Below are 57,671 nucleotides of genomic sequence, written 5' to 3'. Positions count from 1 at the left end.
TGTTGGCCACGTCACCCGTCACCGCAATGCTGGTCTGGCTGCCGTTGCCGGCCGACTGGATGTTGCCGCTGTTGCTCAGCCAGCCATTCGATTGCAGCACCAGGTTGCCGGCCGTGGCCGCCATCACGCCCGCGTTACGCACGCCCAGGCCCGCTTCCGTGCCGATCAGGGTGATTTTTCCCGCATACATGCCGCCCAGTTGCGCCACGTCCAGCGCATACGCCGGGGCCGGCCCCACGCCAGCAGTCCCGCCCGCCACGCCATGCGCCGCATCGATCTGGTTGCTACCCGTCACCACTTTCAATTCCTGCGCCCAGATGCCGCCGTTGATCTGCGCGGCGCGCGCCAGGATGGCCGTGTAGTCGCTCAGCGACGTGTCCAGGCCCCGCCCGTTGATGCTGACCACCCCGCGCTGCACCATATAGCCGTCCAGGTTGCCGCCATTGAGGATCGGCGTGCCCGTCGTCAACACCACCCGGCTGGCGTTAATAAAACCGCCGCCGTCGACGGCCACGCCGGCCGGGTTGGCGATGACGACCTCGGCCCGTTGGCCCGCCACCTCGACATAGCCGCGCAGCTGGCTCGGGTTGGCAGAATTGACTTCGTTGAGGATCACGCGCGCGCTGCCGCCCGCCAGCCACGGATTGCCTTGTACCCAGCCGCCCGTCTGCGTCTGCACGTTGCCGCGGCTGTTGTTAAGGATGGCGCCATTGGCCGTCACGTCGAACTGGCTGTAGGTATTGCGCGATACGCCGGCCGCGCTCGGCGTCTGGATATTCACCTGCGTCACGCCATTGGCGCTTTGCACCACGGTCGGACGCTGGCGGCCCGGCGCGTTCGGATCGGCCACGATCTGCCCCATGGCCGGACCGGACACAAAAGCCACCATGCCCAGCGCGCCAAATATGGCCAAGGCCAGCGGCCGCAATCTGCCATTGAGCCCACCGCCATCGCCCTCAAATACGCCGCTGTCCAGGCCGCCTTCCCCTTTGGCTGCCTTGCCTTGCGAGGAAGCGTTTTCAGCGACGACCATCAGCTGGCCACGGCGTTTATTGAAGATGATGCGGTACAGGTTCTTGTTCATGAAATGTCCTAATGACAATCAATTAATGCAATAGAGGGAGAAGAGAACGGCTGGCGGATGGCGGCGTCTCACATCGTTAATTTTTAATAGCTGGCGTTCAGGCTGAAGCCGGCCGTATGGCTGGCCGTACGGAACAGCTCAGGTTTGCGCACGGGCCAGCCGACAAAGGCGTCGTACTGCACGCCCAGCCACTGGCCGCGCAAGCCCACAAAAGCGCCCGTCAGGCGGCGCGCGATCAGCCATTCGGCGGACGGTCCCGATACTTCGCCGTGGTCCAGGCCCGCATACGCTTCCTGGCCGCTGCTGCCCAGCGGCACGCCGAGCTCGTTGCGCAGCAGCCAACCCCGTTCGGCCGAGAGGCTGCTTTCGCCGTCATAGCCGCGCACCGTGTAGCGCCCGCCGATGGCGAAGCGATCCTGCGGCACCAGCGGCGTGCGGTTGTGCTGCATGCGCCAGCTGCCCGCGTAGCGCAGCGGCTGGCCAGCCAGCTTGAACGGCGCCGACAGGGCCGCGTCGGCCAGGATGAGCTTGAACCGCGACGTGCCCTCGCCAAACGCTTCCTCGGGCGCGGCCATCGCGTGCATCGCGCCCGTGCCGCGCCGGTATTGCAGGTTCAGGTCCAGGGTGGCCTGCCCCAGGAATTCGCGGTGGCCAAGGCCCAGTTCCCAGCCGGCCATGCGGCGGCGCTGCACTTCCACTTCCGTGTCGTCGATGAAGTTTTGCGCGGCGCGCTGCCAGCCGCGCAGGGACAGCGTCGTCTTGCGCGACGCGTCGCGGTACACCAGACGCGACAACTTGACTTCGCGATTCTGGCTGGCGCCGCTGTAGTTGTAATCCTGGCTGATGCCGGCCACGGACTGGTGGTAGCGGCTGTCGCTGGCCGTGAAGGACAGCAGCCAGTAGGCGTAGGGAATCGAATAGTGGGCCACCATGCCGCCTGTGCCGCGCGGACCATTGCGGTTGCCGTCGACGTTCTGGTTCAGGCTCAGGTAAAACAGATCGTTCAGGGTCAGCCAGTGGTCATACGACAGGGTCACGCTGCCCTGCAGCTTGCCCGTCGAGCGCGAACCGCCGTCGTCGAGGCCCAGCGCCAGGCGAAACGGCAAACCCTGCTTCCACTGGATCTGCAGGTCGCTCTCGCCCGGCTTCGCATTGCCGCCTTCGGCCGGCATGATCTGGATATCGGCTTCGGCCGTCGGCACGCGCTTGAAGTTTTCCAGCGCCTGCTCCGTATCGCGCACATTGAGCAAGTCGCCGGGTCGCGCCGGCACGGCATTCCACCAGGTGGCGCGGGGGTTGGTGCCGGGCGCAAAGCCGATCTGGCGGATACGGCCCGGTATCAAGGTCAAGGTTAAGGTGCCCTTGCTTAAATCCTGCGGCTCGGCCAGCACGCGCGTGGTGACGTAGCCGCGCGCGATGATGGCGTTCTGCATGCGCCCCATCAGTACATTGATGGCCTGCGTGCCCAGGCAGCGGCCCAGCGGCGAGTCCGACGCCCCCAGGTCGTCGTGCCCGGCGGCGACCAGCGCCCACTGGAACTGGGCGGCGTCCTCGCCCCGCAATTGCAGATGATCGATGGTAAAGCACGGCGATTCGCCTGTGGGCAGGCGGTTCGCGGCTGCGGCCGCGGGGGCCTCGAGCAGGCGCACGTCGGGCGTGCGCTCCTGCTGCTGGCGCAGGAGGCGCTCGCGTTCTTGCTGGCGGATCAATTCTTGGCTGGCATCGTCGCGCTGGCTGCTGCCAGGCGGGGTGGGAAGGGGCGGCGCGATTTCGGGACGGGTCTGCGCGGACACGGCGGCACACAAGGTGCCGCTGAACAAAAATACACCGCACCATGGCGTCAAGCGCAGGTGCATATGTTGCCTTAAGTAATTATTTACGTAAGGAAATTATAAATTAATTATTTCCATAGGGCAACTTTATTTATTTCTTGAGAACTTTACTTGTTTGGTAACTGTCTTTCAACTATCCAATTACCACCAGTAAAGCCCTGCGCGGCCTGGCGGCGGCAGAGCAGGCAATGGCGTCCGGCATCGATGCATAAAAAAAGCCCTGTAAAAACAGGGCTTTGGCTTACTCACTTATTCGGAAATGCAAAGTTTCCTTATGGGAACTCACTCCCACTCGATTGTCAATGAGGTGCCTAAACGTTTGATTTTTAGGTGCTTTCTAAACTATTCAGTTAGCGATGCCCTCATAATGACCCTCACCGGATCTATCTATCGTTGCCGGTTGGTCGCGGACGGGACGGAAGAGGCAACCTCGCTCGCACCTGACGCCATATCCGGCCAGGCGATAAAGCCTGCGTTTCGGCACATCAGGAATCACAGCCTTCCGATGCATTTAAGGATACGCCAATCCCTAGCGCCACGCCTTCACCTTGTCATTAGCGCAATGTCAGGCCCGCTACAGCGAAAAGGACGAGGCGATGGCATGCGCTTATCTATCAACCGCTTTTACTATGTACCATATCGCCGACGCTTTTCACGTTTCGAGCAGGACAGTCAGTCAAGCCGTATCGGAATTTAATAAAGCGCAACTTGCCGCAGATAGAGACGGCCAAGGTTGAGATCGTGTACGAATGGCAGACCTGGCTCCGCCCCCCTCAAAGGTTGGGATCGTGTACGAATGACGGACCTGACCCCGCTCCTTTACATGCCCAGCTTGGTCGCACGTCTCCAAAATCCCATTCTTTGCCGTTTTGCCGAACGTTTGTCTGCAACGGGCATGGCGAAAAAAGCCCTGATTGGCGCAATTATGCACAAATTAGCACATCGGATCTATGGCGTGATCCACACTGACAGGCCCTTTGATGCGCATTACTGGGCAAAAGGACTTGCCATTCAAGACGGTATCTGACCTAGGCCCTGGGTAAACTTGGCCAAGGCTGAGGTCGAGCACGAATAGCGGACCTGAGCCAGTCCCCGGCTACCCAGATATGCTATTGATTAAAAGGACGCATATTTTTTTGGAAAATATCCCAGTCCCCATATCTAAACATATGTATCGCCTTTTCCGATTCATCATCGTCATGAAAACCTGATATTGCGACACCTACCTTCAAAGATAATACAAACCCGAGAACCTCAATCAAATTTTTATCATGTAAAGCAAGCCACTGCAAAAAACGATCATCCCAAAAAACTATATCTCCATTAATCATTCCTTCGCAAAAAGGAAGCAAAGTAATTTCCCGGAGACCACCTGATATCGCGTCAAATCTTAAAATAAAATCAGAAAAATGAAGCTCCCTTTCTGATTCTCGGTTCGTGTTTCGACTAACAGGCTCTCCAAAAACAGCAATTGCATCGACTTCACTGCTCCCAAAAATTAACCCATTAACGTCTTTATAAGAGTTTATCTTAATCATTTTCCAGTCCTCGGATTTACAGGGAGCTGACCACTCGATCGAGCATAGTCCAGCATTTCCTTTATTGCTTCATTATACTTTTTAACATCACCTGATCGCTCTGCCGCTGCCCGTCGAACATCAAGCACCTCTCGCGCCATCGCATCACGATACCGGCCTTGACTGATCAATTCAGCTGTTTCGGCCCTATAAATTGCACCTGCTCTACCATTTTGACCGTTACTCGACGTTCCGGCATGGTCGTTTGGATCCATCTTAATTGCCGGTCCGTCATATGGCCCGACCACTTTCTACGGCCTATACCATGTTCCACACTGCCGCCGCTTTTCACGTATCGAGCAAAACAGTTAGTCGAGCTGTCTCGGTATTTACTAAAGAACAACTTGCCGCAGGTCGAGACGGCCAAGGCTGAGATCGTGTACAAATGCCGGACATGACCCCGCCCCAATATTGATTTTGTCTACACCCTCTAAGTAACCGCTCCATCCGCTTTTCCTTCAATGTCCCGCAACTTATAAATTTCGTCATAAGGCAGCGAATGAAATTCAATGATTGATGGCTCTTCCCCTGCAACCTTCAAGACATCTGCAAGCCGCGCAAACGATTCGCGAGGGCCATAAAGATCAATATCTGATACCGGCACCTCACGATTGACTAACTGACCGCTGAACAATTGCTGAGCAGATCGTAGTTCCAATTCTAGCCAACAATCCTTAATTTTCGCAAAAAGATCAGTTACATCACCTCGGATTGATTCCAAGTCGATGCTAATTCTCCCCCAGTCAGGATTGCCAATTATACGATCGGTTCCAGAGTCGTCTTCTGAAAAAATTCCGCCACAATTTCCACATATATTTTCACCCTGCGGGATTGTTGCCCCGCACATCTCGCAATGCCTCATTCTGGCCCCATATGGTAAGTTCGCATGTTTTTATAAATAGTACGCAGGTAATCATAGGTCTTAGTTCCGCCCCAGATCTGAGGGTCGTAGAAATATGCCCTCCCATCTGGCAAGACTTGCGGATGGGGTCAGGTCCGGTATTCAGACACGGCCTCAGCCATGCCATTGTCCAAACCTTTGCGCAATCTCGGTGCCAATGCGTACGGATCAGATAACGTCTACCGCATGACCCGCCCCCTACGCCTTGAATTTCCCGGCGCCCTCTACCACGTTACTTCGCGCGGCGACCGGCGTGGCACCATTTACCGGGACGATACCGATCGCCTTGTCTGGCAAGAGGTACTAGCCCTGGTCTGTGAGCGGTACCATTTTGTCGTGCACAGTTTCTGCCAGATGAGCAATCATTATCATCTGCTCGTTGAAACGGTGGAGGCGAATCTGTCGCAGGGCATGCGCCAGTTGAATGGCGTGTATACCCAGCATTTCAATCGGCGCCACAAGCTTGTCGGGCACGTATTGCAAGGCCGCTACAAAGCCATCTTGATGCAGCAAGAAAATTATCTGTTGGAGTTGGCCCGCTACATCGTCTTGAACCCAGTCCGGGCGCACATGGTGGGATCACCCGACGACCGGTACTGGAGCAGCCATCACTACGTTTTGTACGAAGCAGCGTCTCCATGCTGGTTGTCGCGTGACTGGCTCTTGAGCCAGTTTGGCGCAACGCGCGACGAGGCGGCCGCCAACTATTCTCGGTTTGTCGCGGCCAGAATGGACGAAACAAGTCCGCTCGCCCACACTTGCCACCAGATGCTACTGGGTAATGAAACCTTCGTGTCGGCACATCAGCAATCGCAGCGTTCCGATGCATTCAAAGATACACCAAGACAGCAGCGCCGCGCTGTCGCTAGCGCAATATCAGGCCAACTACAACGACAGAGACGAGGCGATGGCACGCGCTTATCTGTCAACCGCTTTTACCATGTCCCACATCGCCTCCGCTTTTCACGTGTCAAGCAGGACGGTCAGTCGGGCCGTATCGGCATTTATTAAAGCGCAACTTGCTGCAGATCGAGACGGCCAAGGTTGAACACGCTTACGATTGGCGGACCGGCCCCCGGCTCCAAAGGACTTGTCACTCCCGACGGTTTCGGGTCTCGGCTCCTTGACATCTAGTTAATTATCATTTCGCAATCTGGCATGCAACAGAGTAAATCTGCATGCCCATTGCACCCTCCTTGCAATACAGAAATTAGGTGCCAATGCAACAGTACTTCCAGCACAAAAATTACATCTATTTTGTGCAATATAAATAATGTAAATTTTAATTTTAACAATTATTTAGAATTTATGCCCGTGTGGTAGAAATTGGCTATCTAAGTGAAAGTCACGATGCAGAAATATAACATTGATAACTGTGAGTATTGGTGATAATTTGTCATCGCAGTATGGACTTTCCGAAACATTCATCGTCTTTCAGGGAGATCAACATGAAACTAAGGTCACTTATCGCAGCGGCGGTACTGAGTGCTGCTTCCATCGGTAGCGCCAGCGCCACCGCCTATACTGTCAACCTCACCAACACCTCGGGCAACCTGTGGACCAGCGGTTTCAACGCTGTCCCCAGCCCGCTCGGCGACTTCACGGATACCTTCACGTTCACCCCCACTGCGACCTTTGGCTCGACCGCGCAGGCCTTCCTTGCCAACCTGTCCGTCACGGGCTCGGACAGCTCCTCCATCCAGTTCACCAGCGCAAACCTGAACGGCATAGGACTGACAGGCTTTGGCGGCCCCACAGTCTTTGGCTATGCGCAAGGTGAGGTCTTGGCGCCAACAAGCATTCTGTTCAATGGCCCGCTGGTCCTGACCGTGATGGGCAACACCAAGGGCGGCAGCTATGGCGGCACATTCAACTTGAATCTGGCTCCCGTACCAGAACCGGCAACCTATGGCATGCTGCTGGCTGGCTTAGGAATACTAGGCTTCCTGGCACGGCGCCGGACGCAATCTTGAGTGCACCACCCAAAAGACGCCTCGGCGTCTTTTTTGTTAGCAACGAACAAATCCATTGCCAGATCGCAGGATTCACTTTCAGTACCAATACCGACTTTGCTTCTGACCTTGAAACAGCCCGGCCGGCTCTGTTGAGCTATTCCAACGGCAAGTAATATTCATTCCTTGCGGCCCGCCGCCTAAGCCTTACCGTTGGTTACCAGCTAACCCTCTCCCATAGGTGTGAGTTTGCCGACATTCACCCACACGATGTGAGCGTTGAGCCGTTCCATGCGCGGCGCGGGATGACGAGGCTGGGTGTGCCACGCAAACTTCACTTTGTGCAGTACCTGTTGGCCGATCACCTCCATGATAACCAAGCAGCAAGAGTACTTGACAGTATCTCGATGGGACTGCATGCGCTACTCGACGACCACGCCGGGCTTTCGCATCACAACCGCCATTTCCACGATAGCAACAAAATAAAATTACTGTATGCAAACACAGCACGGCCATTCGCGCTGAATACACGACGTCGGAATTGGTAACTAAAAGAGTACTCCCCTGCGGCATCAAATCTTCAGTCGCTGGCTGAAAATCACCAATCCTGCGAAGAATAACGATTAACGGTACGAATGAGAATTAATCACCTCAAAATGTCACAGTCCGCCAGCATTGTAAGAGTTTGTTTTTACAAAAAATTGCTTTCTGAACTGCGAAACAATTACCATGAATACATCTTACGTTGCCACAGGGCATGAAAAGGAAAAGGATGATAGGCAGCATCGATCACTTCATTTATTTTCCGACTCACATAGCTACAGAAAAGACTTCATATATGCGACTCAATCTTCCCGTCAGCAGTACCGAGATCACACTGAGCGATAGCGAAACCATCGTCTCGACCACCGACTTGCAAGGCAATATCACGTATGCGAATCCGTATTTCATCGCCGTCAGCGGCTACAGCGCGGAAGAATTGATCGGCGCACCGCAAAACATCCTGCGTCACCCGGACATGCCGGTGGAAGCGTTCGCCGATTTCTGGGCCACCATCCGCTCGGGACGTTCGTGGAGCGGCATGGTGAAAAACCGCTGCAAGAGCGGCGACTACTACTGGGTGCTGGCGAACGTGACGCCGGTGGTGGAAGACGGCGTGGCCGTCGGCTACATGTCCGTGCGCACCAAGCCCACGCGCCAGCAGGTGGCGCAGGCGTCGGCCCTGTACGCGCGCATCAAGGCGGGGCAGGCCGACGGCATCGCCCTGAGCCAGGGCGCCGCCGTGCGTACGGGCTGGCTGGCGCGGCTGCTCAGCGTGCGCGACATGGCCATCGGTCGGCGCATCGCCTGGAACCTGGGCGCGCTGGTCGCGCTCGTGCTGCTGCAGCTGGCCTGGGATGCCGGCCTGCTGCCGGCAGCGGCCCACGGCTGGCTGACGGGCCTGTCCGTGGCGACCCTGTGCCTGACCCTGTATTTTTGGCATGCCTTGCACAAGGTCGTGCTGCAGCCGCTGCAGCGGGCGCGCCAGGCGTGCGACGTGATGGCGGGCGGCGACCTGACGGGCGAGCTTGACACGTCGCGGCGCGACGAGATGGGGCAGCTGCTGCGCTCCTTGCGCCAATTGCGCGTGAATCTGCACTCCATCGTCGGCGACGTGCGCGGCAACTTCCTGCGCATCAGCATGGCCAGCCAGGAAATCGCCGCCGGCAATATGGATTTGTCCGGCCGCACGGAAGCGCAGGCCTCGGCCCTGCAGCAGACGGCGTCGAGCATGGAGCAGCTGGCGGCCACGGTGCAGCAAAATAGCGGCAATGCCATGCAGGCCAGCGAGATGGTGGGCAAGGTACAAGGTCTGGCCGGGAGCAGCGGCGAGATCGTCGGGCAGGTGGTGGCCATGATGGGGGAAATTAGCGATTCATCGAGGAAGATCGGCGACATTACGGGCATTATCGAGGGCATCGCCTTCCAGACGAATATTCTGGCCTTGAACGCGGCCGTGGAAGCGGCGCGCGCCGGCGACCAGGGCCGCGGCTTTGCCGTCGTGGCAGGCGAAGTGCGCAGCCTGGCCCACCGCAGCGCGGCGGCGGCCACGGAAATCAAGCAGCTGATCACGGCCTCGCTGGAACAGGTGAAAGCGGGCGCGCTGCTGGCGCAGCAGGCGGGCGCCAGCAGCGCCGACATGCTGGGCGCGGTGCAGGGCGTGCACGGCATCATGGAAGAGATCGCCTCGGCCTCGCGCGAGCAAAGCCATGGCATAGGCCAGGTCAACATGGCCGTCACACAGATGGATGAAGTGACGCAGCAGAACGCGGCATTGGTGGAAGAGTCGGCGGCCGCTTCCGCCTCGCTGCAAGACCAGGCCTTGCAGCTGGAGCAGGCCATGGCTTTATTCAAATTGGGCAGTGCCGTTCGTTAGCACTGTCAACCAACTCCAGGACTTCAACCGATTGCAGTATCCCGATGCCAAGAAAATGACGCCAATACTGGGGGCGGCCGAGAACGAAGCACCACGAGTCGCGTGGATACGACACGAGTCAAATTTCCAGGCAACGGCATTGTCGTACGTGGCAATAGACACACCGAAGAACGTGAGCTAGATACCACGCGAGCGGGTCACTGCCAGCGGGTGCTCGGTTGCGGAGATCGCCGCCATCGGTTCCCAAAGCGTGGTGGCAGCCCTATCGCTACCGAGAATGAAAACGCTCTGCCATAGCGAAGATCCCCATGCCTGTGACCATGGCGACGAAGAAAATGAGCGGCTTGATCCCCCCTACTGCCAGCGTCGCCAGTACCGGACCGGGGCAATACCCAGCCAGTCCCCAGCCGACACCAAATGCCAGGCCACCAAAGACCAGTCGCCGATCAATCTGTACCGAGGTCGGCAAGCGCATCGCGTCGCCCAGCAGGCTACGTTCCCTACGCGATGCAAAACGGAATGCCACGATGCCAACGAGTATCGCACCGCACATGACAAGCCCCAGCGACGGGTTCCAACGCCCCGCGACGTCGAGGAAAGCAAGCACTTCCGATGGATCAGTCATTCCCGATATGATCAGTCCAATGCCAAAGACCAGACCCACAAGCCCTGCCAGTATGTTTTTCATGCGGAGTGCCTTAAGCGACGAGGTGGCGGACGACAAAAACAGTGGCGAAGCCGGCAATCATGAAGGCGGCAGTCGCCACCAGCGAGCGTGGCGACATGCGCGACAAACCGCATACACCATGTCCGCTGGTGCAGCCTGAACCATAGCGAGTACATGGCCCTAACGTATTAAATCCACTTAGCATGATGTTGATCAAGGTTGACCGATGCAACATGGCTACATCCAAGGTAAGGTAAAACGCATGGTGCGCGCCCGCTTGCCCACATCAGCCGCCAGGCACCGCCATCCTCATGCTGCCGGCCGATCCTGGCAAAAAAAGCTGCGGAACCCTGCCATGCTGTTGAAGCGGCAGGATGCACGGACTGAGCCACATCCGGATTCACCTGGTCGCCTGGGCGCCATCACGCCCCGCAACGTGCCAGCCATACCTGAAGGAGCATGCCATGAAGCCCGAGACCAGCCTGCTGACCAACGATCCGCAGCTGCACAATCTGCCACTCGACAGCGGCCATACCGCATTGACGCCAATGAGCCAGTCGCTGCTCCAGGTGCTTGAACTACGGCGCAGCGAGCGTATTTTCTCGTCGCGCGCCGTGCCGATGACGATGCTGGCGCACCTGCTTTGGGCGGCGTGTGGCGTGAACCGCCAGGAGACAGGACAACGCACGGCGCCGTCGGCGAAGAACTGGCAGGAGATCGATATCTACGTGGCCCAGCAAGATGGGCTGTTTCTGTTCGAACCCGCTGCCGGCGCACTGCGCCAGCTGGAGCAACGTGATGTCCGTGCTGCCACCGGCTGGCAAGACTTCGTTGCCAGCGCTCCGGTCAACCTGATCTACGTTGCCGATCTTGCCAAAATGGATCAGGCACAGCGCTGGGAGCAAAAATTCTTTGCCGCGCTCGATACAGGCTACATCAGCCAGAATGTCTACCTGTTCTGCGCCGCCCAAGGCTTGGCGACAGTCGCGCGCGCCTGGGTAGACCGGCCGGCGCTGGCGCAGACGCTGGGACTGAGGGACACCCAGCGCATCATATTGGCCCAGACGGTGGGCTTTCCCGGACGCGCGACGCACGCGGCACCGCCGCAGGATGGGCGCGCAGATGGCGCGGCTAGCTGACGCGGTACCACTGCACCCGCACAACACCCCATGTCGCCAGCGCCTGGCCGTTAAAGGAAAACCATGAAAAGCTGCCTGATCGTCTACTATTCGCGCACCGGCGTCACTGACCGGGCAGCCCATGCACTTGCTGCGGAATGCGGCGCGGATCTCGAATCGCTGCAACCGCTACGGCCCTACCGCAACGCAGGCGGCTTTCTGCGCGCCGCATGGGAGGCCGAGTGCCACCTTCCGGCACGGATCGCTGCCGTACAACGGCGTCCGTCTGATTATCCATTCATCGTGCTGGGAACGCCGGTCTGGGCAGGCCACATGAGCGCCCCCATGCGCACCTATATCATGCAGCAGCGGCAGCACTTCCATCGGGTGAGCCTGTTCTGCACCATGGGTGGACGGGGTGGCGACAAGGCACTCGACGAAATGGCAGCCCTCTGCCACAAGGCCCCCATGGCCCGGCTATGCCTGAGCGAACAAGAGGTAAGAACGGGCCGTCATGTCGAACGGCTGCAGGCACTGGTAAGGGAATTGGGACTGCAAGACACGGCACTGCCCGCCTTCGACCTTGGCTTGTCTCCCGCCTAAGTGGAGCCTCAGAATCCGATGGTTCTGCAGATTGATTCCCAGGCATGTTTATCTCACGTGGCCGGCAAGCGCCAGATGAACGCGTGGCGATGCATCCCGCGTCCATGCGCTCGCCTTGGTATTAGCACGGCCAGGTCAACGGCACATGCGCTGCCGCGTTAATGTACGGGCAAGCCAACCCGTACACACCGGAGACTCTCAATGAAAATTTTTTTAGCAACGCTCGCCATGAGCGCCGCCCTCGCATCGCAGGCGATTGCACAGACCCCGACGACAGCACCTTCGGCCGCACCTAAACCGCCGGCAGCAGCGATGGGGAATCCGGCCACAGCCGATGCTGCGGCTATGGCCAAGTGCAAGGATGGGTCCGCACCGATCGGCCAATCCACACATGGTTGTCGGGGACACGGCGGCATGATGAGCAATGCAGCATCTGCCAAATCGGCGGCTGGAACGGCACCCGTGGCGGGCGCCGCCAGCAAGGCGACGCCCGCGCAGATGGCTCCGGGCGGCGGCGCCGGCAAGGTTTGGGTGAACACCTCGAGCAAGGTCTATCATTGCGAAGGTGACAAGTACTATGGCAAGACAAAAAAAGGGGAATACATGGATGAAGCCGATGCCAAGACGAAAGGCTTCCATGCAGAACATGGAAAGGCGTGCGGAAAATAACCCTGAGTAACGATTCACACGGACCGGATGATTGCAGGTCAGCGCATTGCTTGCCGATATACCCGTCCGGCCGTCCCTGGCGGGCATTTTTTTGCGCCTGCTGCCGTAGCTATTGGATAGATTTCCTATTGATAATTTTACATATCATGAGGGCGCGCAACGGCACGCCACCACGCCGCATCAGGAACAAAAGTGAAAATAGTATTGCTTGCGGCACTGGCAGTGTCCCTCACCCTTCCAGCCTTCGCGGGCGGCGGCCAGTCGGGCGGCCCTGCCAGCCCGTCGAACCACGCCGCGAAGGCCGCCACCGGCACCGGAGCAAAAACCGCCCACGAGCATATAGGCAGCTATACAAAAATGGATGGCACCCTTGTCAAGGAGCATGATCGCTCGAGCAAGGATGGCACAAAGTAGTCGCAATCAGCACAGCTCTGCGTGTCCGCCCCGCCGGCGTCTTCAGTTCTCCGAAGGTGGCGATGCGGCGTGGCACCGCGCACAGCCCATCCGCGCGAGATCGGCCGCGCTGGCGGCCGACGAGAATCGGCTGCGATTGCTGCCAGGATCGGATAGGAAATGGCGAGTCTTGGAATGCGTCTCTACTATTTAGGAACTGTAAAATGCAGTTACCAGTTACAAGAAACAGGCTGTCATTGGGTTTTACAGCCTGAAGACTGTATTGGTAACATTCCAGCAATCATTGCCGAGCATGGGCAAGCAGCAAGCGGGTCAGGTGGCGCGGTGGAATTTCAGCCAGAATGCTTCGCGGCAGCTACTATCAAAGCGCCGGACGGCTGGCAGCACCTCGATGGGCACCTGCCCGTTCGACGGTACCTCGTAGGTGATCCAGCACTCTGAGCAGGCCGCCTGCGATGGAAAGCTGTCCTCCTCGGACGTGCGACGCACCACCACGCCATTGCTGAAGTAATAGGTCGCCACCTCCTGCCGTACCTCGAAACCGTCTTCCTGCCAGGAGGTTTGCGCGATGTCGCGCCGCTCGATCACGGCCTGGCTGGGCAGGTTGAAAATGGCACCGATGTAGGTCAACAAGTCATTCATGGTCACATGGAAAATCGTTGGACCGCTCCTTCCGTGCATAGCATGCTGGCGACAGCGGCAGGAACGCGCAGGAATTGGCAGTGTAGCAGCAGCCGTGACGCGCACGCCACCCGCCGTCTTCCTGCCACCTCCGCAGTGCTGGTACCGCCAGCAGAGGCCCCTCGCTATCGGGACGTCAAATCGCCACTGCGTTCAGCTATCGTGCCAGCGAATCCTCGGACATGCCAGCAAAGACGGGCTTGGCTGTTTCATTAGCGATGGCCAAAGCTGAGATCGTGTACGAATGCCAGACTTGCCCCCGCGCCCATGGATCGAGACGGCAAAGGTTGAGACCGTATATGAAAGGCGGATCTGACCCCGCCCCGCTGCTGGCCAAGAGCACGAATGCGCGGGAAACCTTGGGCCGCCTGGCCAGCTTGGGGCAGACGGCCTGAGTACGGCGGCTTGAGGTGCCCCGGTGTTGCGGTACCCAGGATCAGTAACAATTTCACGGACGGAATGAGGCTTCGCCATTTCGACGAAACCTCACCATGTCGATGAAATGTCACCTATCGATTATCGCAACGAACCTTCTTTAAATAAATCCCCCTCATAACCCAGATCCATAGAGAATTTACCGGCATCAACATTTACCGTAAATTCACAACGTGTCCATGCAGGCTGATTATTACTGACCATGAATTGCTGATGTTCACCAACCAAATCAAGAAGTTTCTGAGTCTCCAAATCACTGATGGAGAAATTGCTTTCGGCGACTCCGTTATTTGAATAAAACTCAAATCGACCAACATCACCTTCAGGAGAAAGGACTGCAATCATCAAAATTATTTTTGCATCTTCCGGAGCGATATTATACAAATATTTTCCGACCTCATTAGATATTTCAATATCTTTCATCTTTCGATTCAACTTTCTATCTTTAAGTGAGATACCCGACCTCTCTGATCGGTCGTTATTACCTACTCCGGAGGCTGAATAGTCGCCGTTATCACAACATCAAATACGAATTCCATCAAGGGTTTGGTGAGTCTCGATCCACGCTTTTACCCACAACGGCTGGCGCCCGCGACCACTCCATTTTTGATCGTGATTGTCAGGGTTGCGATACAGAGCAGCCACAACCTTTTTCTCTCCCTTCGCTGCATTTTTTGGTGCGCCAGCGATCAACTGTGTCAGCGGCACGCCGACCCGCTGTGCAATTGCGAGCATTTCCGCACGGGCTTTTTCCAGCTCGTCTTTTTGTCGAGCCTTGATTTCTTGAATCGCTTGCGCTTCGAGCTTTTTTAACTCAGGCAACGATAATGATGAGATATCCATACGAACTCCTTGAAAGTAGTAAAAATTTGGGATGACGCCTTGATGTAACTTGAGCACGCAGGCCAAGTCAACGCCATTCTAAGACAATTCATACATGCTTTTGCAGTCTTCTTTCTCCTTGTACCATCGAAACATCTTGTTTAAAGGGGCCATTTCGACTGGAGCCATGCAACTGGCGGGGCAACAATAATGCGAATCACCGTTGCCACGCAGGCCGAAACATGGAACCGCGTTCCCCGTCTTTCGCATCGACCTGGCTTCTGGCCATGCTTCAGGGACAGACCTATGATGAGATCGCAGCGCGGTTTCGTGTAACCAAGTCGACTGTGTCCAAATCCGTCACGGATTTGGCGCGGGATCTGCAGACAGTCGTTGGTGTGGTCGGCCTCGATGAGGACTGTGCTCCCACTGCCCATGTCATCCGCGCGCATGGAAAAGACTACCTGGAGGCACTGGAACACTTCGTGCCGCTGGCGAAACAGGCCGCCACAACCTCACCGCCGATCATTACCCAGGCACACGTTGACCAGCTGGTGCTGCACACGGCACGGCATAGCCGCTGCAAACAGCGCGATATCGCCCTTCTCCTCATGCTTATCCATACCGGCGCACGTCCGAATGAGATCGCCAAATTGGCCGTTGCCGATTACATCGATGCGGCGGGCCAGCACCGCTCTCCGCCATGGCTGCCAGCCGGTGCCGCATCGAATGGCATAGCACGCCCGCTTCTGCTGCGCGACGCAACAGTTCTGTACTGGCTCGACGCCTATTTGGCGTGGCGTCTGGCTGCTCGATACGGTGTCAGCGATCAAAGCACATATCGGGGACTCCAGGGCGAAAGTAGCCTGTTTCTCAGCCGAACCGGTGCGTCGTTTAGTTCGTCATCAACGAAAGCTACCGCTGAAAAGGGCTTGCACGATGTCCTGCAGCGCATCTTCCGCTATGCCAATCTGCCTGGCCTGGGTGTGCAGTGTGCGCGCCGCTCCGTCGCGCATCGCCTGCACGCCGATGGCTGCACACACGAGGAGATCGCGTTTTATCTTGGGACACGCACCGGTGCCGTGCGACGCTTGCTGGCGACAGGTCCCCGCAAGCCTCCACGTCCAGGCGCCTTCCGCGCCTGAATTCGATCCATCCTGCCATCCCTTCACTACCTACGTTCGCTCGCCCCGTAGAAGAGCGTCTGGGCAAGGATTACGGGGTTGACTCGCTACCGGCCAATGAGAGGATGGTTCATCGCTTATTTTTATGTAAAGGAGACCATCATGGATAAGGAAATCGTCAATCGCTCGCTTGCGCAAGGCGCTCCGCCGACGGTCCTTGGCGAACGGCCGGCCCGCATTCCCACGGGCGGCACGATTCGGGCCGGCATCAAAGTGCTGACCAAGGCGGCCGCGAGCAATCCGCAAGCGAAGGCGATCTACGAGCAAGGGCTGGCCTCAAACTGTTCGTTTGAAGAGATCGGACAAAAGATTGCCGAGGCATTCCCGGACATCAAGACACCGCTGGTACCCAAAAATGTGGCCTGGTTCACCGTACGTCCGAATGACTTTCCCAATCCGGCCCTGGCAGCGCAGATTCTGGCAGCGTTTGGCGAAGATCGCGGCGACGGCGTCATCCGGCTGTATCGTTTTCCGGTTATTTTCCCGGCCGACACCTGGCAATTGGTCATGCCACATGAACTGGCCGCCTGGGCACGCAATGACAAGCGCTACTGGAGCGAATATGCGTCAGATGGCCATACGCGCTACTGCAAAATGTATGCACCCGTCCGTTTTGATGAGCGCAGCCAACGCGTGGTGCGCACCTTCGGCGGGCGACCAGTGCAACTACGCCCAGAAAACAATGGCGTCTGCGATCCAGAAAATTGCCCGGAATTTCAGAACCGGCAATGCAACCTGACTGGTAAATTCATTTTCTATATTCCCGGCATTGCCTCGATCGATGCTTTCGTCCTGCACACCAACAGTTTTTATGCCATGAGCCGCGCCATCGAGCGCTTTGAAACCATCTCCTTCATGCGCGGCGGCCGCCTGGCCGGTTTCCTCGATCAGCACCGCACACCCTTCTATTTCAGTAAAAAGCTGCGCGATGTCTCGCATATCGATCCAAAAACCGGGCAATCCGTGCGCAGCGCACACTGGATCATCGAGCTGGAAGCACCAATCGATGTCTCTTCCCTCCTGATCCAGCATGACGATGAAAGCGCTCTGCACCTGGCTGATCAGGCCGCCCATATCCTGCAGGGCCAAAACGAACAACAAGACGCGGCCTTAGCGTGTAGCGGTCCCGATGATGGATATGTCGTAACGCCGGAACAGCCCGCGGAGACCGGAGCATCTATACAGGAGCAGCCGACCCCTGAATCCATGCAGTCTGCGTTACCTGCGCAGGATGCCCCATCTACCGAAGATGAAGCGATCAGCACCCTGTTTGATCTGGCCGCGGCCTATGGCGTAGACCGGGATCGGTTTGGCCTCTTCGCTGACCGCCAATGGGGATCCGGCTGGCGGCGCAATGTCAATGGCCGCCAACGCGTGCTGGCGGAACTGGAACGCTATCAGAATGATCCTGAAGGCTTCTGCGACAAGGTCAACGCCCGCCTGCGCGCGTCAGACACGCCGTCATCCCGGCAGCGCGCTCCAACAGCGCCAGCCAAGGGAGAATAGGCATGCGCATCGCTCATTTTTCCGATTTGCACTATGCCATATCGACCTTGCCCGAGGTCGATACGTGCTTCACCTATGCCGTGGACCAGGCGATCGCAAGACAGGCAGAGGTCGCCATCATTACCGGCGATACCACCGATCATGCCCTGGATGCCCATTCGCCGGCGTTGATGGCGCTCGCGCGCCAGATCCGGCGCCTTGCCGATCATTGCCCGGTGCTGATGCTGCAAGGGACGTTTTCACACGAACCTCCCGGTACGCTGGATCTGTTTTCCCTGCTAGGGGGCCGTTATCCCATACACGTGGCCAACCGCCTGCAGCAGGTCACTCTCAACAGCCGGCGTGAATGGACGGCTTCCACACACTCGCGCTTCGATGCCAATGACTGGTGCGACACGGACTGCGCCCTCCTCTGCTCCTGCGTTCCGACCATGAACAAGGCGAATTTGGCCGCCAGTGTCGGTGCGGAACAAGCCGGACAGGCCATGGGACACTATCTGGCTGACCTTCTGTCCGGCTACGCGCCGGGCAATCTACTGGCGCGCCAGCGGGGCATACCCACGATCGCGCTCTCCCACGGTACCGTGATCGGCTGCATGACAGAACATGGGGTGCCGATGGCGGGAATGGACCATGAATTTACAGCTGGCGCGCTGTTTCAGGCACAGGCCAATGCGTTCATGCTGGGGCATATTCACCTGCATCAGGCGTGGGACCACAACGGACAGGTGATCGCCTACCCCGGCTCCATTGGACGCTTGCATTACGGCGAACAAGGCAATAAGGGTTTCCTGATGTGGGAAGTCACCGCGGACAGCGCTAGCTGCGAACTCGTCGCAACGCCGGCTCGCCGCACACTGGAGCTGGCGTTTGCCGGGCCACCGGAAATGGATGCACTGCACCAATACGTCGCTAGCCACCCTATCGAAGGCGCCTGGGTGCGTATCCGCTGGCAGTGCTTTGAAGAGGAACGTGCCACCATCGACCGCGAAGCGATCACGGCACTGTTTCGTGGCGCGGCAGGCATCAAGCTCGAAGGCCGCGTGCTCCCGATCACCCGTGCCAGAGCGGAGGGAATAGCACGCTGCCATCAACTTGAAGAGCAAGTGCATGCGTGGGCACAGCAGGTCGATACGCCAGCAGCTCCCCTATTGGCGTGCCTGGCCCAGCTAGCTATCCACTCACCCACCGACATTGCGATGGCTGCGCTGTCAAGAGAGGCAGTTGCAGGCGACGTTTGCACAAGCCGAGGCAACGCTGCGCGAAACGGGTCTGTGGAGCCTTGAGGCGCGCGTGCGACGCTTCATACTAAAGACCGGAAGACACTTTGACCAGGAGAGATCATCATGCGCCCCCTTTCCCTCACCTTGACGGGCTTCATCGGCATTCGCGACGGGATGAACAGAGAAACATTGACGCTCGATTTCGAGCACCTCACGGCCGGCGCCCAGCTAGTGGCCATCGTCGGCCCGAACGGACGAGGAAAAACCACTGTATTAGACAATATGACGCCCTATGCGACGATGCCATCCAAAGCAGGTGCTGACGGCCTTGGCAGCTTTTCCTACTATGACGAGGTGTATTTGCCGGTCAACCGCAAGGAACTGCTGTGGGAAATGGGCGGGCAGAGATACCGTACACAGATCATCATTCGGCTCAACGGCAAACGCAGGAGCGAGGCCTACCTGCATCAGTTCCGCGCTGGCGCATGGCAGCCCGCACAACTGCCGGACGGAACCGTGTCGGACGGTCGGATGGAATCCTACCAACGCTGCATCGAGGATATCGTCGGACCAGCCGCCACTTTCTTTACTACGGCGTTTTCGGCACAGAACAGGCGCCAACTGGCCCACTACAGAAACGCAGAAATCAAAGTACTATTGAGTGACCTGCTTGGACTGGAGCGCGTGCGTACCAAGGGTCTACAGGCTGCGGAGACGGCGAAACTGCTTCGCTGCGGGCTTTCCGGATTGCAGCAGGAGCGGCGCCTACTACAACAACAGATCAACGACAATCTCGAGGTATCACAGCAATTGAGCGTGCCTGACGACGTGCTTGACACCCTACAACGCCGTAGGAAGGCAGCATTGGCAGAGCTGGATGAAGCCAAAAACTTCCTGGCAACACTCAAGACGGAACAAGCCGTCGCTGCGACCTACGTGAACCAGCGCCAGCAGCTTAATCAAACACTTCAGTATCTGAGCGATCGCGTGCTGACAGCCAATCAGCAGATGGACGAGCGCGAACACGTCCTCATCACGGCACGCCAGTCCATGACCCAGCAAAACTTGCAACGGCGGCAAACCCATGCACAGGAGCATCAGGCGGCAACACGCAGGCATGCGAAGCTGCTGTTGCTCATATCCGATCACCGACGGGTGACCCGCGCCGTTCAACGGCTGCCGATCCTGGCCCGCCTCGTAGAATACCGTAGCAATCAGGCTGCAACCTGCCGCCAATCCCATAATCAGTATATGCAGGTAACATCACAGCGTGCGCTGGCCCTGCAAAGGATCGATGGGATCAACAGAGAAATCGGTGAGACGGTGTCTCAAACCCGCGCACTTCACCAGCGCCTCTCGCTCACCTCACTCGTTCCATGCGCGGGAACCGCGCTACAGGGACAATGCCAGCTCCTCGAACACGCCCGCGCAGCACGCCCCATCATTCCGCAGCACGAACAATCGCTGCGCCGCCTGGAACACGCCCAGCGCCATCAAACCGAGGTGCTGTCGCAGCTGGACGCGCAAATCGCAGCAATGCCGGACACAGCAGAGCGATTGGCACGAGCACTACGCCGCCTGGATCGTACTCGGGAGCGACGCTCAGCCAATCAGCAAGTCGCTGGGCGCGCCAGCGAGATCGAGCAGGCACGAGACAGTATCGACGATGTGATCCGCCGGATTCACCTGCTCGCGCAGGCCGTCGACCATGATACGGACACCGAAAAACAGGAAAAAGCACGCGTCGACAAGGAACTAGCAGCCATTGCAGGTGAGCGCGCTCAGATCGCGCGGGGTATTCGCATAGAACGTGAGCGTATTGAACAGCAACTCTCCGCGCTGCCTTTGCCGTTCGATCCGATTCGACTCGCGCAGACCGATCAGGAAATCGTTCACTGCACGGGCAGGCTGGCAGAGTGCGAAACACAACTGCACGAAGCGATCGGGCGCCAGCACCGCCTGACTGAGATTCAACGCCAGTTACTGGCTCACCGGCAAACGCTGGCATTGCTGGATGCCCGCATCGCTCATATTGAAGAACAAACTGCGACCTGGTCTTTGTTCGCCACATGCCTGGGCAATGACGGTGTGATCGCATTGGCCATTGACGACGCGGGCCCCGCCCTGTCGATGCTCACCAACGATTTATTGATGGCGTGCTATGGGCCACGCTTTACGGTATCCATTCACACGCTGCTGGAGTCGGGCAAAGGGCAATCCAGGGAAGGATTTGACGTCATCGTTCACGACGCCAACACCGGCTTCGCCAAGAGCGCTTCCAAGATGAGTGGAGGCGAACGCGTGTGGATCAACGAATGCCTCACGCGCGCCATGGCCTTGTATCTGGCCGAGTCTAACTGCCGGCGCAGCGAAACGCTCTTCTCGGACGAAGCAGATGGCGCCTTCGATGCCGAACATAAACGCATGTTCCTTGCGATGAAGCGCCAGGTCATGCAACTGGGTGGCTATCAACAAGAGTTTTTTATTTCACATACGCCGGAATTGTGTAATTTAGCTGATACCGTTCTCAACCTCGCCGAAAGCGCATGAATCCGTCAAAGTCAATGAGGGCTTTCAAAAGCATATGTAAGGTGTATGCAAGTAATTCTGGTGCGAGGATGTCCGCGAAATTACCAAGGCAATACTCGATGTCCCCAGTCAATGAGTCGCCCGCACTTTGCAAGCAATTCGACAACACAGCCTAGAAGACGACCTCGCAGCATATTGAACTCGGGTTGGCCAGCGTCCAACCAAGCTGCCAACTTGCCCCAACTATCCCCTATGGCCACAATGAGCAATAAAGCCATCGTGCACAGCAACACATTTAGTGCAGGACCAACACATGGACGCCCGGGGCGTACTTTACCTTTGACAAGCAACGTACATCGCCGGGCATAGATGGAATACCTTTACAAGGTCTGATTACGTCACGTTATACAACGATAGTTTTTGCCTTTGCGAACCGAAGCTGGGATCGGCCATAGCGGCTTGAACTGCGTTCAACGACAACCCAGTCAGACTGCCATGCTTTCCGTACTCATAGGCAATATCACCGCCAATAGCCTCATTATCACTTCCGCCAAGATGAAATTGCAACAGTGACGAGGATAACGCCCATCTTGACAAGGATGGATTTTCAGCCCTGGCGGCGTCAAACGCTGCCGTAAGAGCACTGAAGTCGAACTGTGCGATCCTTGTAGTGGGCAACGCACTTTGTGGAGCCACACCTGAAAACCAGCGTTGCTCTGCCGTTCCTTGTGGAAGAATCGAAGCAATATATTCATAAATATGGCTGTAATTTCCATTTATCGGGCCGTTATTGCGCAGACGCCTGATTTCAGAAATTTGAGAAGCGGTAAATAAATACATAATTATCCTCAGAATTATTTAATTAAAGAATTTGAAAAATCTTCCACTTCTCGATGTAAACTCTTCCAATCCGGCAGCATGTCTACATTGAATTTGTAAACAATCGAAATTTTCTGGTTCAGCCGGAAATTCACCCAGCAATATCCCACCACACTTTTTGTAATTGAGTTATCTTCACATCCGATATAAAAATAATCATGGTTTATTTTAATTTCAAATGGCCGCATTGGAATATAATAATGATACCGAACCCCTCCTGCAATATCTTTTGGAACATACTCAACCAATCCAATTTCTCGCAGGTAAATTGACTTTTCTGAATTTTTTATTATCTCTTTTATTCTCTCATCATCCGAAAGATTGTTCTTTGAAAGTGCCGCCGAATACCGAACCATCACATTGCGGAAGAATGGATTGACTGAATTGTTTAAGGCGACAATTTTTTTTACATCTCGATCGAAACTCAAATAGACTTCCGCAGAATAGGTTGATATTTTCGAATTTTCCAATTTCAAGTCTTTTTTTTCAACATTCAATGAGACATTAGGCGGGAAACGTAAAATTGGACGATTATCATTTCGCCCATTAATTATAGTTACTTCATTAACAACCGCATCATCAATGACAACTCTTCGGCGTTGATGAATATCCTTGGCTTCTCCTTCCATAGAGGCTTCCCTAGAAGAAAGTGAAACGGCAATACCAAATGCCACAATCAAAAATAAAATATACTTAATCATTTCCAAATCCTGTTGCCTCATATAACATGAGAAGATGATGCAACGACATCATTTTTATCGATGCCGATCAATTGACGATAGCCCGCAGTGCCCCTTTTCGTTGGATAGTCGCGCCGTACCGTAAGAACCCCAGCACGCCGGATCTTCTCGAATCGACTTGGCTCACGCAATACAGCAACCACCTTCCTGGCTAAAGCTGATGCGTCGAAAAAATCTGTCAGCAAACCGTTCTCGCCATTTCGTACGACATCTCGCACCGGCGCCGTATCGGAAGCAATGAGCAGACAACCGCAGGCCATGGCTTCAAGCATGGACCACGACAGCACGAAGGGGTAAGTGAGGTAGACATGCACAGCAGATACCTGCAGCAGGCTACGATATGCTGGATAGGGGATCCGGCCTAGAAAATGGACCCGACCAACGTCGAACGTCACTTCGAGAAGCATTTTTTCGCGCCAATTAGGGACATCTTTTGGCTTGCTGCCGTAACTAACATCGTCACCACCGACAATGACGATGTGGCAGTCGGGCCTCTGTCGCAAAATATCTGGTACTGCACGCATAAAAGTATGAAAACCACGATACGGCTCCAGGTTGCGCGCCACATAAGTCAGCACCTCATCACCTGGCTGAAGTATCTTGCCATTTGGTAAAACAAAATTTGCGGATGGATCTGGCTGCAGATAATCAGTGTCAACACCTTCGTGTAACAATACGATTTTTTCCTGATATGGCAATGGATGCAGACTCTTTTGCCACGGCGTTGGGGCCACCGCGACATCACAATTTTCAAGGTTCAATAGCATGAGCGCGTTCTTGGAACGAATCCGTGCAATGTCATCTAGGCTGGCTGGGAATTCCGGGTCGAAGCCCGCATCGGCCCCAGCAGCATGATAGTAATATTCACTGAAGTGAATAAGCCTCGCTTGGGGAAAGACATCCTCAACAAACAGCGTTTCTCCCCAACCAGGATGAGCCACGATCACATCGGGGCTAAACCCTTTGTTTTTTAATGCCAATAGCAGGCGCAAGACAGCCTGGCCGTGCAGGATACCGGCCTCAAACGGTTTGACGTAATGGTGAGTTCCAGGCGCCGGCCTACGATGCAATTTATAGGTATACGTTCGTACGCCCGACATACCCGGGCATCCTTGCTTTCCAACGGCCAGCACCTGGCAATCAGGGTCCCGCGCTAAGTCCAGTACCAAATTGCGGAATTGCCCAGGAAAATTTTGATGAATAACTAGCACCTTCCATGATGGTTTCCCCGCGGATGCTGGAATCGGCATAGATATCGCCGAGTCACTATTCCTGTCGATCAATCGATTCATCGTTCACGCCCCGCTTCAGAAAGTGCCTTTTGAACCGGAGAGAGGAGATACTCCAGTACACTACGCCGACCTTGGTTGACTTCCGCCACAATCTGCATGCCCGGCGCAATATGCAGTAGACGCCCCTGCGGATCACGTAAGCTTTGCTGATCCAACCGGATGCGGGCTTTATACGTCGAAACATTGGCCGGCAAGGTCGAATCATCTCCCCTGCCGCCATTGGCATCGGTCGCGTTCAACATATTGCTGCGGGCCGTCTCTGTGGCGTCAGCGCTGACATGAATCACCTGACCAGTCAACATCCCATATTTCTGAAATGGATACGCTGCCAGCTTGACTTGTGCGCGCTGACCAATCTGGACGAAGCCTGCATCCTCATTTTTTATGTTCACGTCAGCAAACAGTTGCTCGCCATGGGGTACCAAGGTGAGTACCACCGTCCCAGGTTGAACCACTGCGCCAACGGTCGTGGTGGCCAAATCTTTGATGACGCCGTCCTGCGGAGCACGTAATTCTGTCAGTCCTTCTTTGTATCGCGCCTTGTCCAAGTTGGGCTGCAGCTGCACAATACGCGCCCGGATTTCGGCCAGCTCTCGCTCTAACTCGCTCTTATAGGCGCTCCGTAGCTGCCCGATCTTTCGCTGCTGGGCCTGTGCAGATGCGCTCAATGATGAAACAGTAGCGCGTTGCGCCTCGAGATCCTTGAATTTTTCTGTCGCCTCGCGCTGCTTTTCGGCACTCAGCATGGCCGGCATATACCCAGCTTTTGCCAGTCCCGCATAATTTTCCGCCACGTTTATATAATTGGGCAGGGTTTGTTCGAGTTTGCTGAGTACTGCCATCGCACTACGCTCCTCGTGCTCGACCTTTTCCAGTAAGGATTTCTCCTGCGCTAGGCTGTCGATAAAACTGCCACGATGCGCCAAATACTGCCGCTCAACTTGCGCATATTGCGCCGGGTCGTCACCAACTGCCAGCCCCATCGGTCGGTCACTCAATTCCGCCTCAATCCGGCGTACCTGGAGTGTCTGCACCGCTAGGTCGGTATGGAAACCGCTGGTATCAGCGCGAGCTATTGTAGTGTCAAGTCGGGCCAGTACCTGTCCGGCCTTCACCTGCTCTCCTTCGGCCACCAACAAAGATTTGACCACCCCAGCCTCAGCGGGCTGGACAATCTTTACCAGTGTTTGCGGTACCAATTTACCTTCGGCTCCGGCAATGATGTCGAGCTGGCCAAACGCCGCCCAGACTATAAGTACCAGTACCAACACCGCCACGACCCATAGGACAATTCGACTAGTGTGAGACGGCGCTTCGGCCTGTATTAATTGCAACGGGTCGTGCCAACGACTTGGCGGGCGGAGGGCGACTACTTTTGCGCTCTGCGCCCCCCCCACATCAGGGGGATCAACGATTTGAACTTGCGGATTCATGATGGGAGGTTTCCTGAAACGATGGCATTGTTCTGATGCGCAGTGCGCCCAGCGGTAGGACTTGGTGCTAGTCCAACCGGATGTGCACCATCAGGGCTCAGGCGGAAAACGGCATCAACCTGCAGTCCTTTAGGTAAGCCATGCGTAATAAAGAGCATAGTGACCTTGCCACGCAAAGAATTAATCGTTTTGGCAAACTGTTCAGCAGTTGCTGCGTCCAGCGCGCTGGTCGCCTCGTCGAATACGAGAATACTGGGACGCTTGAGCAAAGCGCGGGCAATCGCGATGCGTTGTTTCTGCCCACCAGACAAGCCGGCACCACGTTCACCGATTTCGGTCTGGTAGCCCTGCGGCAACACCTCGATTGCAGTATGGATTTCGGCCATTCGACATGCCGCCACAATTTGCTCAAAGCTGGCGTTCGGGCTTGCCATCTGCAAATTGTCATAAATGGTGCCAGAAAATAGGATGGTTTCTTGCGGCACCACACCGAAATGGCCTCGCAACTCATTCGCTGACAAATAACGAATATCAATACCATCAATCAAAATGCGTCCGGCGCTGGGCTGGTAAAAGCCCTGCAGTAGCTTTGCCAGCGTGCTCTTGCCACAGCCTGACGGCCCCATAATGCCGATGGTCTGGCCGCGTGTAATTGTGAGCGACAAGTTTTGATATACCAGTGGCAAATGCTCCGCATATTTGAAAGCGATGGCATCGATAGTAATTTCGCCTTTGCGTTGACTGTCACGCGATGGCGTCACCGAATATGGTTCAATCGGGGCGTTCATCAAATCGCCCAAGCGCGCAATTGACAGGCGGGCCTGCTGAAATTGCTGCCAAAGACCAACTAGGCGCAGCATCGGCTGCGACAGGCGTCCTGAAAACATCTGAAAAGCAACCAGCATACCAATGGTGAATTCATTGCTATGCATTACAGTGTATGCACCGATTGCCAGGATCAATAGGCTCATCATTTGTTCGAGCAAATTGGCGATCGTGTTATAGGTGTTCGCCAATTGTTTAGTACTGAAGCTCGCCGCCAAATAACTAGCCAACTATTCACTGTAGCGACTGTTCAGTTGTGGTTCCAGTTGCAACGATTTGACTGTTTCCAAACCAACCACGTATTCAGTTAAAAATGCCTGATTACGTGCACCAAGCTGAAATTGTTGCTGCAGGCGAGTTTGAAACAGTGGCGCGACGACCGCGCTCAACGTGACGATCACGCTAAGTATCACCAACACGATCAACGTCAGTTTGACACTGTAGTAAAACATGACTGCAACGAAAATCAACAAGAACGGGAAATCCAGTATCAAAGTGACTGCGGCGCTCGAAATGAATTCGCGCACAGTTTCCACGCCATGTAGGCGTGCAGCGATGACACCTGTGGGTCGATGCTGGAAATACATAGGGGGCAGCTTGAACAGCCGCTCAAATACCGAAGAGCCGAGCACAGCATCAACCCGATTGCCTGTGTGTAGCACCAAGTACTGACGCAGCCAAGACAATACTGCTGAAAATAGCATGAACACCGCCATACCAATAGCGATGACGATGAGTGTACTTTCGGTGCGATGGACCACCACTTTATCGATGATCGCTTGGGTGAACAGTGGAGTAGCTAGTGCGATTAACTGTATCACTAGCGACGCAAGCAGGATTTCCTGCCAGAGTTTCTTATACTTCAATAACTCAGGCACGAACCAACTGAAACCGAACGTGCGAGCGCTTCTGCTTTCTCTCTCATGGTCGGAATCATCTGCTGACGTGGGGCTTGGCCGGATGCGTACACATGTTCCAGTGTATAGCTGTCGGAATTCCTCTAGTCCGATAGTGCGCGGTGTGGTATCGCCTGGTTCAATCAATAGTACGTTGCTAGCGTCGGCCTGCAGCAATACGGCTACTATCAAATCCTCAGTATCAGTACTTTCCAGCCAAGCTATTAATGGAAATGACTCCTTTTGAAGCTTTTCCAGTTTAATTCGACGTAAGGTCGTATCAAATTCGAACCGTGCGCAGATTTGAAGAAAAGCGCCAATATTGTATGGAGGCGTACATTGCTGTTGGACCAATTCCAACGAGAATGGCTTCCGATGCATTACACATACTGTTTGTAACGCCCAAAAGAATGATTTTTTCGCTACTGTTTTATTTTCCATGAAGTCTGGTTGTCAGAGCGATGAGGCAAAAATTAGAATGCAAAACGCTCCGGTCAAGACTTCCCAACGAAGCAAGGCATCTACTACTATAAATTGACAGTTCAACATTGCTACTGTGCAATGTAATCTGCGTATTATGACGATAGTGTCGATGCCAAATAGTCACCAATTGTCACCAATATTGCATTTTAAAAATATATTTACACGCGACGATAGTAGAAATAATGACAACACCCGCAGCCAGCTAAAGGCCCGACCTTCTTCCTTTGATATCATTTCTAAGCCACGCTACGGATTGCTTCTATGGGCAGGTCCCAAAAAAACACGATCACCACAATTGGACGTTGGATGTTCCCTAGGGCCTCCTGCACCACTTCTGCTTTTGTCTTTGTCAAGACCACTTTAGGTAAAAACTTCCTCAACTCACCCAGTGCGTCAGGGGTGTCTTTTGATCTGTGTCCATGGCATTTCCAGCAATTTTGCCGATGTCCTCCGTGATGGGTTCTGCGAAGACTCATACCATTTGTTCGACCAAGTCTCATTCAGGCTAGGCCATGCTTGGTAATTGCTACGCCCACAATTTGGAGCTCTGAAATGCATGAAAAAAAGCGCCTCTTGAAAGAGGCGCTTACGGCTTTCGAACAACATTTATGCTTTCCGTACACTTGACGCCACAAGTAGGACCGTCCTACTTTGCCGCTCACTCACGATCCATTGACGTCGACCATCTCGCCAGCAAGCCCCGTCAGCCGTTTGAGCGCAGGCACAACGCCATCCACCGTGGGCACGACATAAGCGCATTTCTGCTGCACTCCTGGCAATCTGGTGTCCCTCCAGCCACGCCTGTTGCAATGACTCGTTGAACAGGAAAGTCATCGGCATTACTTCACGTCCCGCGAAGTAATCTTCGTAACCCAAGTGCAGTGCGGCCTGAAATGCTTCCAGGTACACCAACTCATCACTGTCCGGACGCCATCTCTCGGACGCCTCCATGTATTGCAGGACGACAGCAAGACCATGAACCTCATTCGCATCGTCCATCATCGCCTCCTTGAGGTTCTACCGCTTCGGCAGGATCCTGCTGACGCTTCCTTTGCAGCTCCCGCAACTGCTCCACACTGTCGCTGATCGCTGCCTGCGCAAAACCCATCAGCCAGGCGTCCCGCAAGCCGACCTCCTGGTTAAACAAGCGCGGCACCTGCTCATTGCCCCGCTTGTAGTCGTCATATCCCATCTCCTCGGCGCGATACAACATCACGCTCATCAAGTCGTGTCGCCGCCGTTCGTCGTAACGGATGTCAAGCGCACGGCGGTACTCGTGATAAATCAAACCAATGGTTATGTTGATGACTTCGTTCATGACAATACTCCTCAGTGCAAATGCCCAATCTCACCGCCAGTGGAACCTCCATGTACATAGCAAAGATCCTTTGCTGAACACAGATGCCCTGTCGTCAGGTCGCAAAAGCAGATGCACGTCCTGTTTGTTCGAATAAACTGCGTGCCGTCCCGGGTCACAACGCGCGTACCGGGAGGCAGCGCCTCTAACTGCTCAATGAGCGGATCGACTTGACCAGCTGCGCTGGCGCAGGGTGTCCCACTCCTCTTCCAAGGTGAAAATTGATGTTTCATGATGACCTCCATGCTTGAGGGGATTGAAACGCCCTGGGCAATCGATGCCGGCACATGGCACGAGCCTGGACGAGGCCAGCCTTGCACATGCTGGCAACTTGAAATCTGCTCGATGGATGACTATCCTGAGCAACACATATACGGAAAACGATCTGTGCTGGATGACGGATCTGATGAAGGCTGCAATCGGAGAAAATATGTTGCAACTTGGCGTACATATCCGCCTGACGTCGAGAGACGTCGAGCGTCTGCGCTACATCACCGGCTTCGAACCTGTCGGTATCAGAAGGCTCGCCGATCTCGACGCCTACGTCGAGCAATGCAAACAGCATTTACAGGGACGGGCTGACGAGACGCGGCTACTGCATAAGCTTATCGACGAGACAGTGGCATCGTGCCGCATGTCGGCCTGCTCAATACTTCACCGATAGCTGGCTTGCTGGGAATCCGCCCAGGCATCAGGCGGCTCCCAGAGCTCACATCATCAGCAACAACACTTATCCTTGAAGGGCGACCTCATCGCCGCCCTTCCAAATGCGATCGTGAATTAACGCTCCCTTCCCCCAGCGCGCTTTGCCGAACGTTGAGATGCGCCGATATTGGCCTGTTGCCCAGCGTCAGCCGCTGCGTTGTCACGCAAGGGGTGAGCAATTTCTGACGGAGATACCCCCTGGCCCGAATCCACCGGATTGGCATCCCCAGTGGTCAACCTGCGTAGCTGAGCGCCAGCCTTTTCCTCGCGTTCCGGCAGACAGGCCAGGAAGATCGTTCCTGTCGACCTGCACAGCCTTGTAGCAAAGCCAAGAGGAGCACCGATCGCCATATGCATGACCCAACGGATCCCGGCTCCCATCTTTCTAAGGCGCACCTGACGCGCTTTTTCCCTTCGCAGTACATGTCTGCAGCGCAGATACAGGCCACTATGCTGTAATCGCAATTCACTGCTCTTTTCCAGATGCGCCACCAACTCCGCGGCAATCATCGGATCCGCCGCGCACCGATAAAGGCTCGCCCAAACCCGTTCCTCTTCAACCTCGACCAAGGAGCGCCGCCGCTTTCCGGTCCTCATCTCTCCATCGTTTTGCATGATGTCCTCCACGAAAAACAAAAGGGAACGCCGGCATCCCGTCGGATGCTGGTGCTCCCTCATCACCCCACGCCTCGCTCCTTCAACAAGCAAGCGAAACAATCTATTTAGCGCTCCCCCTCATCTGGCAACGAATAACCGCATGCGGGGCAATCAATGCTCCAGTGCTGATTGATCGTGCCAGACCCGGCGCTTTCCCAGCTGTGATACCTGGCACGTTCATGGGAACATGCCGGGCACTCCGCCTCAAAGTGCTCATCGTCGAGATCCATCCCACCTGGTTCGACGCCCCTTCCAAATACCCTGGTTCCCATGTTGGTCTCCTCAGCAAGCGCCTTGTCTGGAATGTGAACCACTCCGGGCAAAGCGCCGCATCAGCTGGGTTCGCCGCAGCCAGAGCTCCGTCGCGAGATGAACAACACAGGTAAACAACGATCCTATGCCTGACCTCAGGTACGGGAACCCACTGCCAGGATGACACTGATATGGCATCTGCACGCGTGCCGAAGCGTGCGATATCCGAGGGTCGCCTGAGCTTGACCGGAGCAGTGCACACGCGACATGCACCTCCCCGCTCACCTCACGTAACCCGGTGCCGCCGAGCAAAACGCAAAGCGGGTATGGCTGATCCTGTAGAAATTGTCGTTGGGACATGATTGCTCTCCGAAAAAAGAAGGCACCATGGCCCCGCACGGGGACCGCGATGCCCCGCACACGAGAAGATATGCCTGGCTATCGTTAAAAACCGATAGGCAAGCGAAAGAAGGCCCACCATTCCTAAGAACAGGGGCCTAACCTGAGAAGTATCCAGTGAACTGTACTTCCTTGACGCAAACGATCCTCTGCTTGCGCAAATCAGCCTGGCAAGTGACCAGGCAAAGATCGGTTGCCGAAGCAACGTGTCGAAATCCTACTCGACGACTGAATGACGGGTGACGACCGCAACGCTCACCACGTGAGTGGCAAGATCCTGCCAGGAATCCGCGATGGATGGGGCAGGAGCAATGTGAGAGCGATTCTCACAGAAAGCATTCCCATTTTGTACAAAACAGGGAAATCTTCAAGCAAGCGGAAGGGACAAGTTCACCGAATTCCAGCTGTCTAGTACACACCTACTCAGTTATTAGTTAAAGCAAGTGAAGCGGGCCTGGCACTAAAGCGGCGTTGTTGATTGGCGCGCCAGTCGGGGTCAATGCTGGCGACCAGTTGGTCCACATCGCTAATCAGGTCTGGTTGTGGACAATCCAAAAAATTGGCCGCGATGTTTGCACTATCAGCCAAACCATACCCGTATTTTTGCACGAGCAATGCTGCCAGTTCGGCAGTCTCGGCGCCTCGAGCCACATCATTTTTTCGTCCTTCAACATAGCTATACAGTTTTTCACGAATACATTGAAGGAAATCATCTAAATTAAACATAACATTTCTCCTATCGTTAAATATTAAGAATCCTATGCATTAGACAACATGGAAAGTGAAAGTTTTAGTGGATTGCACAGCCTAACTCAAGCGAATTCAATGAGATTGCGGATAGGTATCATCATATGTTCTTCCAAGTAATCTGAAGCGTTCACGCACCAATTGATTGAAACAGCACATAAATTCTCCGCCATCGTCACAAGTCGCAATCACATGCTTTTCCAGGCGTCCGGGCCGCGAAACGCGCCGCGTGTCAGCAATCACGCACGATGTGTGACTGAAATTGCATATAACAAACGGCCGCCCCTCGACCGGTGCCTCATAAAAGGCTTGCGCCGCGAGACGAGCATCAGCAACCTCAATACCCTTGCTCCCGCTTTTCTCGATCACCGTGTAGGTGGATCCGGCCGTCCGGCATGCTCGTAACAACTGGCGGCTCTCCGCATTCAGTTCCATGCCACCTCCCCCGCGCGCCTCCCCAATACCAGTTGCACGAGACTCGCGCCGCTGACCAGCACCACGTTGCTTCTGGCCAGATGAGGATACACGGCAGCACCGCTGCGCCCGGTATGCAGAAATAGTCCGGCCCCAACCCCATGATGGCAAATGGCCTCGCCAAAGGCCGCCACGTGTTGATGATTCACATGGCCGCCATAGCGCTTCGACTGCACCGCATACCAGCCATGCCCAGGCAACCACACCTTACCGTCAATCCCGCCATCCCCGGAATACCTCTGGTTGCGCAGGATAAATAGCCCGGCGTCTTCCAGGGCCGAGAGCACCACTTCTTCGAACACCAGCGGATCCACACTGCGCAAATAAGCCAGGCACCGTGCTGCGTATCCCTCCCCCGTGAACTGCCGCACCGCCCGCAGCACCGCGCGCGATTGACTAATACGCCGGCGATGGTCTGGCAGCCGGCGCATGCGCATCGCATTGAACAACTGCGACGCACATCGAAACAGCATGCCACTCACACCGTGTGAACGGGCCAGAACGGCTTCATAGCGCTCGCGCGGCGCACGGGAGCCGCCAGGTTTTCCATCCTCGATTCGCTCTTCTCTACCATCACCGGCCACGGTGCGCTTGACCCACCGCGCACGCGGATTCCCTGACGACCAACGCTGCCAATGTCCCCGTTTCATGATGCCGCTCCCATAAAATCCACTTCCTCACTACGCCGGCCCACCGGCGATCCCAGATACGCGTTGCTGATCTGCTTCCGACAATGCCCCAGCTGTTCGGCCACCTGCCGATAAGCGTCCGCCATGACCTCACGATCGATGAACAGCTCGCCACCCCGCACAGGCGGCTGCACCTGCGTGATATCAAAGTACAGATCACCGGCAAACTGGTGCCGCAAGCCATGCGGCGTAACGCCCAGGTCATTCTTGGTCAGCCCCACTGAACGCACCACATTCGAAAACAGGTCCAGCGACTGTTTCAAGGACAGTCCAGGATGGCCGATATGCCCCCAGTCCTGCCGAGCGAGACAGCGTGCGCGCGCCAGCGCTTGCCTCTGCTGGGCTGTGCGCACCGCGGCATAGCGCAGCCGGCCGCCCTTCGTCCCGCGCTTGATGCGCAAAAAACTAATATAGTGATCGGATCGAGGATGCTGGGCCGGCAAGGCATACGCCGGTACTTCGGCTGCGCGCGGGCAAAACATCACGGCTTCCTTGCGGCGCAGGCCAAAAGCGATCATCATCGCCAGCTGCCCTCCCACGTGGCTGTCCACCGCATCGACGGCGGCAATGACCTCATCGACGGCAAGACCATGGCTCTCCCACCCCTTGTCGATCAGCGCCCTATAGGAGCGGCGTACCAGCGCCGGATCGCTCACATAGCTCTCGGCACTGCGCACCAGACCCGGCTTGCCGATCCAGCTGGCGAAGACCCGGATAAAGCTCATTTGCTGCTGAATGTAGGCCGCGCTGCAGGGATACGCCCGGCGCGGTATGCTCATCGGCATGTCGAGCAACACATCGGCCGGTAACGGCTGCGCCGTCCAGTACGCCATCAACGCGCGCACGTGCCGTTCCGCCAGGTTCTCCGGTATGGGTTTAAACCCCAATGTGCGCAGCAAAGCGAAAATGCGGTACAAACCCTGGCTGCGCGCCTGTCTGGTGCTATGCGAAATCCCCTTCCCTGCGCTGGCATGCTTTTCATTAAACGCGTCCAGCACCGCATCGAGCTGCCCCCTCCATTGTGTGTTGTGGGTCATGACTTCTCCCTCCCGAAACTCAGGATTGTCGATTTGGCATGCTGCACTGTCTGGCGCGCATGCCCCCGGTGTGGCCTTCAACTGGCATCGGCGCCCGGCCTGCTGCGCCAACGAGGGAGATGTACTCTAGACGTTCCAACGCGCTGTCCCTATCTCAGCGTCGATGGCGGATTTTCTGTTTGCCCGAAGGCGCGGTGTCTTAAAAATGCTCATGCGAATAACCAGCGAATTTCTCCTTCTGTGTTAGTCCCCGCGTCTTGCGCGAGCAGTGCGGCGCTTGCGCCACAAAGACATTTAGGTGCCCCGGCCACTCTCAATTGAACCAGGACCTTGCCCCTCTTCCCTCACGGTCATCCCATCAGCCCTACCACCAGGCCGCTTCGTGATTGCGCACTAACCAGGTTGATCGAAGCTTCTCCGGCAACGTCACAACAAGGCACCGCGATAGGCTCTTCGTACAGCAGGAAGATTGAATAGGTGATAAATCACTCTCCTGCGGTTCGCGGCCGCAGGCGATACATCGACACTACCAGGATCGTAAATTAGCGACGGAGCGCCGCAAGGCCCTCTCCGATTTGACAAGCGTCTCTTGACGAGAAATCACGCGCGAGCATTTACCCCCGGCAGGGGCAGCCCGACCTACTTCTTCACTCACATACCACTCAACTCGACCGCAGGGCGCGGCCGATCAACTTCGCTTCGATAGACAGGTAACGACTGCAACGGCATACCACGCTTGCCAGCGCCACATTCGGAACGCGATGCTCCTGGAAGTGGGTCCAGACAGTCGTCACAGAATATGATCAGTTTTTTCGAATGTCAAGCCGATTTTCGGCGCTGAAAAATTGTGATTGAGGTCGAATTTATTTGGTAAGTGCCTCTGGCGAGGATTTCTCCCTATGAAGAACGCCGCGTCGCCATTCCTCTGATTGTAAATGGTATTGAACATCGGAACGGACTGAACCAGGTGCACAGTTGAACAACCAACGTACGTCTGCGGTGCGGCACGATTCCAGCGCAGATGCGATGCGCTCTCACGCCAGCATATGCCAATATAGCTGCGCCGCAGCGCGACTCCAGTCGCTCCCCAGCGCGTATGAATTCGCACTCACGACAAATTCTGCAAAAAGAGCCGGGCATTTCCCATGGAGTACGTACCACCCCGCTATTACTGTTGATCGCTTGCAGCAAACAGGAGGACGAAGTGGAACCCATCGTGCGGGCCGTGGACGTTGGCCGGGGAAACACCAAATTCATTGCAGCGGTCAGCGCTGGCGACGTGCGCTGCGCGATGTTCCCGTCACAGGCTCACCCATGTGAAACGGCCTATGAGCAAGAAACCTGGGGCACTAAACGCCGTACCATCTGCGTCCCGGTTGACGATTTGAACTACGAGGTCGGGCCAGACGCGCATCTGGCTTCCGATATCTTCAATGCCAATGTGCTGCAGCACGACAGCTACAGTACAACGCCCGAATATCTGGCTTTGCTACTGGGTGCACTGCATTACATGCGTCTTGACCGGATCGATCTCCTGGTACTTGGCCTACCCGTGGCCACGTATAAGCTCAAGAGGCAGGTGGCGGCGCTGGAACGCCGCGTGACCGGTGAACACGTCCTGGCCGAAGGCAAAAAGATCACGGTTGCGCGCGTCAAGGCAATTGCACAGCCGTCCGGGGCCTTGATGTATTGCGGACTGACCCATGGACGCCTTGCCCAGATGCGCAAGGAGAGAAATCTGATCATCGATCCGGGGCGGCGGACGTTTGACTGGCTGGTGACGCAAGGCATGCAACAAATTGACAAGCGCAGCCATTCGGTACCGCGCGGCATGTTTGACGTGCTCCACTCGATCACCGAAGGCATCAGCCGAACCACAGGCTCTCACTACCGGGAATATGACGCGATCGATGTGGCGCTGCGAACAGGAAAAAAGCCGGTCATCTTTCAAAAAGAATACGACATTGCCCAGCACCTGCCGCTCGCGCAGAAGATCCCGGAGCAGGCTGTCGCCGAGATGCTGCACTACGTGGGCGACGCTGCCGACATCAACAATATTATTCTGGTTGGCGGTGGCGCCTTCTTCTATCGCAAAGCACTGAAAACCGCCTTCCCGCATCACGAGCTGCAGGAACTCAAGGATCCGATCTTTGCCAACGTCAAGGGTTTTCAGTTTGCCGGCACGGAGCTGGCCAAGCAGGCCGACGCGTCATCGGCTCGGACAGGTGGCACGGCGCCGCTAAACATGGAGACTTAAACGATGGATACGCCTGGCACGATACGTTTGAGTGTAGAGCTGGAACGCGCGGACAACCCGCCCCTGTATGACGATCTCATCAAGTTTCCGAAGGGGCCGCGCCGCGTGAACCGTCTGCGCACCCTGGCCTATGCCGGACTGGTGATACAGCAATGCGGACAAACCACGTCGACCTCGGAGGCGCTGCGGCTCGGCAAGCCTATGACTGAACCGAACACGCCAAGTCAGGATACCGTCGTCGCCCTGGCATCGATGGAGCTTTTTGGCCCATCAAGAAGCGAATAGGAGTGGAAATGAAAAACGAAGAGCTACCTCGACTCAGTGCTAGCCAACTGGCTGAAATGGGATACTGCGAACGCAAGATCGTCCTGGCCGACAGATTTGGCCCGCGCTGCTCGTCCGAGCGCGAGCAGGCACGAGCCTATGGAGAGCTTCAACACGCGAAGTTCTTCATCGCAACGTTGAATTTGGACGCCGCTTCACTAACGCTCCCAAGCCTGCCGGAACGGGCGTTCATCAGGCCCAAGCAATTGGCTACACGCACTACCAGACTCCACAGGCGGCTGTACCAAATCATGCCGGCATGGCTATCGGCCGCGCGCAAGATGCGCTTTCACATGGGGAGATCCGTTCGGACGGTGTTTTTGCGTCTACGCGAACAACTGTGCTGGCCGCGACATCGGCAAGAGCAAAAGAAGCACCAGCCGCGCCTTCGCCTTGTCGCACGCACTCACGAAAAAAAATGAGCACTTCCACAGTTCTATCGACCCTCTTGCATGTGGGTTGGGTGCTTCTGTTGCTCTGTATTGTACGTGGAGTGAGACGGCATGCGAGGTGTCGAACGCGCCCCAGGTGGCTCCCGGACGAATTGCGTTACGCCAGCCTGGCTTACGCCGAGCAAACTTTCTCACTCGATCACCCCATCAAACTCATCGCGCGTGTTGATCGGGTCTATCGCCACAAAGGAAGACTCACGTTGATGGAGTACAAAATCCGTCGTGTTGAGCGCGTGTTCATGTCGGACGTGATCGAACTCTCTGTCCAAAAGATGATTCTGGAATTGGTAAGCGGAGCCAAGGTGAATAATTATGGCTTTGTCGTTGTTCAGCACCCTGAGATACCTGAGCGTAGAGCCATGAAGGTTTTCTTACTCAACCACAAACAAATTACCGCGCTTTATCACCGCAGAATGGCTTTATTGAATCAAACGATTTCAGCCGACCACGCGGAATCATCATCACAGTGTCGCCGATGTGAATTCATGAGAGAGTGCAAAACGTATCCTGAAAGTACGCCGTAAACCATATGGTGCTCAACGAGTGGCCTCTGTGAGTATCTAATCCAGTTGACACGCGCATCTGTATTTGCACTTTGGGTGAATCGCCACGAGTCTGCTAAACACCCGCGAGCCGTTCAAAATGCCTTCAATCAAACTCTACTGGCGAAAGCCTGTTATTAAATCGGTGACGGCGTTTCGGATTGTAGAACATCTCGATGTAGTCGAGGATATCCTGCCTGGCGTCATTCCTGGTTGCAGAGGTCTTGCGCTTGATGCGCTCACGCTTCAGCAGTTGGAAGTAGCTTTCAGCGACAGCATTGTCGTGACAGTTTCCACGTCGGCTCATGCTTGCTTCCAGCCGATGCGCAGTCAAGAAATCGCGCCAGTCCTTGCTGGTGCACTGCGAGCCCTGATCCGAATGAACCATCACAGGATCGTTATGGCTCAGGAGCGTCTACAATGGTCGTGGCGATTCAGAGCATCTAGTGCAGTTGCCGCACCCACTACGTTGTCTTACCGTAAGTCACTGTGCCGCTTGGCTACTGAACGCAGCGCTGGCTCGATTCCCCAAAGTTGATTGCAGGCCTGGTTCGTTAGACTCAGTCCACTTAGAACTTACTGAACATCACGAAACCTGGTTTCCAGTACGCCCAATAGATAACTGAGGGCTGCTCTTTGCGCGCTCTGCTTGGCCACGACAACGGGGCCTCCCTCTATAGGCGGGCCAAGAACGCAGCATGACGCCACTCCTCCAACATCCTGCTGGCCACAGGCATCCACTCCGAAGCTGAAATTTTTGGCTAAAAAAACCCGCCAACTGAGGGCGGGTTGAATTCAATTTTGGAGGAGTTGGAAAAGACGGCTAAAATATGCTGTACCGCAGCATAGTTTGCCAATCATCATTTGTAATGAGATGCATCGCAGGTGAGAATACTGTCATCACTTGCTTTCAATGCATCGCCATGGGCCCTGACGAGGATAACGTGAGCCGCTCAATCATCGCCTGAACGGCCTTCATCTGTGGTGCGCTCTTGTATGCATAATTTGGCCCCGTGTAACCATACCAATCCCAGCAGCCTTGGGGATTAAGCGGTTGTGAATCGTTCACTTGCGGATAAAGCATGATTATGTTGTTGCTATCGGCCCAGTCGTTATAACTGCTTTTCCCGTAGAAGTCGTCGCCGACAACCTTCTCCGACTGTAGGCAACCATGAAAAGCAACATGCACTTTACAGCTGACACCTTGGGTACAACTTGCTGGTACGTACGCATAGGCATCGTCAGCCATACTGGTCGATGTATCGGCGAACTCACGCTGATTGAATGTTAGCAGCTGGCCTGTCCGTATCTTGGCGGGAGGATTGAGCGGCCCATAAATATGGGAAAGTATTGCACCGGGTTGGTCATATGCCGCCTTACCTACTGTGCACTTACTGACGAAGGGGGCCTTGTTTGCACTACAGGTATTTCCAAAACTTGGTGTCAACAACGCATGCCCAGACGGCACTTTATTAACATAGACCAGATTTATGTTTGGCACACCAACACCTTTAAAAAAATCGACCGTGGCATTAACAGCTGACTGATACACCACCGTATCCTTGGTGCCACTAAAAACGTAAACGCGGCTTTTTTGCAAGCTAATTAGTGGATCGATGTCTCCGTTTAACGCGAAAAGTTGGGCCGCCGCCACCATTAAGTTGGGATTGGGTGGAAAAAACGGAACTGTTCCCATGCAGATGCCGGCATAGGTTAGTAGGAAGTTCGAAGCGCAATAATATGGGCCGCCTGCCACTATTCCTGCCCCGGAGACCGAGGCTGAGTATGCGACTTGGTATTGCACTGCCATAAACGCGCCTGACGACAGACCAGACACGGATGTACCTTCAGGACTTGCACCCACACCCGGAAGTGGGGCACTCGCCTGAAGCGATGGGGAAATACCAAGTGCCAGCAACATTGTGATCGTAGAGGAAAGTAATTTCATAGCAACTCCTACATGGCAAATCATAGGAATGAAGGCGCTAACGTGCCCTCATCGCGGAATTGACGCACTGCAGCACACAGTACAATCGGATACTCCCACGATTAGTATCATTGCAGTTTAATTATTATTTTTAGTGGTAAAAATACAAATTCCAAAATGCATCGAAAATTGTAAAAATATTTATATTTTCCATTCTTAGTACAAAAAACGACCGATACAATCGCCAGACTCCAGATAACTACTTGGTTTCCATGACAATGGACAATAAATTTAATTAATATAGTTTATGTAATTTCCGCTTATCGCTACTGTCAACCTATTCATTGCTTCTGGCGCAAGTTTCACATATTTGTGTGAAAGACTCTGGTCAGAGATGGTTAGCTTTTCCCTCCGTGTAGACTGCCTTGTGCATGCTGGGCCTGCCCACGACAACGGGAGCTCCCTCTGTAGGCAAGCAGAGAACGCAACATGACACCACTCCTCCAAATGTCCAATTGGCCGCAGGCTTCCGCCCAAAGCTAAAAGTTTGGGCTAAAAAAAACCCGCCAACTTGGGCGGGTTGAGTCCAATTCTTTGAGGAGTTGGAGGAGACGAATCAATTATGCTGCGCCGCGCCATCCTTCGCCAATCATCATTTGTAATGAGATGTATCACTGCTGAGAATGACATCCGAGTCCGACATGGCCATGTTTGAGTCCTTCGGCGGGAGTGGTACTATCTCCGAGTATTGGCCCAGCAATTGCGTAGAAAAATGGCAGTTGAATTTGTCCGCAGATGACGTGGACAGCACTGTGGATAAATCATGCATTTGGACGGGAGAGCGAGCGTCGCGGGGGGCGTAGCGATTGCTTGATTTTCTAGCAATATCCAGTCAACGATTCTTGGTTCCTATCTGGTGCCTTGCCACCTGACCTCAAGCTCCCCACCTACGTATTCAACCGCTCTCGGACACTTCGCTCACAGCCAAGCAAACCGTTGGCCGAAGTGCAAGGTCGTCTCAAAGTCAGTACGAACGAGACCGATGTAACCGAACTCCAAATAAAGAAATTTTACTTGTTAGTTTGACATTTCTCGCTACACTTAAAATTGATCTTTCATCCCGTTCAACGTAAAGGAGGTGCCATGAACATCCTCGTTCAGTACGAATTTCGTCCGCAGCCCGGCAGCAATTTCATCAATCTGATAGAAAGCGTCAAGGTCGTTGCTGCATTGTGGCGTAAGTATGGCGCAGAACCATCATTATGGAGTGTGAACGTTGGCGAAGCTGGGAACTTGTCATTCACAGTCCCTTTTGCAACATTTGCTGACTATGGCAAATGCATGGACGCATTGACTGCCGACCCGGATTTCCGCCTGTGGCAGACACAGAACTCGGATGCTGGAAATGGGCAGTGGATACGCAGCAACCTGTATCGTCACATGTCAATTTGAGAAACGTTACCTGAGTGTATGTGCGGTGTTACCGGCTCTATCATATTGGCGATATCCTGATGAATTATGTTGAGCGAACTGAGCTTGGTTTTGTCGCGTTGTTGATCAAAGGGCGAAGTTATCCGGGCATGGCACTTCTGCCCTTAAACTGGACGGCCCTATCCTGCCAGAGCATAAAATTAATCGGCGAGCGGCATCATCACTGTGTGATCCATTACGAACTGGCCCTTGCTGATCATGTGCATGAGCTCAATGCCGGCAATTACGGAGGCGGCCGAGTGGAATGATGTGAAGTTGAGCATCGGCTTGGTCACTCGCTTGATGGCGCGGTGGTTCTGTTCCTCGATCTTGATGAACGGCAGCAATCCTAAACACCGTGTGTCGGTGCGCATTCTGGCAACGACTTCGTCCGTGTAATAAACCTTTCTCGTAGAGCAAGTCATCATGGAACTTCCTCCAACCATACATTCTCGGGTCACTTCGTAGCCCTAGCGGTCGCGTAACCCAAAGCATCGGTAGCGATTCAGTCATATATGCTTTACAAGTTCAACCAGCCTTGAGCTTCCCGCAAAAAAAAAAGCGTCCTAGAGCACCCGCACCCTGTGCTGGAAGGTGTAGCGCGCCAGCGCGGCCTGGAATGCCGCCGTGTCGCCCGCGGCTCTCCATTCGATGACGGTGCCGTGCCGCTCATCGGGGCGCGCTTCCAGCGTCAGCAGCTCGAGCTGCAAGGCGCTTGCCTCCGCCTGTACGACGGACAGGATTTCGCGCCGCAGCAAGTCGGGCTTGAAGATTTTCCCCACCGTCGTGGTCGGCAATGCCGCCATGATATGGATGGCCTTCGGCAGCGCGGCCCGTTCTGGTATGTGCTCGAGCGCAAATTGCTGCAACTGCTCCGGCGTGGCCGTCGCGCCCGGATGCAGCTGGACATACGCGACGGGAAGTTCGCCCGCATAGGCGTCGGGCCGTCCCACGGCGGCGGCCAGCGCCACCGCCGGATGGCGGCACAGCGGCTCTTCGATCCACTTCGGATCGATATTGTGGCCGCCGCGTATGATCAATTCCTTGGTCCTGCCCGCAAGCCAGACATGGCCATCCGCCTCCATGCGGCCCAGGTCGCCGGTATTGAACCAGTCCTGCTGCCTGCCCTCCCCGTCCGGGCAGGTTACCCAGATGCCCCGGTTGTGCACGGGATCGAGATAGCCCTTGAACAGATTCGCCCCCCGGATCAGCAAGGTGCCTATCTCGTCGGCTTGCGCCTCGCGTACATAGGCGCCATGCGCATCGAGGATGGCGATGCGTACGCCTTGCCACGGCAGGCGCAAGCCGATCGACCCATAGCGGTAGTCGCCGCCCGGGATGTTCAGAGTCGATACGCAGCCGCCTTCCGTCAAGCCGTAGCCTTCGCCGATGCGGATGCCAAAGGTGTCCATGAAGCGCTTGAACAGTTCCTGCGGCATGGGCGCCGCGCCGCAGATGCCAAGCCTGACGCAGGACAAGTCCAGTTCCGCGCTGGGCGCCTGCAGCAGCGCCGCATAGATCGTCGGCACGCCCGAAAACGCCACCACCCGGTGATGCGCAACGATTTCCCAGAACAGGGAAATGAGCTGCGGCGCGCGGTAGCCTTGTGGCGTGGCCAGCAGCACATGGCCGCCATGGCTCCAGCTCGACAAGCCCGTCACCAGCTGCGCATTCACATGGAACAGGGGCAAGCCGCAAAACATGGTGTCGCCCGGGCGCATCAGCGCATCGCCGATCACGGCCGTCACCTGCAGCGCATTGGCCACCTCCGTCAGATGGGTACGCACGGCGATCTTTGGCATGCCGGTCGTGCCGCCCGTGCAAAAATAGGAGGCGATGTCATCCAGTGCCGGCGCTGCGAAATCGAGCTGCTGCGCGCTTTCGCGCATCAGCAGGCTGTGGAAATCGTGCACGGGCAAGTTGACCTGCAGCGGCGCGGCCTCGCCTGCGCCCTGCGCCGCCGTCCCATAGTGCTCGGTCGACACGGCCACGATGGCTTGCAGGCTGACGATGCCGGCAACGGCTTGCGCCACCTTGTCCCACAGCTCCTGGCCGCTGGCGGGCGCCACGGTGACCACCAGCCGCGGCTGCGCGGCTTGCAGCAATTGCCCGATGGTGCCGGCTTCCAGCATGGGATTGATTGCCATCACGATGCCGGCCGTTTCGCCACCCCAGATCGTCCAGTGGGTTTCCGGCAGGTTCGGCAGGATGAAGGCGACCAGCTCGCCCCGCTCCAGGCCCAGCTTGCGGAACATGTTCGCCGCGCGCGTGATCTGTCCCAGATTCTCGGCATGGCTCCAGACGTGCGGTTGCGCATAGTCCTGTGCGCGCATGAAAAAGGACAGCGCCGGCGCATCGGGCGCAAGCACCGCGCCCCGCCGCAGCAAGTCATAGGTATTGGCGACGCCATCGATCGGCAAATCAAGGACAGCCTCAAGGGCCAGCAAGTCGCCGATGCTGGCGAGGGAGGTCAGAGAAGGCAGCATGGGGGCCGGCAGGGAGATTTGCATCATGAGTCCGTTACAAGGTAGGCTGAACAGCGGTCAGCGGGGAGCATACCGCAATGTCGGCGCGCCTGGCCAGCGCAGCGTCGGCCATGCGTGCGCGCACGTGGCCGTAGCCGCGTATGCCCTCGGGCCAGGAAGCCAGTTCCAGCATCTGCTCACCGCTGTCCCGCCCTTGCGCGATGCGCGTCAGGTCGTCTTCATAGAGGTTGCGGATACGCCGGTTCAAGGCCGCTTCGGCGCCACGCGCAAACGGGTCGAGCTTCCCGCCGCGCAGGAAACGCAGGCTGGCCAGCAGGCGGAAGGCCGGCAACACCCAGGCGCCCACGGCCGTCTTACGCACCTGTCCCGTGGCCGCATCGGTCTTGCCGAACGGCCCGCCCGCCAGGTGGAAGCGGATCTGGAAGTCGCCCTCGAAGCTGCCGGCCAGCGACTGGCGGAACTCCTTGCGGCTATACAATCGCGCCACCTCGAATTCGTCCTTAACGGCCAGCACGCGGAAATACTGCGTGGCGGCCTGGCGCAGGATCTTTTCCGACGCCGCTTCCTGGCCCAGCGCCGCGCGCAAGCCATGTATCCGCTCGCGGTAGAGCGCGGCCAGCCCCGCATCATGGTACACCTGCAATCTGGCGCAACGGTCTTCGATCAGCGCGGGCAAGCTGGGTTGCTGCGCCCGCGCGAAATGGACTTGCTGGGCCGGCAGCACCTGCCGCCGCACGCCGGCCGGGTCGTGGATCAGCCAGCGGCCCACATCGAACGCGCGCAAGTTGGCCTTGACGGCCACGCCGTTCAGCTCTATCGCCCGGCGCATCGCATCCAACTTCACGGGCAGCAAGCCCTGTTGCCAGGCGCAGCCCAGCAACAGCATGTTCGACAGGATGGCGTCGCCCAGCAGCGCTTGCGCCAGCGCCGAGGCGTCAACGAAATGCGCGCGCTCGCCCAGCACGCTGCGCATGCCTTGCGCCAGGCTGTCCGCATCGGCAGACCAGTCGGGCTGGCGCGTAAAATCGCTGGTCGGCACCACTTCCGTATTCACGATGGCCCTGGCCAGGCCAGGGCGCAGGCGCGACATGGCTTCGGCGCCGGCCGCCACGATCAGGTCGCAGCCCAGCAGCACATCGGCTTCGTGCTCGCCGATGCGCGCCGCGTGCAGCTCGCCGGCGGTGGGCGCCAGGCGGATGTGCGACGCCACCGCGCCGTATTTCTGCGAAATGCCCGTCAAGTCCAGCGAACTGCCCGCCTTGCCATCGAGGTGCGCCGCCATCGTCAGCACGGCGCCGATGGTCACCACGCCCGTGCCGCCGATGCCCGCGACGAGCAGCGATACGGGCTCGAAGCGGTCGGCGATGGCGGGGCTGGGCAACGACGGAATCGTCAGCGCCGCTGCGCCGCCCGCCTTGCGCAAGGTCGCGCCGTGCAAGGTGACGAAACTGGGGCAAAAGCCTTGCACGCACGACAGATCCTTGTTGCACGACGATTGGTTGATCTTGCGCTTGCGCCCCAGCGGCGTGTCCAGCGGTTCGATCGCCAGGCAGCCCGACTGTTCGCCGCAGTCGCCGCAGCCTTCGCACACTTCCGGGTCGATATAGGTGCGCACCTGTGGATCGGGCAACTGGCCGCGCTTGCGCAAGCGGCGCTTTTCCGTCGCGCAGGCCTGGTCGTAGATCAGCACGGACAGGCCGGGATAGGCGCGCAACTCCTGCTGCACGCGCTCCATCGCCGTGCGGTCCCAGATGGGCACATTCAGCGCCTGGCGGCGCTGCGCGTACGCGGCCACGTCGTCCGTGACGATGACGATCTTGCGCACGCCTTCGGCCTGCAGCTGTGCCACCGCCTTGTCGACGCTGATGTCGCCATCGATGGGCTGGCCTCCCGTCATCGAGACAAAGCCGTTGAACAGCAATTTGTAGGTCATCCGCAAATTGGCCGCCACGGCCTGACGGATGGCCAGGTAGCCGGAGTGGAAGTAGGTGCCGTCGCCCATGTTGGCAAACACGTGTTCCTCGTCCGTGAACGGCGCCTGCCCCATCCACATCACGCCTTCGCCGCCCATGTGCGATACCGTATTGGTTTTCAAGGGGTCGTTCAGCATGGCGATGGTATGGCAGCCGATGCCCGCCAGCGCCCGGCTTTCCTGCGGCAGCCGGGTCGAAATGTTGTGCGGACAGCCGGCGCAAAAGCTCGGCTTGCGCAGCGGCACGGCACCGGCCGGCGCCTGGCAGGCGGGCGCGCGCTCTTCCGCCACGGCCATCCCCAGCAGTTTCGCGATGGCGGCGCTGATCTGCCCCGTGTTGAGTTCATAGCAGATGGGCAGTTCCGGCCGTCCCCGCAAGCTCGACCATTCCGGCGCGCCGTCGAATTTGCCCCGCACCACGGGCGGCGGCGACAGGCGCGCGTCGAACAGGATCGATTTGAGCTGGGCTTCGAGCAGCGGGCGCTTTTCCTCGACCACCAGTATCGTTTCCAGCCCCTGCGCAAAGTCGCGCACGATCTGGTCTTCCAGCGGCCACACCATGCCGATCTTCAGCAGGCGCAGGCGCTGCCCGGCCGGCCCGTCCGCGGTGACGCCCAGGCGCGTGAGCGCCTGCATGGTATCGGCATACGACTTGCCGGCCGTAATGATGCCCACGCGCGCCTGCGGCGCCGGCCACACGAGCTGGTTCAGGCCGGCCATCCGGGCAAACGCCACGGCAGCCGGCAGCTTGTGCACATACAGCCGCTCTTCCGCCGCTGGCGCCATTTCGAACTTGCGGATGTGCAGGGAAGTGCCCGGCGTGGCCGCGGCCGGCGTGGGCTGGGGCAGCGGCGCCAGCTGGCCCACCGTCACTTCCGCCGCCGACTCCACCACATCGGTCACCAGCTTGATGCCCACCCAGCAGCCCGTCTGCCGCGACATCTCGATGCCGCGCAGGCTGAAATCGAGAATATCCTGCACATTCGCCGGGTACAGCACGGGAATGCCGGCCGCGATCAGCGCAAAGTCCGACTGGTGCGCCGTGGTGGACGACTTCGCGCTATGGTCATCGCCCGCCAGCACCAGCACGCCGCCCAGCGGCGAGGTGCCGGCAAGGTTGCCATGCTTGAGCGGATCGCCGGCGCGGTCCACGCCGGGACTCTTGCCATACCAGATGCCGAACACGCCATCGACCCGGGCGCCGGGAAAACTGCCGACGAACTGGCTGCCCCAGACAGCCGTGGCGGCCAGATCCTCATTCACGCCGGGCTGGAAGTGGACTTGCGCCGCCTTCAGGACGGGCGCAACGCGCCACAGCTCCATGTCGAAGCGGCCCAGCGGCGAGCCGCGGTAGCCGGAAATGAAGCCGGCCGTATTCTTGCCCTGGGCGGCGTCGAGCCGGCGCTGGTCCAGCGCGATGCGCACCAGCGCCTGGTTACCTGTCAGATAGACTTGGCCCTTTTCCAGCAGGAAGCGGTCATCGAGGGACGTGGGCTGGGCCTCGGCTTGTGGTGTGATGCGAGCGTTCATGGGATCCGGATCTTCAAAGTGGTCAATGGATGGTCAAGAGAGATAGTCAATAGTCATGGCTGTATTGCAGGCCGATGATCTGCTGGCGCGTGCCGATGCTTTCCCGCCCGGACGAGCCCATGGCGACGGCCAACGCGGAGGGGCCGCTGCGCGTGTCCTGCGGCGCATACAGGTAATACGCGGACCACTGCGCGCCGCCGCCCGCATAGCCGGCGCCCAGCGTGTAATGGCGGCGGAACGTGGATGGCGAATTGATGTTGGCCGAGGTGCTGGCGCTGGCAAATGCGGCCGTGTTGTACGACAGGCCCGCCGACAGGTGCAGGCGCGGCGTGGCCTGGTAGCGCACGCCGCCCTTGTAGACATTCATGTTTTCCCAGCCGTTGCCGGCGCCGCCCGTGCTGCCGAACGGATTGCCGCCGTCGAAAGGCCGGTTCGCCAGCGCCGCCACGCCCTTGTAATTGATGCGCTGGTAGTCGGCCAGCAGCGACAGCTGCGGCGTGGCCGCCAGGGACAGGCCGATCAGATAGTTTTCCGGCACGTCGAAGCGGCCCGCGTCGGCCAGCAAGCCCCTGTATTTACCGAACTCGCTCATGCGCACGCGGGGCGACCAGGAAGCGCCCAGGCCCAGCTGCTCGCTGGCACGCCAGTAGGCGCCCAGGCGCAGCCCCAGTCCGTGGGCCGTCGCCGTGCCCTGGTTGCTGACCCGCCCCGGCGACTGCGAGGAAGCGGCCAGCATCTGCAAGCCTTCCGCCTTGAACAGCTGCCCCACCAGCAGCAGCGAGGCGCCCAGCGACACGTCGGGCGCCACCTTCATCGACACGCTGGGCGCGACGATCAGCTGGCGGATGCTGACGCCCGTCCTGCCCGCGCCGCACATGGCATTGCCCAGCGTGCCGGGACAGGCCGTGGTCGATGCCGGCAAGAAGGTCGAGGCGCCATTCGCATAGGCGACCACGCTGACCGACATGGCAGGACTGATCAGGGTGCCATAGGCGAACTCGCCCACGGGTTCGAAAGCCCGCTCGCTGTCCGTGTGCGTGTCGAGCAGAGGCGCGGCGGCGGTGCTGCGCGACATGCGCGTCCTGCCCTGGATGATGGCCATGCCCGCTTCCAGGCGTTCGCCGGCCCCGTCGATCCATATGGTGGTGGCGGGATTGCTGGCGCCGCCCAGCACTTCGCGCGTGACGGCCGCCGACGCGCCGCCGACGCCGCGCGCTTCGGCGCCATAACCGACCTGGAAAAAGCCATTGTCTGCCTGGGCCAGGGTGTGCGCGAGCGCGCCGGCCATCGCGATGGCCAGATGTTTCGTTTGCATGCAAGTCTCCGTTATTTATAATTTTTGGATAACACTCTTCCTGAAACGTCTGCGCTAACTACCCTCCTTCCTGTTTACCGATGATGTTCGCGAGCGAGCCCAGGCCGTCGATGGCCACCTCGACCCGGTCGCCGGCCGCCAGGAAGCGCCATTGCTCGATGCCCGCGCAATTGGGCACGCAGCCCGTGGCCAGCAATTCGCCCGCCTGCAAGGTCTCGTTCCATGACGCGTACTCGACGATGCGTTCTATCCGGTGGCTCATCGAGGCCGTCGTGCCGCTGCCCCGCAATTCGCCGTTCACGCTGACCGTCACCTGCAGCGCGTGCGGGTCGGCGATGTCGTCGCGCGTCACCAGCCAGGCCCCCAGGCTGTTGCTGCCATCAAAGTCCTTGCCCTTGGCCGGTCCCGCGCTGGGGCGTGCCCCCATTTCCTTCATCAATTGCGAGCGTTCGGAAAAGTCGTTGAAGATCAGGTAGCCGAACACATGCCGCATCGCCTGGCCGGCGGGGATGTTCTTGCCGCCACGGCCGATGACCACGCCCAGTTCCGCCTCGTAATCGAGCATGGGGCCGGACGAAGGCGGCGTGATCGTGTCGCCCGGGCCGGACAGGTTCAGGCGCACGCCCTTGTAGTACGCGGGCGCGGCATAAAAGGATGGCGGAATTTTGAACAGCGCGCGCAGCAGAAGGGACGCCAGCGGATTCTTCTTGCGCTTGAGTATCTGGCCGAAGGCGTTCTTCAGATGCTGGGCATAAACGCTGAAACAGCGGATTTGCGGCGGCTGCAAGGGCAGCCCCAGCGTGACGGCATGCACTGCGTGGATGTGCGCGCTGACGGATGCTTCAAGCAGGCGCCCCAGGCTGGCCCGAATCGCGGGCAAGGTAGCCGCCTCGTGCTCGATGATGGCCAGCAAGCTGGCGAAGCGCGCATCGGACGCATGCAGGGCCGTGAGGTCGAGCAGGCAGCCCCCGTCGAGCGCCACGCCCGCATGGCGCTCGATGCCCGGCGCGGAAAAGCTGCACAGCCTCATGGCAGCGTGACGAAACGCCGGCTGACGACATTGCCCGCGCCGAGCAATACCTGGTCAGCATCGCCCTGGCGGTGCCGCTCCAGCAGGTAGTCGGGGTCGAATTCCACGCCGATGGCGTTCTTTTCGAACGCCCCCGAGTGAAACCACACGTCGAGTTCTTCCTGGCTGGAGAAGTTATCCACCTGCAGTTCCACCTGCACGCCGTCCGGGTCGCGGAAATACATCGACGTCGTCGGCCCGTGGTTGATGCACCAGACGGGCGTGATGTCGATCTTCTTCAGGCGCTCGTAGGTGTGCAGCAGGTCGTCGAGCGAGGCGTAGGTGAACGCCACGTGGTCGAGCCCCGTGCTTTCGCGCCGTTTCGAGCTGAAATTGGCCGTATTGATCAGGGCCAGGCGGTGGTGTTCCTCGTCATACGACAGGAAGCACAGCAGCTCGTTGCGGAACATGATCCGCGCGCCCAGCACGATGCCCCACCAGTCGATGGTTTCCTCGAAATGGCGCGAGGCCAGCACGATGTGCGCGAGCTTGGCCGGCTGGCGCGCCTGCGGGTCGGGACAGGGAATCGGGAATTGCTGCATGGTATGGCTCATGGTGTCTCCTTGGTGGGGTCTGTCCTGCGCATCAAGATTGGTAGTTATTGTGGGAAAACAGGGTGGCAAAGACGTCCGCCAGCGCTTGCGCGGGCGCGGCGCAGCGATGGCGGCTGCGCCACACCACCACGCCGTCGCCGCGCACCAGCAGCGCGCCGTCCGGCGCCATTTCCAGCGCCTGCGCGAAGGCTGGCGCGGCGAGGCGCAACTGGGCCGCGTCGCTGTCGTCGATGCAGGGACAGGCGATGCGTATGCCCCATTGCGCATTGACGGCATCGAGTGCGGCCAGCCATGCAGGCCGTTGCGAGGCCTGCACCAGCAGGGTCAGCGGATGCTGGCGCGCCAGGTCGCGCGTGGAAAGGTCGCTGCCGCGCTGCCCGCTCCACGCGTGGGGAATCAGGCCGCCGGGACTGGTGGTGGGCCAGTACTCGGTATGTGCGTTCGGCGACCGGGGATGCGGATGCGGCTCGCGGCAGACAAAACCGCAGGACAGGGCATGGCCCAGGTCCATGCCCAGCGTGACGAACACTTCGCGCTGCCTGTCGATCGCGCGCCGCACGCGGGTGCGCAGCACGGCGCCGTCGCCCGACGCCTCGGCCAGCCTGGCCAGCGGTTTCAGACCGCCCGCCAGCAAGCCGCCGACCAGCTTGCGCGCCAGTGCGCGCGGCAGCAGGCGCACGGGGGCCGATGCCGACAGCGCGGCCAGCTTGCCCAGTCCCGCGGGATCGAGCCCCGCCGCCGCCATCACCTGGTCCGACAGGCCGGACAACTCGCGCGTGCGGCGCGCATGGTCGTCGATGCTCTGCCGGCGCTCGCTCGCATAACTGTCCAGCAAGACGTCGCGCAAGACGGCCGCATCGCCGGCGCGCAACAGCAGCGCCAGGCGCCAGGCCAGGCTGGCCGCATCCTGGATGCCGTGGTTCATGCCGAAGCCGCCGATGGCGGAAAAACCGGCCGCCGCGTCGCCGATCAGCAGCGCGCGGCCGCGCCGCAGCGTCGCCGCCCGGCGCAATTCCATATTCCACGGCCGCACCGACATCAGCTCCACGGGCACCCCAGCGTCGCCGATGGCCGCGCGCACCATGGCCAGCGCCTGCACGTCGCCGATGTCGGCCGCCGTCAGCAGCGGCGGCAGCACGGCGCAGCTGAGTACCCATTCGCTGTCGTCGGCCGTGTGCGCGGACAGTGCGCCGGCGACGCCGGCGTTGAGTATCCAGTACAGGGGGCTGGGCCGGGCCGACGTCAGGTGCGCCAGATTGGCCCGGAAATGTATCTGCACCACCGCTTGCAGCGGCGTCGCCGCCGAAGCGATGCCGAGCGCCTGGCGCGTGCTGCTGGCCGCGCCATCGGCGCCGATCACGTAGCGTGCCGCGCGCCGCGCCGTCTTGCCGCTCGCGCAGTGCGCCAGGGTCAGCGTGGCCGCTTGCGCGTCCTGCGACAGCGCGACCAGCGCATGCCCGGGCAAAAATTCGATCAGGGGCTGCGCCAGCACCTGCGCACGCAGGATGGGATCTGCCACGTTCTGCGACAGGTGCAAGGGACGGCAAGGGCTGCATGCCAGCAAGGCCGCCGTGTGGGCGGGATCGCCGAGCGGCACGCAGCGGCCCAGGTCCACGCCGGCCAGCGACGTGCACCAGGTGATGTAGCGTAGCTTGAGCGGCGGCGCGCTCGCTTCCCTGAAGTCGTCCGCCAGCTCCGGCGCGATCGAACGCAGCACTTCCATCGAGCGTATCGACCAGACGTTGCCGCGCGGATGCGGGTCCGCTTGCGTGTTGCGCTCCACCAGCACGCTGCGGATGCCATATTCGGCTAGCAGCAGCGCCAGCACGGAGCCGGCCGTGCCGGCGCCGACGATGGCGACAGGCGCCGTTTCGCCGCCGCGCACGCGGTGGCTATCTGTTTGAGTTGAAATCACGGCGATACCTTCAGTGAAGAACGGTCGCCCGGGCGGGCAAACCGAGATGGAACAGGCTGGCAAAGATGCCGATCAGGTCATCCGCTTGCGGCAGGTCCACGTGCACATGGCGCCAGGCGATATGGCCGTCCGGGCGCACGAGGAACAGGCCATCGGGCTGCTCCTGGTTGAAGGCGGCCAGGCGGCCGGCCTCGTCAGGATGAACGAGCGCGTCGAGATCGGCCGCGTGCAGCGCCACGCCCAGCACTGCGGCAGCCTGGCGCACCAGGGCATGCACGGCGCCGGCATGGCGCCCCATGCCCGCCAATACGAAGCGTTCACCGCCAAGCAGGCTGTGCGACGACAGTTTTACGCCAACGGGCGCCGCCAGATGAAAGTGAGGAAAGCGCGCGCCGGGGTGGAACGATGGCAGGTGCTCCAGCACCGGGTCGCCAGCCAGCGGCGCGCGGCTGCCGTCGCCGATCACGGCCGCGCTGCGGTACAGGTAGCCCAGGTCCAGACCTATGGTATTGAAATGGGCGAACTGGTTTTCCGCCGCCTGCTGCACGCGCTGTCTTTGCAATGCATGCGGGCCGCCGGCCGCCAGTTGCACCTTGTCCGTGCGCGCCTCGATGGGAGCCACCAGCAGCTTCTTGACGCCGCTGCGCACGGCGCGCGGCAGGATCCGCGCCGCCAGGCTGGCGCGCAGCCTGGCCAGACGCGGTAAATGGTCCATGTTCAAGCCCAGGGCGTCGCTCACTTCGCGCATCTTGTGGTGGTTCACTGTGCTGGCCTGGCCATTCGCCAGCGCCACCGGCCGCCTTTCCTCTTCATAGGTCTGCAGCAGCGCCTGCCCCGCCTTGCCCTGGATGACCAGCGCCAGCTTCCAGGCCAGGTTGTGCGCGTCGGCCGCGCCCGTGTTCAGGCCCAGGCCGCCCGTGGGCGGGAAGCGGTGCGCCGCATCGCCGACGAGGAAAACCCGGCCGTGGGCGTAGCGTTTCGCCGTGTGCGACTGCATGGTCCAGCTGGAAGTGGAGGTAACGCGCAGCGGCATGGCGTCGTCGCCCAGCGCAGCCCGCAAGATGCGCTCGCAGCGCTCGACGGGATAGTCGCGCGGCGATTCGCAGGCGGGAAAATACGGTGTCATGAACACCGAGTAGCGGGACGCGTCGTGCACGATGAAGGTGCCGGGACAGCGGGCCGACATGATCCAGAACAGGATCGATGGCCGGTCTTGCACCAGGTGGCGGATATCGCCCTCGAAATTGATGGTAATTAAATTTGCCAGGTCCGTCTGGCCCTCCATCGCGATGCCGCACTCGCGCCGCACACGGCTGCCGGCGCCATCGGCCGCGATGATCCAGCTGCTGCGCACGCGGTATTCCTTGCCCGTGGCGCCATCCTTCAGGCGCGAAATGGCGTGATCTTCGTAGTGCTGCGCGCCCAGCCAGGTCTGGCCGAACGCCGTGCGGCACGGCACGCGCCGCGACAGGTGCTGGAACAGCAGGCGCTCCAGCTGGTGCTGCGGGATATTGCGCGTGATCTTGCCGCTGGAGCGCGCCAGCTTTGCCGCATACGCGGGGCCGCCGATATCGATGCTGGCTAGGTCGCCGCCGGCCAGGGTGCGGCGCCACGTCACATGGCTGGCGCCATCCGCGTGCGTGGCGATGCCGGCCAGCTCGTCGTCGCCGATGCCGATTTCCGCGAGGATTTCCAGCGTGCGGCTGTTGATGACATGGGCCTGCGGCGCCAGGTGCAGATCGTCGCGCTGCTCCACGATCAAGGATGCGATGCCCCGGTCCGCCAGCAAGGCGGCCATGAGCATGCCTATGGGGCCGGCGCCCACGATGAGCACCGGTACGTCTGTTTCATGCATGTCTGTCTCCTGTCATGACGGTCGGTCCGCCACGTCAATTTATATGAGTATCAGTACAGCTTATATAGTTATAAGTTTGAAGTCAACAGCAATTCCACGGCACGCATCGGACGACGGCGCGCGGCTTGCGCGCCGTATAATGGCGCGCAAGCGGGCAGCGTTGCGGCTGCGCGACAGGATGAAATGGAATCCGGGCGGAACGGCCCGGTGGCGTGACCTTCAATGAAAAATATGACAGCAGACGACAAGCAATCCACACAAGCCGGCCCCGCCTGGAGAGCCGCGCTGTTCAATGCCGACACGCCGCCGGCGACGGCGCCGGAAGCGAATGGCAAGCAAAGGCTGATACAGGCGGCCGAGATCGAGTTCTCGCAGAAGGGCTATGAAGGCGCGTCCGTGCTGTCGATCGCGCAGCGGGCCGGCGTCAAGCAGCCGCTATTGAATTACCATTTCGGCAGCAAGGAGGGCTTGTGGCGCGCCGTCGTGGCGGGCGCGTATGCGGAAGCGGAAGAGTTTTCCCGCACGGTGGACCAGACATTGGCGTCGGCCGACCCGCTGGCGCACTTGAAAGCGCAGTTGAAGACCTTTGCCGTGATCAATGTGCTGCATCCGGCCGCGCATGCGCTGGTCTTCAAGGAAGTGGCCCAGGGCGGTCCCAGGCTGGACTGGATCATCGCTACCTATATGAAGCCCTTCCACGCGCGGCTCGACGCGCTGATCCTCGAATGCCAGGAACAGGGGCTGCTCAAGCGCTACCCTGTCGAGTATGGCAGCATCATGATGACCGGCATGCTGACCTCCGTGCAATCGTCGATGAACCTGCTCAAGGGCATCTACGGCATCGATACGATGACGGCGCAGCAGGCGGAATTGCACGCCGACCAGCTGATCGACGCCCTCTTCGACGGCGTCGCCCTGCGTCCGGCCTAGTTTGGCCTAATTCTCGCCCTGGGCGGATGGGCCGGCATCGGCTTGCGATGGAGATCGCGCCAGGCACAGTTCCAGTCTGGCGATCAGGGCGCGCACTTCGTCGTGGCTCTGTTGCACAATTTTCCGCCAGCGACGCCTGAATCGCGGCTCGGGGAAACTGTCGGCAGGTATGCACCTAGCAAACCGACGTATCGAACGACCAACTGGACGGAGTACAACACGGCGTTGAAGGTGCGTGGTTCGCTGCTCATCTGGCCGGACCAGAACAGATTGTCGTTGAATTCGACGAGCCGTTTAGCGTTGACATTGCAGCGAATTTTTTCGTCAGCACATCGTGAAAAGTGTGCAGCGTTTCGGCTGAAGTAGAACTCAGCCGTCCGCTTTGGGGCCAGGCTGTGTGAAAACGCCAAATCTCAAAATATTCGTGGGTAGGATTACCATTCCCAACACCGAGAAAACGGCGTAGCGCGCGTTTTGGGAGGCCGATTTTTGAAGGACCAGAATTTTTCTGCGTTTTCACACAGCCTGGGGCGGAAGCGGACGGTGCCATTGGAGTAAATCGCTGCAGGTACCTACGACTCTCCTGATCCATGGTTCTCGGACGATGAAAATCGATGGATCGTGTCCGGGGCTTGGGTTTCGTGCCGGGCACCTGGCGTGCGATCTCGTAGCAGCCTGATCCACCGACGAGGTCGAGTCTGGCCTGTCTTTCTCCCCTGCCCTGCAGAGCCTCCTACCGCGCTCAAGCAAAGGCTGCTCGAGCTTCGGCGGATTACTGCATTAGCGATGTTCCCATCGCAAAACGTCTTGTGACGTTAATCCCGGGGTTCGTGGGTCGCGGCTCAATCGAATCGAGTTCTTTTTCTCATCATTCCATTCTGCAATGATGCATTTAAGTTAAAGTGTTGCGTTGAAGGATTGAATCCGCAGCCAGGACCTGACGATCACTACGCATCGCCTTAAGTACATTTCTATTTAAGAGAAATATGAAAAATTTCAACACGCTACTGTTTTTTATCTTGGCCATGCTCCCATTCCACGCGAATGCGGTTGACCAAGAAAGTCACAGTTTTGTTGCAGACCCTAACATCCAAAAAATTGCGGAAGCTTATGCTTTAGATGCCGTGGACTTGGCTAAAAGCCAGTTTGGTATGCAGCTGGATTGGAGTGATGCCAGCATTGAAAATGTCGAAAGAGCTTTGGTAAAGATGCACGCTTCTTACGTCGCTAAGACGCCGAGACCCTCACAAGAGCAGGTGATGTTATTTGCCAAGGGGTTCGGTAGCTATGTTGGTGAGGTGTACCGCAGGAATTATGGCGCGGAGTGGGGCATGATTTCGATTAATGGCCAAAAATTCCCAGGACTTAGAACGAAGACAGGCACCAACTTTTGGCCATGGGGGCGAGTGGCAAAATTCATCACAGATGGGGACGAAAATAACGTCTTTGATTACTATCGAGAGCTCTTGAAAAAATGAGGCGATAGGCTCATTCCGGCCAGAAGCAGCCATTTAGAGCAGAGTGACAATGTGTGAGAATTTCTGCTTGGCAATCCGCTATGCTCTGCTGCCGCTATCGGCCAATAGCAGCCACGAGCATTGATTAATGATTTTTGCCAGATTGAATGGAAATGAACATCAAGGACTACGAGAACCTGCCAGATGGACTTGATCCTTTGACGGTTTGGGATCATGCCAGGATTGCACTAATCGAATCCGAAGGGGGGGACAAGTGCCTTACCCTCCGTAAACTTCACGAGCTCGCGCACCATCAATGGCACACCTATGAAATTCCCCCATCAGGTCTTCGCGATCATTTACAAAGTTGGCTTCATGAGCATTGGCAGCATTCGTATCAGTTCATTGAATCCGTTCTGCTAATTGCCTATAGTTTCTGTCTAAACAAGGGGATTTATTCTAAGGCGCTAGAAGAATTCCCTGGTGCTTTCAGCTTGAGCGGGCAAGATCTTGAACAGTCAGCAGGCGAAAGCATGAATCCGTGGTGGTCTTTGGCTCCAAAAGTAAAATGACTGAGCAAGGCGTAAGCATGTTTTTCTTTGACATGTGACCGCTTTTGGGAGCAGCCTACCAATGACAGCAAACGGCCAGAAGCAGACGGTGCTCAATCGGAAATAACACAATGGAAAAGCACAGCGTTCGAGTCCAAATTGATTTCAAGGCTCATCGAGAGGGCGGCCGTGCAACTGCGACTGACCTTTGTTCAGGCATTTATCGTCCGCATCTTCGTGTCGGGCAGGGCGAATATTTGGGAGTCGCGATGTTCAATGGTCCTCGAGACTTTGTTATGCCTGGCGCTTCTGCGTGCGCTGACGCGGTCTTGATATTTCAGTCCAATGTAGACTATTCACCCCTCATCTGTGGGGTAGTATTTGAAGTATTGGAGGGCGCGCAGGTTGTCGGCACAGGAAAAGTTATTTCTGAGTAGGTGGCCACCTTAAGACTTCTATCGGCCAGAAGCAATGGGATGGACTCCTCCTCACCTGTTGGCGTCTAGGCGCCTAAACTGGGAGTTACCACACAACCAGTTAAGAGAAGGAGTCCACGATGAAGATTATCCGCGTCGGCGTCGATCTGG

51 protein-coding genes and 4 pseudogenes (1 of these 55 running past the window's edge) are annotated in these 57,671 nt (G+C 57.7%); 23 read left to right on the top strand and 32 right to left on the bottom strand.

The genetic code is table 11. From position 1 onward, the window contains the following. Window positions 1–1,084, bottom strand: the 5' end (the start) of a protein-coding gene (locus tag CSQ95_RS26825; RefSeq protein WP_099411695.1) for a hemagglutinin repeat-containing protein. Its footprint begins 19,430 nt before the window's first position; 1,084 of the gene's 20,514 nt are visible here — the first part of the coding sequence; it begins with the start codon at window positions 1,082–1,084; its stop codon lies beyond the left edge, outside the window. 83 nt (window positions 1,085–1,167) lie between these two features. Further along, window positions 1,168–2,940 carry a ShlB/FhaC/HecB family hemolysin secretion/activation protein gene (locus CSQ95_RS26820; protein ID WP_099411694.1) on the bottom strand — a complete coding sequence of 591 codons (1,773 nt, stop codon included), beginning with the start codon at window positions 2,938–2,940 and terminating at the stop codon, window positions 1,168–1,170. A 772-nt stretch (window positions 2,941–3,712) separates the two neighbouring features. On the opposite strand from CSQ95_RS26820, the gene CSQ95_RS26815 reads away from it, so the two are divergent. Beyond that, window positions 3,713–3,943 carry a hypothetical protein gene (locus CSQ95_RS26815; RefSeq protein ID WP_257218237.1) on the top strand — a complete coding sequence of 77 codons (231 nt, stop codon included), beginning with the start codon at window positions 3,713–3,715 and terminating at the stop codon, window positions 3,941–3,943. 82 nt (window positions 3,944–4,025) lie between these two features. Here the strand turns inward: CSQ95_RS26815 and CSQ95_RS29435 are convergent, their stop codons facing one another. From CSQ95_RS29435 to CSQ95_RS29425, 3 genes are all read right to left on the bottom strand, one after another. Further along, the gene (locus tag CSQ95_RS29435; protein WP_143450097.1) at window positions 4,026–4,454 is read right to left on the bottom strand and encodes a hypothetical protein; all 429 of its coding nucleotides are present in this window, start codon (window positions 4,452–4,454) and stop codon (window positions 4,026–4,028) included. Beyond that, window positions 4,451–4,708, bottom strand: coding sequence for a hypothetical protein (locus CSQ95_RS29430; protein WP_143450096.1), 258 nt, complete (start codon window positions 4,706–4,708; stop codon window positions 4,451–4,453). Before CSQ95_RS29430 ends, CSQ95_RS29435 begins: the two co-directional genes overlap by 4 nt. A gap of 215 nt (window positions 4,709–4,923) precedes the next feature. After that, entirely contained in the window at window positions 4,924–5,340 is a 417-nt protein-coding gene (locus CSQ95_RS29425) for a hypothetical protein (RefSeq protein ID WP_143450095.1), read from the bottom strand. 174 nt (window positions 5,341–5,514) lie between these two features. Between CSQ95_RS29425 and CSQ95_RS26810 the strand changes: the two genes are divergently transcribed. The 3 genes from CSQ95_RS26810 to CSQ95_RS26800 all read left to right on the top strand — a co-directional run bounded on the left by CSQ95_RS26810 (window position 5,515) and on the right by CSQ95_RS26800 (window position 9,762). Next, window positions 5,515–6,405 (top strand): transposase, encoded by an 891-nt coding sequence (locus tag CSQ95_RS26810; protein ID WP_257218236.1) that lies wholly within the window; start codon window positions 5,515–5,517, stop codon window positions 6,403–6,405. A 437-nt stretch (window positions 6,406–6,842) separates the two neighbouring features. Then, window positions 6,843–7,367, top strand: coding sequence for an FxDxF family PEP-CTERM protein (locus CSQ95_RS26805; RefSeq protein WP_180279178.1), 525 nt, complete (start codon window positions 6,843–6,845; stop codon window positions 7,365–7,367). 817 nt (window positions 7,368–8,184) lie between these two features. Next, window positions 8,185–9,762, top strand: coding sequence for a PAS domain-containing methyl-accepting chemotaxis protein (locus CSQ95_RS26800; RefSeq protein ID WP_099411692.1), 1,578 nt, complete (start codon window positions 8,185–8,187; stop codon window positions 9,760–9,762). 268 nt (window positions 9,763–10,030) lie between these two features. Here the strand turns inward: CSQ95_RS26800 and CSQ95_RS26795 are convergent, their stop codons facing one another. Then, on the bottom strand, window positions 10,031–10,450 hold the full coding sequence (locus CSQ95_RS26795; protein WP_099411691.1) for a DUF6691 family protein: 420 nt from the start codon (window positions 10,448–10,450) through the stop codon (window positions 10,031–10,033). A 10-nt stretch (window positions 10,451–10,460) separates the two neighbouring features. Further along, a pseudogene (locus CSQ95_RS30210) lies at window positions 10,461–10,610 on the bottom strand (YeeE/YedE family protein); the annotation flags it as partial. A 283-nt stretch (window positions 10,611–10,893) separates the two neighbouring features. Between CSQ95_RS30210 and CSQ95_RS26785 the strand changes: the two are divergent. The 4 genes from CSQ95_RS26785 (at window position 10,894) to CSQ95_RS26770 (ending at window position 13,233) form a co-directional block, all read left to right on the top strand. Beyond that, entirely contained in the window at window positions 10,894–11,568 is a 675-nt protein-coding gene (locus tag CSQ95_RS26785) for a SagB/ThcOx family dehydrogenase (protein ID WP_099411690.1), read from the top strand. A gap of 63 nt (window positions 11,569–11,631) precedes the next feature. Continuing rightward, the gene (locus CSQ95_RS26780) at window positions 11,632–12,150 is read left to right on the top strand and encodes a flavodoxin (RefSeq protein WP_099411689.1); all 519 of its coding nucleotides are present in this window, start codon (window positions 11,632–11,634) and stop codon (window positions 12,148–12,150) included. Between the two features lie 201 nt (window positions 12,151–12,351). Beyond that, window positions 12,352–12,819 carry a hypothetical protein gene (locus CSQ95_RS26775; RefSeq protein WP_099411688.1) on the top strand — a complete coding sequence of 156 codons (468 nt, stop codon included), beginning with the start codon at window positions 12,352–12,354 and terminating at the stop codon, window positions 12,817–12,819. 192 nt (window positions 12,820–13,011) lie between these two features. Then, window positions 13,012–13,233: a hypothetical protein gene (locus CSQ95_RS26770; protein WP_099411687.1), complete on the top strand. Its 222-nt coding sequence runs from the start codon at window positions 13,012–13,014 to the stop codon at window positions 13,231–13,233. A 312-nt stretch (window positions 13,234–13,545) separates the two neighbouring features. On the opposite strand, the gene CSQ95_RS26765 is transcribed toward CSQ95_RS26770, so the two are convergent. The 3 genes from CSQ95_RS26765 to CSQ95_RS26760 form a co-directional block, all read right to left on the bottom strand. Next, the gene (locus CSQ95_RS26765) at window positions 13,546–13,875 is read right to left on the bottom strand and encodes a hypothetical protein (protein WP_099411686.1); all 330 of its coding nucleotides are present in this window, start codon (window positions 13,873–13,875) and stop codon (window positions 13,546–13,548) included. Between the two features lie 555 nt (window positions 13,876–14,430). After that, complete coding sequence (locus CSQ95_RS29420; protein ID WP_143450093.1) at window positions 14,431–14,772, bottom strand: hypothetical protein; 342 nt, start codon at window positions 14,770–14,772, stop codon at window positions 14,431–14,433. Between the two features lie 99 nt (window positions 14,773–14,871). Then, window positions 14,872–15,192, bottom strand: coding sequence for an H-NS family nucleoid-associated regulatory protein (locus CSQ95_RS26760; RefSeq protein WP_099411685.1), 321 nt, complete (start codon window positions 15,190–15,192; stop codon window positions 14,872–14,874). Between the two features lie 221 nt (window positions 15,193–15,413). Here CSQ95_RS26760 and CSQ95_RS26755 point away from each other — a divergent pair, with 221 nt between their 5' ends. The 4 genes from CSQ95_RS26755 (at window position 15,414) to CSQ95_RS26740 (ending at window position 21,634) form a co-directional block, all read left to right on the top strand. Next, complete coding sequence (locus CSQ95_RS26755; protein ID WP_099411684.1) at window positions 15,414–16,316, top strand: hypothetical protein; 903 nt, start codon at window positions 15,414–15,416, stop codon at window positions 16,314–16,316. A gap of 141 nt (window positions 16,317–16,457) precedes the next feature. Beyond that, the gene (locus CSQ95_RS26750; RefSeq protein ID WP_099411683.1) at window positions 16,458–17,861 is read left to right on the top strand and encodes a hypothetical protein; all 1,404 of its coding nucleotides are present in this window, start codon (window positions 16,458–16,460) and stop codon (window positions 17,859–17,861) included. 2 nt (window positions 17,862–17,863) lie between these two features. Next, window positions 17,864–19,147 (top strand): metallophosphoesterase family protein, encoded by a 1,284-nt coding sequence (locus tag CSQ95_RS26745; RefSeq protein ID WP_099411682.1) that lies wholly within the window; start codon window positions 17,864–17,866, stop codon window positions 19,145–19,147. Window positions 19,148–19,207: 60 nt separating this feature from the next. After that, complete coding sequence (locus CSQ95_RS26740) at window positions 19,208–21,634, top strand: DNA repair protein (RefSeq protein WP_099411681.1); 2,427 nt, start codon at window positions 19,208–19,210, stop codon at window positions 21,632–21,634. A gap of 372 nt (window positions 21,635–22,006) precedes the next feature. Here the strand turns inward: CSQ95_RS26740 and CSQ95_RS29415 are convergent, their stop codons facing one another. The 7 genes from CSQ95_RS29415 to CSQ95_RS26715 form a co-directional block, all read right to left on the bottom strand. Further along, a complete protein-coding gene (locus CSQ95_RS29415) occupies window positions 22,007–22,453 on the bottom strand; it encodes a hypothetical protein (protein ID WP_143450092.1) in 447 nt (148 codons plus the stop codon). 14 nt (window positions 22,454–22,467) lie between these two features. Then, complete coding sequence (locus CSQ95_RS29410) at window positions 22,468–23,193, bottom strand: hypothetical protein (protein ID WP_143450091.1); 726 nt, start codon at window positions 23,191–23,193, stop codon at window positions 22,468–22,470. A 17-nt stretch (window positions 23,194–23,210) separates the two neighbouring features. After that, window positions 23,211–24,524, bottom strand: coding sequence for a glycosyltransferase family 4 protein (locus CSQ95_RS26735; protein ID WP_099411680.1), 1,314 nt, complete (start codon window positions 24,522–24,524; stop codon window positions 23,211–23,213). Further along, the gene (locus tag CSQ95_RS26730; RefSeq protein WP_099411679.1) at window positions 24,521–25,957 is read right to left on the bottom strand and encodes an HlyD family type I secretion periplasmic adaptor subunit; all 1,437 of its coding nucleotides are present in this window, start codon (window positions 25,955–25,957) and stop codon (window positions 24,521–24,523) included. The genes CSQ95_RS26735 and CSQ95_RS26730 overlap by 4 nt, the downstream gene beginning before the upstream one ends. Next, the gene (locus tag CSQ95_RS30325) at window positions 25,954–27,000 is read right to left on the bottom strand and encodes a peptidase domain-containing ABC transporter (protein WP_306532838.1); all 1,047 of its coding nucleotides are present in this window, start codon (window positions 26,998–27,000) and stop codon (window positions 25,954–25,956) included. Before CSQ95_RS30325 ends, CSQ95_RS26730 begins: the two co-directional genes overlap by 4 nt. A gap of 12 nt (window positions 27,001–27,012) precedes the next feature. After that, window positions 27,013–28,119: an ABC transporter transmembrane domain-containing protein gene (locus CSQ95_RS30320; RefSeq protein WP_306532836.1), complete on the bottom strand. Its 1,107-nt coding sequence runs from the start codon at window positions 28,117–28,119 to the stop codon at window positions 27,013–27,015. Between the two features lie 1,024 nt (window positions 28,120–29,143). Further along, window positions 29,144–29,479 carry a hypothetical protein gene (locus CSQ95_RS26715; RefSeq protein WP_099411677.1) on the bottom strand — a complete coding sequence of 112 codons (336 nt, stop codon included), beginning with the start codon at window positions 29,477–29,479 and terminating at the stop codon, window positions 29,144–29,146. Between the two features lie 316 nt (window positions 29,480–29,795). On the opposite strand from CSQ95_RS26715, the gene CSQ95_RS30205 reads away from it, so the two are divergent. Then, window positions 29,796–30,182 carry a hypothetical protein gene (locus CSQ95_RS30205; protein ID WP_257218235.1) on the top strand — a complete coding sequence of 129 codons (387 nt, stop codon included), beginning with the start codon at window positions 29,796–29,798 and terminating at the stop codon, window positions 30,180–30,182. Between the two features lie 116 nt (window positions 30,183–30,298). Here CSQ95_RS30205 and CSQ95_RS26705 read toward each other — a convergent pair whose 3' ends face one another. From CSQ95_RS26705 to CSQ95_RS26690, 5 genes are all read right to left on the bottom strand, one after another. Continuing rightward, window positions 30,299–30,838, bottom strand: coding sequence for a hypothetical protein (locus CSQ95_RS26705; protein ID WP_143450090.1), 540 nt, complete (start codon window positions 30,836–30,838; stop codon window positions 30,299–30,301). A gap of 1,116 nt (window positions 30,839–31,954) precedes the next feature. After that, window positions 31,955–32,257 (bottom strand): hypothetical protein, encoded by a 303-nt coding sequence (locus tag CSQ95_RS26700; protein ID WP_099411675.1) that lies wholly within the window; start codon window positions 32,255–32,257, stop codon window positions 31,955–31,957. Between the two features lie 96 nt (window positions 32,258–32,353). Then, window positions 32,354–32,713, bottom strand: a complete 360-nt coding sequence (locus tag CSQ95_RS29405) for a hypothetical protein (protein WP_143450089.1) — start codon at window positions 32,711–32,713, stop codon at window positions 32,354–32,356. After that, a complete protein-coding gene (locus CSQ95_RS26695) occupies window positions 32,704–33,402 on the bottom strand; it encodes a restriction endonuclease (RefSeq protein WP_218963657.1) in 699 nt (232 codons plus the stop codon). The genes CSQ95_RS29405 and CSQ95_RS26695 overlap by 10 nt, the downstream gene beginning before the upstream one ends. Then, on the bottom strand, window positions 33,399–34,478 hold the full coding sequence (locus CSQ95_RS26690; protein ID WP_099411673.1) for an integrase domain-containing protein: 1,080 nt from the start codon (window positions 34,476–34,478) through the stop codon (window positions 33,399–33,401). The genes CSQ95_RS26695 and CSQ95_RS26690 overlap by 4 nt, the downstream gene beginning before the upstream one ends. Before the next feature lie 1,204 nt (window positions 34,479–35,682). Between CSQ95_RS26690 and CSQ95_RS26685 the strand changes: the two genes are divergently transcribed. Genes CSQ95_RS26685 through CSQ95_RS29400 form a run of 4 tightly spaced genes read left to right on the top strand, consistent with a single transcriptional unit; the run spans window position 35,683 to window position 38,035 of the window. Then, window positions 35,683–36,735: a PRTRC system protein D gene (locus CSQ95_RS26685; RefSeq protein ID WP_099411697.1), complete on the top strand. Its 1,053-nt coding sequence runs from the start codon at window positions 35,683–35,685 to the stop codon at window positions 36,733–36,735. 3 nt (window positions 36,736–36,738) lie between these two features. After that, entirely contained in the window at window positions 36,739–37,020 is a 282-nt protein-coding gene (locus tag CSQ95_RS26680) for a hypothetical protein (RefSeq protein WP_099411672.1), read from the top strand. 8 nt (window positions 37,021–37,028) lie between these two features. Beyond that, window positions 37,029–37,481: a hypothetical protein gene (locus tag CSQ95_RS29785; RefSeq protein ID WP_099411671.1), complete on the top strand. Its 453-nt coding sequence runs from the start codon at window positions 37,029–37,031 to the stop codon at window positions 37,479–37,481. Further along, the gene (locus CSQ95_RS29400; protein WP_180279177.1) at window positions 37,478–38,035 is read left to right on the top strand and encodes a PD-(D/E)XK nuclease family protein; all 558 of its coding nucleotides are present in this window, start codon (window positions 37,478–37,480) and stop codon (window positions 38,033–38,035) included. The genes CSQ95_RS29785 and CSQ95_RS29400 overlap by 4 nt, the downstream gene beginning before the upstream one ends. Before the next feature lie 124 nt (window positions 38,036–38,159). Here CSQ95_RS29400 and CSQ95_RS26665 read toward each other — a convergent pair. Further along, window positions 38,160–38,444: pseudogene (locus tag CSQ95_RS26665) on the bottom strand (IS3 family transposase); the annotation flags it as partial. A 519-nt stretch (window positions 38,445–38,963) separates the two neighbouring features. Beyond that, on the bottom strand, window positions 38,964–40,001 hold the full coding sequence (locus CSQ95_RS26660; RefSeq protein ID WP_099411669.1) for a depolymerase: 1,038 nt from the start codon (window positions 39,999–40,001) through the stop codon (window positions 38,964–38,966). Between the two features lie 1,122 nt (window positions 40,002–41,123). Between CSQ95_RS26660 and CSQ95_RS26655 the strand changes: the two genes are divergently transcribed. Next, window positions 41,124–41,432, top strand: coding sequence for a hypothetical protein (locus CSQ95_RS26655; protein WP_099411668.1), 309 nt, complete (start codon window positions 41,124–41,126; stop codon window positions 41,430–41,432). Between the two features lie 179 nt (window positions 41,433–41,611). Here the strand turns inward: CSQ95_RS26655 and CSQ95_RS26650 are convergent. The 8 genes and pseudogenes from CSQ95_RS26650 to CSQ95_RS26615 form a co-directional block, all read right to left on the bottom strand. Then, window positions 41,612–41,779 (bottom strand): annotated as a pseudogene (locus CSQ95_RS26650) (DDE-type integrase/transposase/recombinase); the annotation flags it as partial. A gap of 237 nt (window positions 41,780–42,016) precedes the next feature. Continuing rightward, complete coding sequence (locus CSQ95_RS26645) at window positions 42,017–43,963, bottom strand: acyl-CoA synthetase (RefSeq protein ID WP_099411667.1); 1,947 nt, start codon at window positions 43,961–43,963, stop codon at window positions 42,017–42,019. A gap of 7 nt (window positions 43,964–43,970) precedes the next feature. Beyond that, entirely contained in the window at window positions 43,971–47,438 is a 3,468-nt protein-coding gene (locus CSQ95_RS26640; RefSeq protein WP_099411666.1) for an indolepyruvate ferredoxin oxidoreductase family protein, read from the bottom strand. A gap of 46 nt (window positions 47,439–47,484) precedes the next feature. Beyond that, a complete protein-coding gene (locus CSQ95_RS26635; protein ID WP_099411665.1) occupies window positions 47,485–48,753 on the bottom strand; it encodes an OmpP1/FadL family transporter in 1,269 nt (422 codons plus the stop codon). A 58-nt stretch (window positions 48,754–48,811) separates the two neighbouring features. Beyond that, a complete protein-coding gene (locus CSQ95_RS26630) occupies window positions 48,812–49,783 on the bottom strand; it encodes a fumarylacetoacetate hydrolase family protein (protein ID WP_099411664.1) in 972 nt (323 codons plus the stop codon). Next, entirely contained in the window at window positions 49,780–50,376 is a 597-nt protein-coding gene (locus CSQ95_RS26625; protein WP_099411663.1) for a VOC family protein, read from the bottom strand. The genes CSQ95_RS26630 and CSQ95_RS26625 overlap by 4 nt, the downstream gene beginning before the upstream one ends. A gap of 31 nt (window positions 50,377–50,407) precedes the next feature. Then, window positions 50,408–52,291, bottom strand: a complete 1,884-nt coding sequence (locus CSQ95_RS26620) for an FAD-dependent monooxygenase (protein WP_180279176.1) — start codon at window positions 52,289–52,291, stop codon at window positions 50,408–50,410. A gap of 10 nt (window positions 52,292–52,301) precedes the next feature. Further along, window positions 52,302–54,146, bottom strand: a complete 1,845-nt coding sequence (locus tag CSQ95_RS26615; RefSeq protein WP_099411661.1) for an FAD-dependent monooxygenase — start codon at window positions 54,144–54,146, stop codon at window positions 52,302–52,304. A gap of 231 nt (window positions 54,147–54,377) precedes the next feature. Between CSQ95_RS26615 and CSQ95_RS26610 the strand changes: the two genes are divergently transcribed. The 5 genes and pseudogenes from CSQ95_RS26610 (at window position 54,378) to CSQ95_RS29390 (ending at window position 57,521) form a co-directional block, all read left to right on the top strand. Further along, on the top strand, window positions 54,378–55,076 hold the full coding sequence (locus tag CSQ95_RS26610; protein ID WP_180279175.1) for a TetR/AcrR family transcriptional regulator: 699 nt from the start codon (window positions 54,378–54,380) through the stop codon (window positions 55,074–55,076). 174 nt (window positions 55,077–55,250) lie between these two features. Beyond that, window positions 55,251–55,343, top strand: a pseudogene (locus CSQ95_RS30365) (IS5/IS1182 family transposase); the annotation flags it as partial. Between the two features lie 719 nt (window positions 55,344–56,062). After that, complete coding sequence (locus CSQ95_RS26600) at window positions 56,063–56,554, top strand: hypothetical protein (RefSeq protein WP_099411658.1); 492 nt, start codon at window positions 56,063–56,065, stop codon at window positions 56,552–56,554. A gap of 152 nt (window positions 56,555–56,706) precedes the next feature. Continuing rightward, on the top strand, window positions 56,707–57,105 hold the full coding sequence (locus CSQ95_RS29395; protein ID WP_143450086.1) for a hypothetical protein: 399 nt from the start codon (window positions 56,707–56,709) through the stop codon (window positions 57,103–57,105). Between the two features lie 110 nt (window positions 57,106–57,215). Further along, window positions 57,216–57,521 carry a hypothetical protein gene (locus CSQ95_RS29390; RefSeq protein ID WP_143450085.1) on the top strand — a complete coding sequence of 102 codons (306 nt, stop codon included), beginning with the start codon at window positions 57,216–57,218 and terminating at the stop codon, window positions 57,519–57,521. Window positions 57,522–57,671: the final 150 nt, after the last annotated feature.

Source organism: Janthinobacterium sp. BJB304, from assembly GCF_002735765.1.
GTDB lineage: Bacteria > Pseudomonadota > Gammaproteobacteria > Burkholderiales > Burkholderiaceae_D > Janthinobacterium.
Note: the sequence above shows the minus strand (reverse complement) of the source record. Positions and strands in the feature narration are given on the sequence as shown.

Coding starts and splice junctions, on each gene's coding strand:
- CSQ95_RS26820 (WP_099411694.1), bottom strand. CDS start 2,940: ATGCACCTGCGCTTGACGCCATGGTGCGGTGTATTTTTGTTCAGCGGC.
- CSQ95_RS26815 (WP_257218237.1), top strand. CDS start 3,713: ATGACGGACCTGACCCCGCTCCTTTACATGCCCAGCTTGGTCGCACGT.
- CSQ95_RS29435 (WP_143450097.1), bottom strand. CDS start 4,454: ATGATTAAGATAAACTCTTATAAAGACGTTAATGGGTTAATTTTTGGG.
- CSQ95_RS29430 (WP_143450096.1), bottom strand. CDS start 4,708: ATGGATCCAAACGACCATGCCGGAACGTCGAGTAACGGTCAAAATGGT.
- CSQ95_RS29425 (WP_143450095.1), bottom strand. CDS start 5,340: ATGTGCGGGGCAACAATCCCGCAGGGTGAAAATATATGTGGAAATTGT.
- CSQ95_RS26810 (WP_257218236.1), top strand. CDS start 5,515: ATGCCATTGTCCAAACCTTTGCGCAATCTCGGTGCCAATGCGTACGGA.
- CSQ95_RS26805 (WP_180279178.1), top strand. CDS start 6,843: ATGAAACTAAGGTCACTTATCGCAGCGGCGGTACTGAGTGCTGCTTCC.
- CSQ95_RS26800 (WP_099411692.1), top strand. CDS start 8,185: ATGCGACTCAATCTTCCCGTCAGCAGTACCGAGATCACACTGAGCGAT.
- CSQ95_RS26795 (WP_099411691.1), bottom strand. CDS start 10,450: ATGAAAAACATACTGGCAGGGCTTGTGGGTCTGGTCTTTGGCATTGGA.
- CSQ95_RS26785 (WP_099411690.1), top strand. CDS start 10,894: ATGAAGCCCGAGACCAGCCTGCTGACCAACGATCCGCAGCTGCACAAT.
- CSQ95_RS26780 (WP_099411689.1), top strand. CDS start 11,632: ATGAAAAGCTGCCTGATCGTCTACTATTCGCGCACCGGCGTCACTGAC.
- CSQ95_RS26775 (WP_099411688.1), top strand. CDS start 12,352: ATGAAAATTTTTTTAGCAACGCTCGCCATGAGCGCCGCCCTCGCATCG.
- CSQ95_RS26765 (WP_099411686.1), bottom strand. CDS start 13,875: ATGAATGACTTGTTGACCTACATCGGTGCCATTTTCAACCTGCCCAGC.
- CSQ95_RS29420 (WP_143450093.1), bottom strand. CDS start 14,772: ATGAAAGATATTGAAATATCTAATGAGGTCGGAAAATATTTGTATAAT.
- CSQ95_RS26760 (WP_099411685.1), bottom strand. CDS start 15,192: ATGGATATCTCATCATTATCGTTGCCTGAGTTAAAAAAGCTCGAAGCG.
- CSQ95_RS26755 (WP_099411684.1), top strand. CDS start 15,414: ATGGAACCGCGTTCCCCGTCTTTCGCATCGACCTGGCTTCTGGCCATG.
- CSQ95_RS26750 (WP_099411683.1), top strand. CDS start 16,458: ATGGATAAGGAAATCGTCAATCGCTCGCTTGCGCAAGGCGCTCCGCCG.
- CSQ95_RS26745 (WP_099411682.1), top strand. CDS start 17,864: ATGCGCATCGCTCATTTTTCCGATTTGCACTATGCCATATCGACCTTG.
- CSQ95_RS26740 (WP_099411681.1), top strand. CDS start 19,208: ATGCGCCCCCTTTCCCTCACCTTGACGGGCTTCATCGGCATTCGCGAC.
- CSQ95_RS29415 (WP_143450092.1), bottom strand. CDS start 22,453: ATGTATTTATTTACCGCTTCTCAAATTTCTGAAATCAGGCGTCTGCGC.
- CSQ95_RS29410 (WP_143450091.1), bottom strand. CDS start 23,193: ATGATTAAGTATATTTTATTTTTGATTGTGGCATTTGGTATTGCCGTT.
- CSQ95_RS26735 (WP_099411680.1), bottom strand. CDS start 24,524: ATGAATCGATTGATCGACAGGAATAGTGACTCGGCGATATCTATGCCG.
- CSQ95_RS26730 (WP_099411679.1), bottom strand. CDS start 25,957: ATGAATCCGCAAGTTCAAATCGTTGATCCCCCTGATGTGGGGGGGGCG.
- CSQ95_RS30320 (WP_306532836.1), bottom strand. CDS start 28,119: ATGGAAAATAAAACAGTAGCGAAAAAATCATTCTTTTGGGCGTTACAA.
- CSQ95_RS26715 (WP_099411677.1), bottom strand. CDS start 29,479: ATGAACGAAGTCATCAACATAACCATTGGTTTGATTTATCACGAGTAC.
- CSQ95_RS30205 (WP_257218235.1), top strand. CDS start 29,796: ATGCCGGCACATGGCACGAGCCTGGACGAGGCCAGCCTTGCACATGCT.
- CSQ95_RS26705 (WP_143450090.1), bottom strand. CDS start 30,838: ATGCAAAACGATGGAGAGATGAGGACCGGAAAGCGGCGGCGCTCCTTG.
- CSQ95_RS26700 (WP_099411675.1), bottom strand. CDS start 32,257: ATGTTTAATTTAGATGATTTCCTTCAATGTATTCGTGAAAAACTGTAT.
- CSQ95_RS29405 (WP_143450089.1), bottom strand. CDS start 32,713: ATGGAACTGAATGCGGAGAGCCGCCAGTTGTTACGAGCATGCCGGACG.
- CSQ95_RS26695 (WP_218963657.1), bottom strand. CDS start 33,402: ATGAAACGGGGACATTGGCAGCGTTGGTCGTCAGGGAATCCGCGTGCG.
- CSQ95_RS26690 (WP_099411673.1), bottom strand. CDS start 34,478: ATGACCCACAACACACAATGGAGGGGGCAGCTCGATGCGGTGCTGGAC.
- CSQ95_RS26680 (WP_099411672.1), top strand. CDS start 36,739: ATGGATACGCCTGGCACGATACGTTTGAGTGTAGAGCTGGAACGCGCG.
- CSQ95_RS29785 (WP_099411671.1), top strand. CDS start 37,029: ATGAAAAACGAAGAGCTACCTCGACTCAGTGCTAGCCAACTGGCTGAA.
- CSQ95_RS29400 (WP_180279177.1), top strand. CDS start 37,478: ATGAGCACTTCCACAGTTCTATCGACCCTCTTGCATGTGGGTTGGGTG.
- CSQ95_RS26660 (WP_099411669.1), bottom strand. CDS start 40,001: ATGAAATTACTTTCCTCTACGATCACAATGTTGCTGGCACTTGGTATT.
- CSQ95_RS26655 (WP_099411668.1), top strand. CDS start 41,124: ATGAACATCCTCGTTCAGTACGAATTTCGTCCGCAGCCCGGCAGCAAT.
- CSQ95_RS26645 (WP_099411667.1), bottom strand. CDS start 43,963: ATGATGCAAATCTCCCTGCCGGCCCCCATGCTGCCTTCTCTGACCTCC.
- CSQ95_RS26640 (WP_099411666.1), bottom strand. CDS start 47,438: ATGAACGCTCGCATCACACCACAAGCCGAGGCCCAGCCCACGTCCCTC.
- CSQ95_RS26635 (WP_099411665.1), bottom strand. CDS start 48,753: ATGCAAACGAAACATCTGGCCATCGCGATGGCCGGCGCGCTCGCGCAC.
- CSQ95_RS26630 (WP_099411664.1), bottom strand. CDS start 49,783: ATGAGGCTGTGCAGCTTTTCCGCGCCGGGCATCGAGCGCCATGCGGGC.
- CSQ95_RS26625 (WP_099411663.1), bottom strand. CDS start 50,376: ATGAGCCATACCATGCAGCAATTCCCGATTCCCTGTCCCGACCCGCAG.
- CSQ95_RS26615 (WP_099411661.1), bottom strand. CDS start 54,146: ATGCATGAAACAGACGTACCGGTGCTCATCGTGGGCGCCGGCCCCATA.
- CSQ95_RS26610 (WP_180279175.1), top strand. CDS start 54,378: ATGACAGCAGACGACAAGCAATCCACACAAGCCGGCCCCGCCTGGAGA.
- CSQ95_RS26600 (WP_099411658.1), top strand. CDS start 56,063: ATGAAAAATTTCAACACGCTACTGTTTTTTATCTTGGCCATGCTCCCA.
- CSQ95_RS29395 (WP_143450086.1), top strand. CDS start 56,707: ATGAACATCAAGGACTACGAGAACCTGCCAGATGGACTTGATCCTTTG.
- CSQ95_RS29390 (WP_143450085.1), top strand. CDS start 57,216: ATGGAAAAGCACAGCGTTCGAGTCCAAATTGATTTCAAGGCTCATCGA.